The organism is Lacticigenium naphthae DSM 19658 (assembly GCF_000425865.1).
Classification (GTDB): domain Bacteria; phylum Bacillota; class Bacilli; order Lactobacillales; family Carnobacteriaceae_A; genus Lacticigenium; species Lacticigenium naphthae.
Genome location: NZ_AUEG01000013.1, coordinates 1 through 51,707, shown reverse-complemented (window position 1 = coordinate 51,707; position 51,707 = coordinate 1). Strand labels below are relative to the sequence as shown.

Sequence of the window (51,707 nt, the reverse complement as noted above, 5' to 3'; positions counted from 1 at the left end):
CTCGCCATTCGTTGTTACTACTAAGCGCTGACGAGACCTCCCCGGGTAAGAACGACAACCTTCTGCTCATGTCACTGCTCCATTTACTGTACAGGATTCGGGCAGTATCGGACTTCGCTTTGTTTGGCAAGCTCATCCGTCCTGATTCAGCCTTTGTATGAAGTTTCTGTTCGTCAGTGCAAGCATTTGCGTCCGTCTTCCTTCAGATTCCGCCTCACGGCGGACACCCTTGACTTTCGCTAACAGTTCCTACTGCCAAGTCTGTAGTGGACTTTCACCACCAAGTTGTCACCCATGCCGGGCGCACCAAGAAGAAGAGGCTGGGACAAAAGTCCCAGCCTCTAATCATTTTCCAAATATTCCTTTCTAAAACGTGCTCCAAAAAACAGACCCGACAGCCACTTCACGAACACTCTTCGATAGTCTATGACTATCTTTCGAGTATCCGCTCCAGTTGCTGTATCCGTTGACACTTTAGTGGCTTACGGATACAGTATGCGGAGTTTTATTCGGGTCTGAACGTTTTTTGTCCCACTCTCTTCTTCCTACGTTTAGTCAATTCGGAATCAATCGACCTATTTTTTATAGTTCTTTCTTTTTATACAGTATGGGTGCTATGACGAGGAAGAATATGCTACTAATCACAACTACGATCGCACTCTGTTTCCATTCAGTCGTGATTCCTCCTGCCTGGTATGTTTCCGTGAAACTTGTCACTACTTTTAAAGGACTCCATTTGGCCAGTGTGACAAATAATTCTAAGAAGAACAATAACACCACTCCCCCTCCTGTCCAGGCGAGAGCGCCAAATGTAGAATCAAACAGCACCGCTCCTAAAAAGAGAAAAGCAAGCAACCATAGCCCAAAGAGGTAAACTCCGGCTAGTCCCCACACTAATCCAGCTGTTTGCCAGGTATCGGTAAAATAATAGTACGTATAGCCAGCAGTGATCACTGCCCCCACGAGATAGCTCACTGTCCAGACTGCGCTCGCCATAATGTATTTAGAAAAGAATACGACTGGTCGCTTCAATCCTTTTGTTACGAGCAATACGAGTGGCCCTTTTTCTTTCACAAAAGTATTGCTCCAGGCGATGACTAAGAAGACGTATCCTATCTGTGTAATGTTTTTATGAAATTGTAACCAGGAGTCTAACGCGACCGGTTCTGGCAAGATCAATTCAATATTTTCTGGTAAGAACTCGGCAATCAGATCCGGCATGAACGCAGCTGATAATGGACTCAAAATGCCCAAAAAAGTAAACAAGGTCAGAAATAAGAAACCCTTGTATGAACGGAGCAACTCAAAACTTTCCTTTTTCAAAAATGCACCAAAAGCAATCATTTGGTCACCTCCAAAAAAACGTCTTCTAAAGTGGCTTTTCGCCATTCAATTTTCTCTGGTATCCGTCCTTGTTCTGAAAGCAAAGCTAACCATTGTGTCATTACCGTTTTTCCTCTGAGCGTTTCTACTGAAATCGTTCGGTTCGAGACTTCGATCTCTTCTCCATCTCCTAATGGAGTAAGTATTTTTTTAAAAGCCACTGTTTCCTCTTTCGAATGAAAAGTGGCACTGACTGTTGAGGTTTCCTGGGACTCAGTCAACTCAGCTAGACTGCCTGAACGGGCAATTTTCCCATCGTGTAAAATAGCTACTTCGTCCGCGATCGCTTCAACGTCTGCCAAAATATGCGTTGAAAAGACAACGGTTGTTTTCTTGCTGACTTTTTTTAAAATGGCGAGCACATCTTTTCGTCCTAGTGGATCTAAGGCAGAAGTCGGTTCATCGCAGATAAGCAAAAGTGGGTCATGGATCAGTGCCTGAGCGATGCCTAAGCGTTGTTTCATTCCTCTCGAGTAGCCACCAATTTTTTTCTTTGTGTCTTCGAGCCCTACTAAGTTCAGTAATTCTGCAATTTTAGCTTGGCGTTCTTTTTTTGTCATTTCAGTTATTTGACCACATAGATGCAAGTATTCATTTGCGGTCAGGTAATGATAATACTCAGGGACGTCAGGTAGAAAGCCGACTGCTCCTGAAGGCAGTTCTTTTCCATATTCAACCAGTCGATTGTTTATGCGGACTTTTCCTGACGTATGTTGCATCAATCCTAATATACATTTAATTGTGGTTGTTTTACCGGACCCATTTTTCCCCAAAAATCCATAAACCGTGTTTGGCTTAACCGTGAAACTGACATCTTCTAAGACGGCTTGGTCACCAAATCTTTTTTTGAGGTGAGACACTTCCAATGCGGGGGTCATTCTTCACTCCTCCCGAAGAGAAAATAGGCGATCGGCCCGAAGGTATTTACAAATACAATGATGAAGATCCACATGATTTTGGATCCGCGTTTCACGTTCGGATGATTGAGTAAATGGATAAGTGCGGTAATCATCAAGACTAGCTGGATAAGAAATAACGGGATCAGCAACGGTAGGTTTTCTTGAATGATCGTCATATCTGGCATAGCGTTCAATCCTTTCTGCTGTTTAATGTGTGGAGCAATTTTTGCATCTGTTTGTCTTGGATAAAGGGTTCAAACGCTGGATGTTGTGTAATGCTTTCTTCAAATGACTTGCGCACAAGACTGGTTTCACGCGGTGTTTGCTGACCAAGAATGAGCGAGTCTTCCAACCATTCATCTACTTGATCAAAGAAATCATTCCCTGTGAGCTTGACTGGATCCGGATAGTTTTTCACCACTTCTACGTAACGATCAAGGGCGGTATACATTTCGGTAGGATTCGATTGGGCAGCATAATGAACTGCTGCGGTATGATAAATCCCCGCCACACTATTCGTCGCAACGGGATCCATTTGAAATAGCTGAACCAAGGCATCAGCTTTTTGATAAGTTTGCTTGAAACGCTCGGGAGAAGATAGGAGCTGTTGCATCGCCATCAGCAGTTGAGCTAACAACGTGATCACTGACTGGAAAGCAAACACTTGTGTCAGCTTCTCGGCACGCGCCTGCTCTCCTTTGGTCAAGAGGGCTTGGATATAAATCAAATCTGCCCCTGCATACGGAACTTGTGTTTCTTCCAATAAATCCAGTGCTTCATCCGGTTGGTTCAGTGCCATGTGGATAATGGCTTGCATGGTATTTGCCTGTTTCAGATGATTTAACTGTGTCGCTTCATCTTGAACGCGTTGCGCAATTTGCAGGCATTCTTGTAGACTCCATTCTCTTCCTTTCTCCCCAGCTAAGTCCGAATGGTTCAGCAACAATTGGAGCAACGCGAGCAGGTAGGCGAAATCTGCATAATATTCCTTGGCTTCTGCTTGCACATCCAAAAACACTTCCTGAAATTCCTCTTGGGCGAACCGTTGGGCAAACTTTTCGTAGCGTTCACGTATCCCTTGTGGTGTAAGATGCGGAGAATAGCCGAGCAACTCATCGATACTCAAATTGTAATACGTCGCTAGTTTAGGCAGGAGTGTGATGTCAGGCAGACTGTTCCCTTTTTCCCACTTGGAAACAGATGCTTTGGATACACCCATAAACTGAGCCACTTCTGTTTGCGTCACTTTTTTTTCTTTGCGCTTTTTGAGTAATTGTCTATGTACTTGTATTCCATTCATATCGTTCACCTCCCCCTAAGTGTACTTCCTTGGCTTCAAAAAAACAATGGATTCCTAGTTTACTTCAGTTTAAAAAATCAACCGGTAGTTTACTATTTTGAGAGAGATTTTTACTGAATCATTTGGTCCATTATACTCCTGTGTTCTATTTCTACATTGACATTTTTTTGATTCTTGCTTACAGTTAACGAATAAGAAAATTTTGAAAGTATGAAAAAGGAGTACAGGTATGCCGAGTAAATATTATGCAATCAAAAAAGGTCGTAAGCCAGGGATTTACCGGACTTGGGCTGAAGCTCAAGCACAAATCAAAGGATTTAGCGGCGCGCAGTTCAAATCCTTCCCAACTGAAAAAGACGCGAATGAATTTATCGATCCCCCAACAGTCAAAGCCGTGGATTGGACCGCTTCTGATACCGTTGAAGCTTATGTAGATGGATCATTCAATCGTAAAAAAAATCAATACAGTTATGGTGTGGTCATGTTAAAAGATGGTCAGGTACTGGATACATTTTATCGCGCTGATAATGATGAACGCTATGTGGCAAGTTTCCAAATTGCTGGTGAGGTCTTTGGTGCCCTAGAAGCTATTCGCTGGGCCAAGGAACGGCACTATACATCCATCTTGATCCATTATGATTATATGGGGATCGAACAATGGGCAACAGGCATGTGGAAAGCCAATAAACCCGTTTCAAAAGACTACATCCACGAATACAAAGAATTGGCAAAAGACATTACCGTCCGATTTAAAAAAGAAAAAGCTCACACAGGCATCGAATTCAACGAACTAGCAGACCAACTAGCAAAAAAAGCATTACAATAACGACAGAGAGTGGCGGCGACTGTCCTGGCTCGACCGGAAAATAGAGCCGCACAGGACAGAGCATCCCGCGCATGGCCAAGTGGTTTCTTTTTCCCGAGAGCCAAGAAGCCGCCACTCGTTTTCAATCAGAGAGTGGCGCTTTGCGTTTAGAAATGAGGGGCTGGAGCAAGGCAGAACAAGATTCGCCAGAATCAGTGAAGCCCCGCGAAGCAACCGCATTTCTGCAAAGCACAACTCATTTCAATCAGAGAGTGGCGCTTTGCGTTTAGAAATGAGGGGCTGGAGTAGGGCAGAACAAGATTCGCCAGAATCAGTGAAGCCCCGCGAAGCAACCGCATTTAAAAAATAATAATCGCAAAAAAAAGAGAGACTGGGAAAATTTCTCAGTCTCTCTTTAACTATTGGTCCATAGTTACACTATTTTTGTTCCGTGAAATTGATCAACGTTTAGCTTTTCTTTTGCCTGCGCTAAATTCTCCACGGTCAATCCCCCGCCGGGCAAAATCTCTATTTCACCCTGGCAGTGCGCTACATATTCGTTGATTCTTTCTGCATTTTCTATGGCAGATCCCGTTTTTCCTCCGCGTGTCAATACACGTGTATATCCGGTATCGATCAACCAGTCTAACGCTGTGTATTGTTGTGCTGGTGGAATGAAATCAAATGCCATATGGAATACGATTTCTTTCTCTCCAACGATTTGCTTTAATTTTTCCAAAAAAGGTTTATCCATGCTTCCTGTTTCGGTCAAAGCGCCACACACGATCCCATCAGCACCCAAAGTGAGGGCTTGCTTGGCAGCAGCCAGCATGGTTTCTTTTTCAGCGGGAGTATAGACAAACTCACCACCTCTTGGACGGATCATGACTACGACAGTGGCATTTTGGTCATGGGCATACGTAATGGTTTTTTCTTGGACAGAGACAGTCGGGGTCGTTCCACCAACAGCTAGCTGGTCACATAGTTCGATTCGACTTGCCCCTTTTTCAATTGCTTCGGGTACATCTGTGAAATTTTCTGCACAAAATTCGCGTAACATCGTTTAGGCTTGACCTACTTTCATTCTATTTTCTTTCCCACGATAATACAGGTAACCAGCCAGACAAACAAATCCGGAAAAGACTAAGAAAATCGGACTATAGACAGGGTTGGCGAATAAGCCACCAAGTAAAATGACGAGTGATCCGGTGATTCCTAATATTGGTGCGACTATCCCCAAGAAACGACTGGTGATCGCACCGTCTTTTTTCAATTTCATGACTTTAAGATACAACAAGATGTAGGTGACATAACTAAAGACTATCGCGATTTCGCTTATATCGCCTCCAGCCAATAAATCAACTTTTTGCGTGAAGTAATGAATGGTTAACCAGAATACGACAGCCGCATATGCGATACCTGCTGAATAAGGAGATAATTCTCTTTTGGGATCAATGGCTGCTATTTTTTCACTGAACGGCAACATGTTTTTTGTTGCGAGCGAATGGGGCAAACGGATGTAGCCCAGGCTCAAGCCGTTGACAACGCCTAACACAGCGATCAGCACAAAGGATAAAATAATGCTTTGTCCATTTTCTCCAAACAAGGATGTCCCGACTTGACTGATCGCGCCATCTCCTGTGGACAGGATATATTCAGGCCCGACTACTGTTACCATTCCCAAGAAAAAGAAAAGGTAGACAGCTAAAACGATCAGCGGCCCAATGGTCAACGCAATCGGCATATTTATGCGATGATTCTTCACTTCTGGCGTAATGGTGGTGGAAACGATCCACCCATCAAAAGAGAAAGCCAAGGGTGCCAAGGCTGCTAGCCAGCCCCACCCGACTGAACTCGTTTCAACTAGGACAGTATCGACAGGTAAAGCGGGAGCCGCAGTAGTCCAAAAGAGACCGAACAGTCCGATTCCGATCAAGGGGATCATTTTGATAAATGTGGTAACATTTTGAAAACGCCCGCCTGATTTCAAGGAAAAATAATTAAGTAAAAAGAAGAACGTACTATAGAGAAACCCTAATCCAATTTGATATTCTAGTGTATTGGGAAGGCCCAATAAAGATAACGTATAGATTCCACTTACCCAGCTGACTACTGCAGCAATGGTCGGGAAATAGACGAACATTTGGAACCAGCCAAAAGCACTTCCAGCTTTGGAAGATACAAACTCTTCAAAATAAGAAACTGCTCCGCCGGTTTTAGTTGAGCGACTGGCCAGTTGCGAAAGCGTGATGCTCCCAAAAATAATACAGAGGGCACCGATAACGAACACAGTGACACCCAGCCATACATCGCCACCTGTGGCTGCTAAAATGTCGTCTGCTTTAAAAAATATTCCTGAGCCGATACAAATTCCTACAATCATAGAAATCGCAGTGCCCAGTCCATAATGTTCTCTTTCTTTCATAATGACCCCTCCTCGCTTGCTATGTTTAGTTTAAGTCAATGAATAATCGTATCTGTGATAATTGCATTTATCAAATATACCAAAAAAATTTCATGAAACAAAGAGAAACCACAGACTTTTTTCAGGTTCTTCTAATAGAAACAGTTCCTTATTTTCGCTATACTGATTTTAAGTAATGAAAGGAGCGATTTGATGGTAGAAAAAGTACGTTTAGGGCGCACAGATTTAATTGTTCACCCGATTGGTTTAGGTGCGAATAAAATTAGTGCGGCTGATCCAGATACTCATACCGAATATGGTGGAGATGTTATTTTAGCAGGTATTGAAAACGGCATGAATTTTATTGATACAGCCTTTATTTATGGTCGTGGAGAATCCGAAACGATCATCGGGAAAACGTTAAAAGAAAATCAACTGAGAAAAGAGATCGTGATCGCTACAAAAGGTGCTCACCAAGAAGTCAATGGGGAAATTCAATTAAATAACCATCCAGACTTTCTGACCCAGCAGGTCGAAGATAGCTTAAGTCGCCTTCAGACTGACTACATCGATTTGTATTATATACACTTCCCGGATGAAGACACGCCCAAGGCAGAAGCTGTCGGCGCACTTGCTCGTTTGAAAGAACAAGGAAAAATAAGAGCCATTGGGGTTTCTAATTTTTCTCTTGAACAGTTAAAAGAAGCAAACGTAGATGGGCATGTGGATGTCGTCCAAGATGAATACAACCTGCTCAACCAGTCAGCTGAAGAAAACTTTTTCCCTTACTTTAAAGAAAAGGAAATTAGTTTTATTCCTTACTTCCCCTTTGCATCGGGCTTGTTAGCTGGAAAATATGATCAGGATACGCACTTATCCGATCGTCAAAAACAACGACCACAATTTCAAGAGCCCACCTATTCGGATATCTTAAACCGTATGGACAAGCTCAAAACTTTGGAGAAAAAATACGACACGGGGATTCAAAATATTGTTCTAGCTTATTATCTCAGCCAAGAACCCGTGAACGCTGTGATCCCTGGTGCGCGTAATCGCCAACAGATGCTTGAAAATCTACATGCCGCTACGATTCAATTAGATAGTGAGGATCGTGCATTCATTGAATCTGTCTTTCCAAAAGACTACCGTCTGAACAAATAAACTTTAAAGATAGAGGATGAGACAATCGTCTCGTCCTCTTCTTTATTTTGTGTCCCGATCCCCTTCCGATTACGCCATTTATTCACCCTTTGCACACCTCAGTGTCTACATTCCGTTCCTTTCGGGTCTTTAGTCGCTCATCGATGAGGTGAGTGTCCCAATTGGATAGTTTGCGCGCCACTTTTGCCCTTCTGATTCCACTGAGTGTCCGGCTTGTGTTGCTTTCTGGACACTCAGTAGCCTGTTTCTCTTCTTTTGGCGCGATTCGTGAGTAAGCCCGCCATTGAGGAGGACCTTTTCTTTTGAGTGTCCCGATCCCTTACCAACATGCCACTCATTTTAAACCAGAACAGTCACCCCATTCTCTTTTCTTCTTTATTCATCATACTCCCCAGATTCCAAAAGTTCTCTTACGTGTGCGACATCTTTATCGCCTCTTCCAGAAATCGTGACGATGATGGACTCTTCTGGTGAAAATCTGTGGGCAAACTTTTTCACTCCCGCAACTGCATGGGCACTTTCTAAAGCTGGAATGATTCCTTCTAGGGCTGACAAGTCTTTAAAGGCTGCCATTGCTTCTTCTTTCGTAACCGTTTCATAGGTAGCCCGGCCAGATTCTTTCAAATAGCTGTGTTCTGGTCCGACTCCCGGATAATCCAACCCAGCCGCAATCGAATACGTAGGAGTTGGTTCACCCGTCTCGTCTTGAAGAACGAGTGTTTTAAACCCATGTAACTCGGCTATTTTCCCTTTTGCCATTGTCGCTGCTTCTGCAGGTTCAATACCAATCAATTGTACAGCTGGCTCTTTTATATAATGGGCAAATGACCCGATCGCGTTGCTACCTCCTCCAACTACCGCAAAGACAGCTGCCGGCAATTTTCCTTCTTTTTCCAAAATTTGTCTTTTCGATTCTTCGCTGATAATGGATTGGAAATATTTGACGATCGACGGATAAGGATGCGGTCCGACTGCTGAACCAAGCAGATAAAAAGTAGTCTCGACATTTTCGATCAAGTCACCCAAAGCGACATCGACAGCGTCTTTCAAGCGCCCTTGTCCTTTTGCAACTGGAACAACGGTGGCTCCCAACAATTCCATCCGAAAAACATTTAAAGCCTGTCTGCGCATGTCTTCTATTCCCATATAAATCACACACTCTAGGCCAGCCATGGCACACGCAGTCGCGGTCGCCACACCATGTTGACCGGCACCTGTCTCTGCAATGATCCGTTGAGTCCCCATCCGCTTCGCCAATAAGATTTGTCCCATTACATTATTGATTTTATGGGCGCCCGTATGATTCAAGTCTTCTCGTTTTAAGTATATCTTGGGTCCACCATATTCCTGGGTCAACCGACTCGCAAAGGTCAAGGGATTTTCTCTGCCTACGTATTCTTTTAAATTTCTTTTGTATTCCTTAATAAAATCCGGATCCTCTTTATATTGTTCAAAAGCTTCCGTCAGTTTATCCAAAGCGATCTGCATGCTGGGAGGAACAAAGCTGCCCCCGAAATTTCCAAAGTATCCTGTTTGCGTATTGTCGTTTAGCTGATTTGTATGTGTCATTATTTTCGCTCCTCTTTTTTGTTTGGCACTTGTGGTTTGGCAGCCTTTTTGAATGCTCTGGTTCTTTCAGTGGTTCATCACTTCATTCCTCCTTTCATTCTCGCTCTTTTCTATTAAAAAAAGGCAACTTCCACAAATAAAACTTTTTGTGGAAGTTGCCTGAATATACAAAAACCACATAGATAAATTGATTATCCATGCGGCATCTTTTTTTTCATTCGAAAAGAGCTAGCATAGATACAAAATTTAGATTTTGTCTAAACGTTGTATCCATGAGAGAAATTACTCTACATCAATACAACGAGCTGCGCCAGCTTTTCCAAGCAGTATTCAATTGAGTTGAATAAACAGACCGTGTTTGCATAAAGCACTTCTCCTTTGTTGGTTGATGTTTTTTATAATACGGGTAATTCTTTTTTTTGTCAACTATTACTTCTTAACAAGTTCTTTTGATTTTCATTTCAATACTTGCCTGAAGAAACGGTAATTTTTCTTCTCTTTCGCAGGATCTACTTGGAATCCGAATTTCTCGTACAAATGATGCGCGCGTTCATTTTCCTTCAGCACATACAGTGTGAGTTCTTTTACCGAGCGTCGTCTGAGAGCCCAACTTGAAATACTTGTCATCAGTAGGTGGCCTATTTTTTGATCCCGTGCATCTTCTCTCACAGCTACAAAGTCAATAAAGGCTTCTCCCTTACCTGGCCTTCTCCTTGTCTTTCGGGAGACAGTCAAAAAGTTCTGCATGTCTTTCCATCCAATATAATCTGTCATTTTTTTCACTTTTGCCAGTAAGCGTACGGATGGAACCACGGTTGGCTTATATGTTATCCCGTAAGCACCGTAGATGGTATCCTTCTCCTTGGCAACATAAACTTTCATTCCATAAGCCTCTGCTTCACTGATCCACAACAGTTTGACAAGCTTCTGCAAAGTCCGCTCTGGAATCGACAGCGTTTCCTGGAATTTATCCTTTAACGCATGCGCAACGATTTCACTGACCTGTTTTACATCCTCTTCTTGCATTTCTTCAATCTTCACAAGAACCTCTCCTCCACTAATCGTCCTCTTTATTTGATACCGTTTCTTTTGGAGTAGAAGAATCGGTATCTTTTTTATCTTCTCGAATGTCAAATTCACTGATTGGTTCCGGTCCTCTCATCACTTCTCGTTTAATACTCAAACTACCTTTTTGGTCGACTTTTACTTGCCAGCGGACCAGTTGGATCTCTTCGTTCTTTATTTCTAAAGCAGTGATATATTGTGGGTAAATACAACAACCCGAATTGAAATACGGTTCATTTTTATTTTTGGCAAATTTAAATCGGTGTGTATGCCCACAGATTAAAGCTGTCTTATTCTCTTCTATCCACTCAATATAATTTTTTTCCATCCGGTGTCGTTTACTCACATTTTTAACCGGACTTGTTGGATTTTTTATCCCTACATGATGGAAAAATTTCCAGAAATATTTCAATGACAACATTGTAAAGAACCAGAATTGATCATTCGGTGCATCTCCTTGTTGCCCGTGAGCCACGAATAACTCTTGACCCGTATGTCTATGCCGCAAAATAAGCGACTCTACAGGTTCAAACCCTTTTAAGAAATCAAACTTCGTTTCATTAAACTCATCATAATTCGTATAATAATTTTTGCGTACAAATCGTTTGTTTTTAATATAGAGATCGTGATTGCCCCACAGTCGAATGTAGCGATCCTCGTCATATAGACGTTTGATACAACCATATACATCCGGATGGGCATTTTTGATGTGCTCAAATTCACTATACTCGATCAATTCATCGCCATCTCCGGCTTCAATAAGGACATATCCATAATTATAGTAATGACGAATAGCGCGCAAAAATATATTGGAATTACGGGCAAACTCATCAGACATATTTCCGTTGCCCCGATGCGCATCGCTCACGATTGCATACTTTGCATCTGCATCGATATATTCGACTCGCGCTCTTTTGTAGGCTTCGTTCAAGCGTTGTTTTGTGAACATGATCCATTCCTCCGCCTCTTTGTCTTCGTTACTACTAGTATACGCAAATTCACCTACAAAATGAAATGTTCCGTTCTATGTAAAAAAAGAGCTGAACCAGTATGGCTCAACTCCTTTTCAATCGTATTATTTATAAACGAAGAAGCGATCTTCATCATTCATGTATTCTTTTTCTGGTGCTTGGGATCCAATTGATCCAAATACTAATTGTCCACGAAGTTTCCAGTTTGCTGGAATATTCCATTCTTTTGCAACTTCTTCATCGATCACTGGATTGTAATGTTGTAAGTTTGCACCGATGTTGTGTTCAGCTAAAGCCGTCCACACGTTTGCTTGCGTTAAGCCACTTGCTTGTTCAGACCATACAGGGAAGTTGTCTGCATACAAAGCAAATTGTTCTTGTAAATTTTTGACGATATCCATATCTTCAAAGAACAGGATCGTTCCTTTTCCTGCAGCAAAACTTTGTAATTTTGCTTGCGTGTTTGGAAATGCTTTTTCCGGAGTCAACGGTTTAAGTGCTTCTTCTGTGATATCCCATAATTTTTTGTGCGCACCATCAAACAATACAACTACACGTTGTGTTTGAGAGTTAAATGAAGTGGGGCTTTCCTTAACCACTTCCTTGATCAATGAAGTAATTTCTTCTTCCGTTAAAGATACCTCATTGCCTAATGCATATATAGAACGGCGGTTTTTTAAAGCTTCTACAAATTGTGTCATGAATTGATTTCCTCCTCAAAAATTTTACTACAAAATCTATTATAACACTTATTAATTGTAAGTAAAGCAAAAAATGGAAATTATTATAAAATTTCCTTTTTCGTACTTTCACATTGCTTTAGTTCATTGATACCATTTAAAAAAGAGCCGACTTTTAATCATATTATACAGTTGTGACCTCAAGCTTCTTAATCCCGATACGTGTAAATCCACTAACGACAGTTAAAACAGGACACAGCAAGCAAAAGAAAGTATATGGCAAGTAAGTTAACGTTGGAACGCCTAAGGCTGTAGAAATAAATACGCCACTTACACCCCAGGGGATCATGGAGTTAACGACCGCCCCGCCATCTTCTAATACGCGAGAGAGTGCTAGAGGCGATAACCCCATTTGCTTGTATGTTTTCTTAAATGCATTTCCTGGTAGTACAATAGCTAAGTACTGTTCCCCGACCAAAGCATTCACTCCAATAGCAGACAGAGCTGTAACAAGGATCAAATTTCCAACAGACATACGAGCATTAGAGATAGGAGACATGACTGTATCAATAATATTGAACTCCATCAGCAATCCCCCAAGAGCAAGAGCTAGAATAATCAGTGAAATTGACCACATCATACTTTGTACTCCGCCTCTAGATAATAAAGTATCAATTATTTCATTGCCTGTTGTCGAAACATATCCTTCTTGAATATAGCTTGAAACTTGCGAAAGGTTCACATTTGGCACATTAACTTTTAATAAGCCAATCGATAAGGCAATATTAGTCAATAATGTTGGAATAGCTGGGATTTTTTTCCAAGAAAAAATAAAAATGAAAATGATTGGGATGACAGCTAACCAAGTAACTTGAAAATTAGATTCTATGACCTTTGTCAAACTAGTAACTTGATTCGTTGTTGCAAGCTGTTTATTCATGCCAAAAAATAAAAATAGTAAGGTTGATAAAAATAAACCTGGAATCGTTGTCCACATTAGATTTCTTATATGTTTAAACAAATCAACTTCAGCAATCGCTGCAGATAGATTTGTACTATCTGATAATGGTGACATCTTATCTCCAAAAACACTCCCTGATACAATTGCTCCTGCCACCAGACCAGGTGTGAATCCCATAGTTGTTCCCATTCCAAGAAAAGCTAAACCTATTGTAGAAACCGTTGTAAACGCTGAACCGATGGATGTACCAACCACAGCACAAATTAAAAAGACAGATGGAATAAAGAAGCTGGGATTTAATAATTTGAACCCAATGACCATCATAGACGGAATGATTCCAGCTGCAATCCAAATAGAAATGAGAGCGCCAATCAGAATAAAAATAATCATTGGTATGATGCCCGTTTTAACTCCTTTTTGGATACCATCATGGATTTCATCCCAACTATATTTACGGAATCTTCCCCAGAAAATCAACAACGTGATGGCTAATAATAAGGGGGTTTGTGGATCTAAATTAAACTTGATAATACTAACACCGATCATCATTAATAATACAAACAGTAACGCAAAACTTTCTCGTATGGACAATTTTTCCATTCTATACACTCCTAATTTTATACTACTGAAATAAAATTAGTCATACGATAGTATGTTATGCCCCCTGTAGTATTGCACAAAAACATGTCCCTTACTTCCTCTCGTTCTTTTATGTATTTACCTATCAAATCTATTCGCTAAAAAAAAATAACTTCTTTAGTATGGACTATAAAAAAAAGAAAGTCAAAGCAAATTCACACTATAAAAAACCGATTCCGACGGGCTATCGAAAACAACTTTTGGAGCAAGTTACTTAAATTCTCTTATTTTACCTGGATATAAGGTCTAGATTATTTTTCCACTATCTCCAGAACCACGATGACCTTAGATGCATTTATTCAAAAAAAAGACTAAGCACTTGGCTTAGTCTTTCTTCTTTTTAGTAAAAAGAATTATTCAGCTACAGTTGTTTCGCCTGTGATTTCAGCTGCATCTAAGTTAGCTGCATCCATTAATTCTTGCGATTCAAACATAACGTTTCCTTCTACAGTTGCATCAACGATTTCGAATCCTTCAGCATTGACTTGGATATCTCCAACAACAGTACCATTTTGGATACGGAAGTTTGGTGATTCAACGATCAATGTTGGGACTGTCAATGTATACTCATCTGTTACATTGCGGTCATCATCTTGAGCATATAATGCTAATTTACGGTATAAGTCAGCAGTTTCGTCATCTTTATCGTAGAATTCTCCTTCAACAGTCACATCTTCTTCAACTTCGATGTTGTCTGTTGCTGCAAAAATCCAGCTTCCGTCTGCTGCTAATGATGCGATCAAATCATCCGGTTGGTCACTAATTGAAGCAGCAGAAACAGCATCTGTTTCGCCATCAGCTACAGTAACGTCTCCATTTACTGTGCCTTCGTCCATTTTAGCTGAGTCCATCAATTCTTGAGAAGCAAATGTTACATTTCCTTCTACAGTTGAACCTGCTAATTCGAATCCTTCAGCATTGACTTGGATATCTCCAACAACAGTACCGTTTTGGATACGGAAGTTTGGTGATTCTACAGTCATGGAAGCAACGGTCAATGTAAATTCATCTGTTACATTGCGGTCATCATCTTGAGCGTATAAAGCTAATTTACGGTAAACATCTGCGCCTTCTTCTCCACCATCAGTGAATTCCCCAGCAACAGTTACATCTTCAGAAACTTCAACACTTTCTGTTATAGCTGTGATCCAGTTACCATCAGCACTTAAAGAAGCAACAACTTCTTCAGCTTGATCTGTAATAGAAGCAGCAGAAACAGCTTCTTCAGTTGTATCAGCAGTAGTGTCAGCAGTTTCGTCAGCTGCGTCGTCTCCACAAGCAGCTAATAATAATGTACTTGCAGCGAATAATGTTAATAATGAACCTTTTTTACCAAAAAATTTCATTGATATACCCTCCATGTTTTCCTCTTATGTGAGAAATCAAGCACAGTGTTAGCGCTCAATTATCTCTTTGTTTAGCATAAAACATTCTTGTGAATAATTCAACAAAAAATAGACATATCGTGAAAAAAAAACAATTATTCTCATTTTTTCACCATTTTCAGACACAGGTGAACTTTATTGTAACAATGCTCTATTTAGAATTGAACCAATCTATGCCCCGCGATAGACTTAGTGAAATAATAGTTATATAATCATCCTTCAGATTTAATTCTTTAATAGAAAACTTTTTTATCTTTACCGACCCCCTTGTGAGCAAACTATTTACATTTAATATTTAACACGAACTGCAAGCGTTGTCAATTCAGGCTCTGATTTCCTCGCAAAAAAACCTCGTGACCTAAATCTACTCTTACCCAGTCTAGTTTTTGGGGCTGCTAGTCGCTTTTTTCTTTCTTCGTTTCATCCAGTTAGTTTAATTCAGTGTATTTATCTTTTTGTCCCTTACTTTTTGAAATCGGATAGTTGCTTGTATTCTTATTGAGCTTGCTTTCAATAATTTGATCAATGTCCAACCCTAAGTTGTCGGCTAACATGTAACAATAGATGAGAACGTCCGCAAGTTCATCTTTGAGATTTTCCGGATGTTTTTCCACAGCTTCAGTTGCTTCTTTCCATTGAAACAATTCCAATAATTCTGCGGCTTCAATAGAGATCGAAAGAGCTAAATCTTTTTCGTTATGAAACTGGCGCCAATCACGTGCATCGCGAAACTCATTGATTTTGTCCATACTACTCTTATTTTCCGTCACTACCTTCACATCCCTTTCTGCGCTTTTAACAGTGCTTGTTGGAGCTCTTCATCCACTGCGTAGAGATACAGTCCATTGATGCCCCTTGTCAATAACACATTTAATTCGTTTCGCAGCAAATCATCTGCGAAATAATCTTTCCTTCCATCTTGCAACGTCCTTCTTCTGGTCGCTTTTTTATTTTTGCTGGATTTACGATCGAACACGATCTCCCCATTACGGTATTTGACTGAGGGTCCAATAACGACTCCTACATAATTCAAATCAAATCCTTGAACTGTGAACGTTGAGCCGACTTCTTTGATCGTATGAGCTTGTTCTGCCCAAGATAGATTCCTATTTCTTCTTTTTTCTTCTGGTGTCTCGGGAAGTTGTAAGTTCCAAGGCAAAGACCACTCTCCCACAGATACGTTCCAATATTTCTCGGTTTCCGGACTTTTGTGGTTGATATACTCCCAATCAAACGTAGCTACGATCCGAGAGATACCAGAGGACTCATCTCGCGCTTTTTCTTGAATTTCAGTATACATCTCCAGGGGACTTGAAAAGACTTTGATTTCATATCCTTTTTTGTCTGGAGGAATAGATTTCACTTTTTTCTCATCAATAAATCCTCTTATCCACTCAACAGTCTGTTTTGAAGCATTTATTCTCATCTGATTACACAAAACGATTAAATTATTTTCCGCCATCGCTTGTTTTCTTAACTGATTGAGATCTTTGTTTTCCCAATATTGTTCTGTAGACAATACTTGTTTTGGATCAAATACGGCTACCACTACTTTTGCCCGATCTATTAAATCTAACAGTTGGTTACTTCCTCTATACGATTGTTTCCCTTGTGTCCATAACAGATGAGCCTCATCAACAATGACGACATCTACCATTTCTTCAGGAGAATGGCGGTTGATAAAGCGGGTCGGCTTGCTTACAGCTTCTGGGTGGGACTGAGTTGTGATTCCTAGTCTCTTCGCTATTTGCTCATATACTGTGAGTTGTTGATCATGATTCACTAATAGATAATTTTCAGTTTGGTTAAATAATGGATTATCCATTTCTTTTGATTGTTGCGTGATTTCATAAAACAGACTGCTCATCAATACCGTTTTCCCAGAGCCAGCTTCGCCTTCAACCAAAATCAGCTGTCCGCGTTTCTCTTGACTCAAAGCACTGATTATTTTTAACATGATCGAGTCTTGCGCACGCATCTGTTCTGGAGTCAACTTATGAAATGGGGAAGCCTTAAAAACAGCCGAATCACGAATAATTCTTTCTAATGGAAAAAGTTTGTTGTTTTTGTGTCGCAACTCTCGCCAGACAGATGAAAAAATGCTATCTAATTCAGTAGATGTAAAGTATTCATTTTGTTGGTTTGTTCGCCGATTGTAAACAGTTTGAATCGCATCTACACTTGAAAGGTAGAGCATTAACCGATTTTCTATATCCAATGTCAGAGATTTATTGAAATGCTCATGCCCGATCACATACATTTCTGCTTTTTCGGACAACGAAAATTTTTCCCAATCTTCTCTCACCTTTGAATCATCTTGCAAATGTTGTAAGGTACGCCTGTTTATATCTGCCGTTTCTCCAATATAAACAGAATAGGTTTGTTCTTTTTCTTCTTCATTGATTATGTATACAGTTGGATAGCGTAAAATGACACGTTTTTGCTGTTCGCTGGATAATTGCTGACTTAATTGCTTGATCCCCTCAGCGGAATAATTCACTTTTTCAACAATCGGTTTAGGCATTTTCTTCATATTTATATACCCCCTTTCTCCTCTTTATCTTACTTCATTTCTTGATTCATTTCTAGGTTTGCTATTTTAGAAAAAACCACCTCTATAGAAGAGATGGTTTTCTTATTTTCACTCTGTTTTCATTGGTGGTTTTACGCCGAGGGATAAAATAGCACCCGCCCCTGCTAATATTGCTGCGATAGTGAAGGCTGTTTCAAACCCGCCTACATTTGCCAATATAAACGGTCCAACTAAAGCAGCCAGTCCATAAGCTTGGTACACTAATCCATAATTTGCACCTAGATTATGCGTCCCATAGAAATCGCTTGTCAATGGTGGGAAGACCGCTAAAAATCCGCCAAAACTAAAGGCGATCAATGCAATCGAGAAAAAGTAAACAGGTACCGAACTGGAAAACAAACTGAATCCGGACATCACAGCGGCTGTTAAAATAAATAACGTAGTAATGACGCGCATCCGGCCTATCTTATCGGACAATAGTCCCCAGAATATTCTTCCAACAGCATTGAACAACGCAGCCGTAGCTACCCCGTATGCGGCTACTGGACCGGATAAACCGACGAGTTCCATCCCGATATCTCTTGCCAATCCGATGACCATCAAGCCACTGATCGTTCCTATAAGGTACAGTGTCCAAATCATATAAAACGTCTTGGTTTGTAGCATTTCTTTTACAGAATATTCTGTTTCTTTAGAAAATGGTTGTGCGATCCCTTGGTCTTTTTTTTCAGGCAACCGGAGTTGTTGGGCCCCAATCAATCCGAGTACACCATACAGAACACCTAAGTAGAAAAAAGCGCGGGATACCCCTACGGATTCAATCAATTGTTGAATAAGCGAGTTAAATAAAAATCCTCCGAGTCCGAACGCCCCCACTACGATTCCCGTAATGAATCCTTTATTATTCGGAAACCATTTAACACAAGTCGATAGCGGACAGACATATACAAATCCGACTCCGATTCCCGCCAGAACGCTGTAAGAAAGGTAAAGTGCAAGGAGTGTATCAGCTGTTCCGGTGAGGATATAGCCGAGACTGAATAACACGATACCCACTGTAGCAATATTTTTAGGACCGTATCTATCCTGTAAGCGTCCAGAAAGGATCGTGACAAATGCAAATATGAAAACGATCAGTGAATAAGCAAAGTAAACTTGGGTGGTTTCCCAATCATGTGCATCGGCTAAAGACTGGTTGAATAAGCTCCATGTGTAAATCCCGCCGATACATAGTTGTACGAGGACAGCGCCGAAAACGACTCTCCATCGTTGTGAAATCTTATTCAAATAAGAACCTCCTTTTTCATCTATGTTTATTATAAGCGAATACGAATGAAAAACAACCTTGATTATCAAACTAAATACGGAGTGAGAAATTGCCTCAGTAGAAGAACCGTATCTTCCTCGTTCTATTTTCGGATAGAAATAGACTGAATCAAAATCAAAAAATCAGAACGGACTTCCAGCTATTAGGATTCGACCCTATTAGCTGGAAGTCCGTTCTTGACCTCTTTTACATTTTTATTTACTCAACTTTTCATTCATTTTCCAAGCTTCTATTGGTGTAGTCACTAGTCCTTGGTAATCCATGAAAAATCGTTGGCAGATATGTTTGATGACTGTTTCTATTCCAGGTATTGCGTCTTGGGGTGCGGTCCCCTGTACGATCAAAACCAATTTTGTTCCATTAAATGGTGCCTCAGTTGAATCCAAATGCTCATCCATTGTATCTGTTAAGCGATCAATAAAGGTTTTCAAATAACCCGTCATGCCTGACCAATAGACCGGCGTCCCGATAACTAAGATATCCGGATGGTCCACTTTTTTCATGATCTTAAAAAATTCATCTTGCTCGGATCGCTGGCCCAGTTGATCCACATGATGATCTATCAAATGGATGGTTTGATGATCCAAGTCTTTCAAAATTTGAGCGGCCAAACGTGTTGTCGTTCCTTGCTTGTTTTTACTTGCATTCACAACTGTATTTTTCATTTTATTCTCTCCTTTTTTAGTCTAACCTCTAGAGCAGGCTCCAGGCAAAGGTTTTTGGGAATTTCACTGGCTTTTTCTATAGTGATCGATCAACCGGAATGAGCGCTCGACTGCTTTTTTAAGTAGCAGCGGTCCCGTTGCCATCGCTTCCTCCAAGGTCATGGGGCGGTCGACTATCGGTACCGTTGCAACAATATTGTAGGGTTTCAAATCTGGCAACGAATCGGCTATCTTTCCTGCAAAAATGAGTGTAGGTATATTGTATTCCTCTGCTATTCTACTTAATCCGATCGGTACTTTACCTTCTAATGATTGGGCATCGAACTTTCCTTCCCCCGTTATGACCAAGTCCGCAGTTTTCAGTATTTCGCGTAAATTTCCACGTTCTGCTAAAAGAGTCAAGCCACTTTCAAAGTGACAAGAAAAGAAAGACAGGAAGGCGAAACCTAGACCTCCGGCTGCCCCTGCTCCAGGATCATCAGCGACAGATTTGTTTGTCACCTGTTCAACAACCGTTTGATACTGTCCCATTTTTTTATCATATACATGTAGTTCATCCGGATGCAAGCCTTTTTGTTCTCCAAAAATATAGGTCGCCCCATTTGTACCACAGAGAGGATTGGCCACATCAGAAGCGATAATAAGTTGGACATGACTTAGGCGTTCGTCTAAATGGCTTCTATCGATCGAAGCCGTTTTACCTAAATCAATTGGTAGTCTCGGGAGCAATTGATTCTTTTTATCATAAAAATGCACTCCGAGTGCTTGCAGCATGCCCAGACCTCCGTCTACGGTTGCTGTCCCTCCCAAGCCAATGATAAGTGTCTCCGCACCTTTATCTAATGCTTGAAGAATTTGTTCCCCCATCCCATAACTTGTATGATTTGTGGGATGAAAAGTTTGAGGATCAGCATGGATGATTCCTGCTCCTTCCGCCGCTTCTATAATCGCCGTTTTTGATTGTTCGATCCAACCCCACGTACCTGTTGCTAATTTTCCATTTACGCTTGTCATCGGTTCAGTTATTCTTTCTCCTTTTTCTAATTCAACAAAAGCAGAAACTGTTCCTTCCCCTCCATCAGCAATCGGGAATGTAACGACCTCATGTTGGGGCAATGCATCACCAACCGCTTGATTGGCTTCCTGGCTTGACATCGATCCTTTAAATGAATCAACTGCAGCTAATATTTTCATCTTTTTCACCTCTTTATTAGATTATTTTATGTACAGATAAACTGACCTGTATTTTATTTTCTTTTGGTTTTTACCTATCCTTTATTTTTCATTACTCTAATTATCAATCATTTTCACAACCTATACAAGCGCAAAAAAAATCGAGTCTCAGTTCGACTCGATTTGATCTTGATTATATTGTTTGATGTAAGCAGTCAACTCTTTTTGGGTAGGCAAGTTTTCATTGTCTCCGGCATGTTGGATTTGAATCGATCCGATAGCATTTGCTCTTATAGCTGCATCTTGCCAACTTGCCCCCTCTAGATAAGCACTGATAACACCTACTGCAAAACCATCTCCAGCACCCACGGTATCGACAATTTTTTCTACTGCAAACCCTGGAACTTGTATCGCCTGTTTGTTTTTCTCAGCAACGAATGCTCCTGTGGACCCCGTTTTGATAATAATGCATTGAGCACCCCTATCTAAATAAAATTTAGCAATTTCTTCAGGGTCAGACGAACCGGTCAATAGCGCTCCTTCTGAAATACCCGGAAGAACTACATCGGCATGACCGGCCATTTTATTTAAGATTTCAATCATTTCTTCTTTAGATTTCCAAAGAGCTGGACGCAGGTTGGGGTCAAAACTAATTTTCACATTACTTTGTTTCGCTTTGTCGACTAAGTAAAAAACAACTTCTCTGACAGTCGTGTTGATCGCTAAAGGAATTCCAGTAATATGGAGCAAATCGATTGTTGAAAAATCAATTGCTTCTATATCCTCGATCGTCAACGTTCCAAAAGCTGTACACTTTCTATAATAAGCTGTATCCGGATCCCCATTTTTCACTTTATTCTTGAGCATGATCCCCGTTGGCGTGTCCGAATCAAAAATCACATAGCGGGAACCAATATTTTCATTTTTTAGTTGATCATAGATATATTCTCCGACAGGATCTTTTCCTAATTTGGTGATCATTTCCACTGTGTGGTTTAATCGAGATAATCCTATACCAACATTGAATTCTGCTCCAGCAAGAGATTTTGTAAAAGCCTTCACATTTTTCAGATCTCCATATTCTTCCGCTTTGAATAGGCCCATAGCCTCTCCAATGAGTAATACCTTTTTCATTTTATACAACCTCTATTCTGTATGCCTAGTTTATTGACCCAATTCTTCCAGATAATCTATTAATGCATGTAAATCACTGATTTGTTCTTGGATTTTCTTGCCGATAGTCGTAGTTTTTATCTGTTTTCTCTCTAATTTTTTATCAATGACGTGCTTTAATGAAGTTCCATCTTTCCCTTGTACAAATAATTTTTGCACGGAGTGGAACGGAGAATGTGTGACGATTTGAAACCCATAAGAATTATTTAACAACGAGTAGCCAGCAATTCCAGTTGACTGTCGATAGGCTTTATTCATTCCGCCATCGATAACGATCACTCTTCCATCAGCTTTAACTGGATTTTCCCCTTTTTTAGCTCTGATAGGAGTATGTCCATTGATGATTTTTGCCTGTTTATCATATAATTCAAATTCGTTTAAAATCTTTTCAGCAATTTCTTTTTTTTCCCTTTGTTCAAAATAGGGATTTCTTTCTTCTATATAAGAAGCTTTATCTTTGATGTAATACCTTTCGAACGTAGTCATCTGGGAACGTCCATACAAAGGTGAAAACTTCCCTGCCCACAGATACCATAAAATATCAGTTGCTAAGTCAGCATCTCTCCAGGGTTTAACAGCAGCCTTGCGAATATAGTCTTCAAACGTATCGAGCAGTCGTTTCCCTTTAACAGTATTTCCCTCAAAAACCAACTCGACAAACTCATTGTTTTCATCCATAGGTATACAACCGTGATACAATAAATTCCCATTGTATTTAAGATACATGCTACCCTTTTTCAGCAAAAATTTAGTTGATCGAACTAACTTCTCGGATTGCTGAAAACTTTTTAACAAAGTAGAGACAATGTACTCCTCTTCTTCAGATAATGCTTCTACGTCATTAGCGTTTATACTTCCAAATGGAAACTGGTTCAAATAGTAGTTCTTTCCTATGTGACTATACGTTTGTTTGGTTTGATCGATTTGCGTGAGTACTCTCCTGTTTTCCATCTGAAAGTCGGGTCTACGCTCAAGCAATTGTCCTTCTAGCTTAAATTGAATTATAGCCAATGCCTGATGAGCTTTGTTTAAAAGTGTTTCACTCTCGTGCTCATAAATGGATTCTTCCTCATTGACAATGGGTTGGAATTTTTCGTGCCAATCATATTTTTCCTCCGCAAAAAGAAAAAGCGGACGCAAATTTAGTCCGTAAGTATTTTCTAACTCATACAAATATCCGTAACGAGCCGCAATTCTCAATAAAGTCACTAAGTTAACTTTGGAACCAAACATTGCACCCATCCATAAGATGTCATGGTTTCCCCACTGAATATCTACCGAATGGTATGATCCGATTCTTTCCATCACTTCGTCTTCGCCACTTGAGCGATCGAATACATCTCCAACAACATGCAAGTGATCTATAACTAGTCGTTGAATGATTTTACTTACTACTATAATGAACGGTTCCGCTTGATTTAATGAAACTAAGCGATCCAGTATGTTGGAATAATATAATTTCTTTTCCTTTTGGTTTAAATCTGTATAGAGAAGTTCTTCAATAATATACGTATACTTTTCTGGAATAGCTTTCCTTACTTTAGACCGTGTATATTTCACGGAACAAAAACGCATAAAACCAATTAAGTCAATGATAGTTTCTTGATACACTTTCGCTGTTTTTTGATCTTTGAAATTTGTATCTTTCAGTGCAAACTCCGGGTAGCTGATCAATAAGTTAAATTGATCTTTTTTACTCTCAGACCATTCATCTCCAAAATAATTCGCGATTTTTTCGCGAACATTCCCAGCGCCTGTTCGTAATATGTGATCAAAAATTTTTGACGAACCGTGGATATCTGATAAAAAAAGTTCAGTTCCTTTAGGAAGATTTTGAATGGCTTCTAAATTAATCAATTCAGTATAAATAGCTTCTTTATTGCTAAACTTGGATTGTAATAACTCAAAATATTTCTTCTCCATCGTATCTCCTCCAATTAACTTGTTGCGTATTAATTGAAAGGCAGCTTACACAAACGTGCTAAGCTACCTTCAAATTATTAACTATTATACACCAGAATATGCGTTGAAGCCTCCATCAATAGGGAGAACGACTCCATTTACAAAGCTGGCTGCTTTTTCATCCGTCAAGAAGAGTAATCCTCCGATGAGTTCTTCAGCATCTCCAAATCGACCCATTGGAGTATTAGACAAAATTTTATTTGCACGAGCTGTAGGCGTTCCATCTTCATTAAAAAGTAGTCCGCGATTTTGGTTACTGACTAAAAATCCTGGAGCGATTGCATTTACACGAATACCTACGTGAGAGAAATGAACAGCTAACCATTCTGTGAAGTTAGAAATAGCTGCTTTTGCTCCAGAGTAAGCTGGAATTTTTGTCAGGGGAGTAAATCCATTCATACTAGAAATATTTAATATGCTTGTTCCTTCTTTTCCAATCATATCTTTTGCAAAAACTTGTGTAGGTAATAATGTTCCTAAAAAGTTTAAATTAAACACGAAAGAAATGCCGTCTTGATCTAAATCAAAGAATGTTTTCATGTCTTCTAAGCCTTCTGCTTCATGGAACTCATTATCAGTAGTCGCACGAGGATTATTTCCCCCTGCTCCGTTCACTAAGATATCTGCAGTTCCTAAATCTTTAGCTACTGCATCCCGAGCGGCTTGAATGCTTTCTTTTTCTAAGACGTTACATTTATAAGCTCGAGCAATACCTCCTGCTTCATTTATTTCTGTTGCAAATTGTTTAGCTGCTTCTTCATTCAAATCCAATAGAGCTACTTTTGCGCCAGCGCGTGCATATTCTTTAGCAAATTTAGACACTAAAACGCCGCCTGCTCCCGTTAGAACTACTACTTTATCCGTAAAATCGTGTGTGAAAGGTGCTGTCATTTTTATTTTCCTCCTCGATTTTTATCTGCTTCGTTACTTTTTTCAACTGCTTCGTACAAGCCATTTAAGTAGGTCGCACCTAAAGCACGGTCAAACAAACCATAACCCGGTTTACCTGTTTCTCCCCAAATCATGCGGCCGTGATCCGGACGAATCGATCCGGTAAAGCCATGGTCACTTAAAGCTTTTACTACTTTATACATGTCGATAGATCCTTTTTCGGATAAATGGGCAGACTCTTGGAAAGATTTTCCGCCTACTAATTTTACGTTTCGCGCATGTACAAAATTGACACGGTTTTTTTCGAGCATATCTTCTAAAATAGCTACTGGATCATTTTTAGGATCAGAAGCAAACGAACCAACACAAAGTGTTACGCCATTATATTCAGAATCATATAATTTAGTGAAACGATTTAATGCTTCGCCATCTGTGATCACACGAGGGAGACCAAAGATACTATAGGGAGGATCATCAGGATGGATAGCCATTCTTACATTTGCTTTCTCAGCAGTTGGCATGATTGCTTTAATAAAGTACTCTAAATTTTCCCACAATTTTTCATTGTCTACTTCTTTATATTCATCCATTAATTGGTTCAGTTCTTCCGCTGAATAACTTTCGTCCCATCCTGGTAATGATAGTGTACGTGGATCCATTTTACTTACTTCTTCTTCATCAAAAATCAAAGCATGTGAGCCATCTTCCAATTCATAATTCAAATCTGAACGTGTCCAGTCGAAAACAGGCATGAAATTGTAACAGACAACAGGAATTCCCTCGCTACCTAAATTACGCAAGGTTTGTTTATAGTTTTCAATATATTTATCTCGTGTTGGTTTTCCCAGTTTGATGTCTTCGTGAACAGGAACGCTCTCAATAACAGAAAGGCTTAAACCTGCATCTTCAACCTTTTTCTTTAACTCCTGAATTTTTTCTAGTGGCCATGTTTCGCCGACTGGAATATCGTAAATTGCTGAAACGATCCCTTTCATATTAGGGATTTGACGAATGTATTCTAATGAAATGGGGTCAGATTCCCCGTACCAACGGAATGTCATTTCCATGGTTAAATTCCTCCTCTTGGTTTCTTGTTTTTTATTTTTTGAAATAGTGAATTGCATTTTTGTAACACACATTTTCTATTAACTGCGTGAGGAGTTTTTCATTATCAGGGAATTTCCCTAACTCTACTTGCTCACCTACATAGTTACAGAAAATACGGCGGAAGTAATCATGTCTTGTATAGGAAATGAAACTTCTAGAATCGGTCAACATCCCTACAAAATGCATAAGTAACCCGTGATCTGCCAATGTTTCTATTTGGCGTAACATCCCTTGTTCTGTGTCGTTAAACCACCAACCGGCGCCAAACTGCACTTTCCCTTTGATGCCTTCTGTATTGCCCTGGAAATTTGCTACAGTACTGGCAACACTATGGTTGTATTCAGGATTCAAATTGTAAATAATTGTTTTAGGTAACGTACCATTGGTGTGTATTCTATTGAGCAGCTTATTCAATGCATAAGCTACATTGCCTTGATCATTGATTGAATCAAATCCTGCATCTGGTCCAATCTGTTCGAACATCCGAGAATTATTATTTCTGATGGCTCCAAAATGTATTTGCATTACCCAATTACGTTCAGCATATAAAGCAGCTAGATCCACTAACATTCTCGTTTGGTATTTCGCAACTTCTTCTTGAGTCAGCGACAGTTTTGCTAAAGCTTTCAAGAAAATAATATCGATTTCTTCGATAGTACTCTCTGCAAATTGCAGGTGACCGATCCCATGATCAGCTGCTCTGGTTCCTCTTTCATCAAACAGATCGATTCGTTTGATCATTTCTTTCATCATTTCTTGATAAGTACTGACTGAATTCCCTGACACTTTATATAATTTCTCTAAAAACGTAGTGAATTTATCTTCACCAATAGCTAGTGCTTCATCGGGTCTGAAAGAAGGCGCAACTGTTACAGCGAAGTCATCCAGCTCTTCGATCTGTTTATGGAATTCAAGTGAATCTGTTGGATTGTCTGTTGTTCCTACAAATTCCACATTTGATTCCTTGATCAATTTTTGAGCAGTCAATTCTTTCTCTCTAATGATACCATTGGCTTTATCATAGATTTCTTTCCAGTTTTCACCTGTTAAGAGTTCCTCGATACCAAAGTATTTCTTGAGCTCCAATTGAGTCCAATGAAATAATGGATTGCCTATAGATACTTCTGCTGTTTGAGCCCATGCTTCAAATTTTTCTTCTGCACTAGCATTCCCCGTGATTTTATTTTCTGGAATCCCATTCGCTCTCATTGCCCGCCATTTGTAATGATCTCCAGACAACCATAATTCAGTGATATTCTCAAATCGATGATCTTCTGCAATTTGTTTCGGATCAAGATGACAATGGTAATCAAAAATAGGTAAATTTTTTGCAACTTCATGATACAGCTTTTTAGCCTTTTCATTTTGCAACATAAAATCTTCATGAATAAAAGTCATGTTTTCTCCTCCTTGTTTCTTTAAAAAAATATCAAATCAATGTTTTGTATTTTTCAACGAATGTTTGAGCAGTTTCCGTTACACTTTCATATCCTTTTGAATCCAACTCTTTTGTCAATGCGCTACCTATACCAACAGCCCATGCTCCACTAGCGATCCATTGATCCATATTATCTATACTCACTCCACCGGATGGCATCATTTCAGCAAACGGAATAGGACCGTGAACATTGCTAATAAATTTCGGCCCCAATACTCCTCCAGGGAATACTTTTACGACATCTACACCGCTAGACATTGCACTGACAATTTCAGTAACTGTTCCACAACCCGGTAAATAAGGGATCGCATACCGATTACAGATCGTTGCAATTTCAGGTAGAAAGTTTGGACTCACAATAAACTCTGCTCCAGCTATAATAGCCATCCGAGCGGTAAATGCATCCATTACAGTACCGGCCCCAACTATCATATCTGTCTCTTTATATTCCTCAGCTAATTGTCTGATCGTACTATCCGCATTCGGAGTTGTAAAAGTTACCTCTATGTTCTTTATTCCCCCCGCATAAACTGCTTTAGAAATCTCCGTAGCTTCTTCCGCACTTGTCCCTCTAATTACCGCAAACAAGAAATTTTCTTTTAATGCAGATAAAATTGTGTGTTTTTTCATCATAAAACTCCTCTCATTATTGGAATTCATTTCTATTTTATTCCGTAAAAAACTTCAACGAACTATTTTTTTAGAATAATAAGTTTTTCCTGTATTAAAGTTTCACATTGCGATACTATGTATCATTTTGCAATACGGCTAAAGTTTACCCTTTTGAAAACGCTTTGTCAACTTTTTAAAAGAGTTTTTTTTTCACCAATCGTATTGAGTTATTTAATTTTATTTAGTATACTAGTGCATATCACATCGTGAAACAAACTAACACAAAAGGATGATTCCAAATGACCTCTGAAACTTCTTCAACTGTTCAATCAGTTGATCGTGCTTTAAAAATATTAGAGGCTCTCTCTAAACAGGATTCAATGAGTCTCGTAACTTTGAGTGAAGAAACTGGCCTCCATAAAGCAACTGCGCATAGATTGGTCAATACACTTTTAGTTAATGGCTATATAGAACAAAATCCAAGTACAAAACATTATGCTATTTCTCTAAAGTTATTTGAGCTAGGGAATTCCAAAATCCAAAATATCGATTTCTTAAACGTTGCAAAGAGTATGATCCAACAACTTGCGTTGGATTTGGGACAAACAGTTCACCTGGTTATTGATGACAACGATTCAGTCTTATATATCGATAAATACCAGGTTGAAAAATACGAGAATCGAATGAAATCAAAAATCGGAAAAAGAGCTCCTATGTATTGTACTGCTGTTGGGAAAGCTATTTTGGCTACACACACCAATGCTGAGATAACTGATTTTTGGAATCGTAATGAAATACAGCAATTTACGCGTAACACATTGACCAACTTAGATGATTTTCTTAAAGAGATAGAAGAGATCCGTCGAAAAGGGTATGCTATGGATAATCAAGAACATGAGTATGGTGTTGTTTGTGTGGGGGCAGCTTTCTCTAGCTATAATCAAGTAGCCGCCGGAGCCATGAGCGTTTCTATACCCATCGAAGAGTTCAAGGACGAAGAAAAATATATTCAGAAAACACTTGATACTGCTCATCAAACTTCTCGTTTATTAGGCTCTTTCTTCTAAAAATAATAACCAGCTATCAATGGATTTCCAAAAACAGACACAATCATCTAGATGATTGTGTCTGTTTTTTTGTTTTATTAAAAACTATTGACAACGATTTTTTTTAACGTTAAACTACATTATGAAATCAAGTTTCACATAGTAAAACATAATTATGAATTTTAATAAAGGAGGCCCTCGTCTTTCGTCTATATAAAATCTGTTACTTAATAATAAAAAACGACTGAACAAAGAAAGGAACATTTATATGCATACAAAAAAATGGAACCGTCTTCCTAAAGTATTGATTTATTCATTGCCTTTGATTTTTGTAGCCGGGTGTACTTCGGACACCGTCTCTTCTCAAGAGAAAGAAATCATACGCGTCGGGCACAATCAATCTCAAAATCATCCTACTCACATTGGAATGAAAGCGTTTGAAGAACACGTTGAAAGTCAACTTGGTGATAAGTATGATATCCAACTTTATCCTAGTGAGCTTTTAGGAACGCAAACAAATATGGTGCAATTGACACAAACCGGTGCTGTGGAGATCACAGTTGCCAGTAATTCTATTTTGGAAACATTTAATGATAAGTTTGAAATATTTAACTTACCTTACTTATTTGAAAGTCAGGAAGCTTACCGCGCTGTTATGAACGATCCAGAAATCGTAGATCCTATTTTTACTGGTACAGAAGAATCCGGATTTGTTACAGTCGCTTGGCTAGACGCGGGTATCCGCAACTTTTATGTAACCGATAAAGAAATAGAAGAACCAGCAGACTTAGCCGGTCTTAAAATACGGGTACAGCAATCACCAACAAACGTTCGCATGATGGAATTACTAGGTGGTTCTGCTACTCCAATGGGATTTGGAGATGTCTACACTGCCATTCAAAGTGGTGTCATTGATGGAGCTGAAAACAATGAGTTGGCTTTAACGGAAAATGGACACGGTGACGTAGTCAGCTATTATTCTTACACTCAACATCAAATGATCCCTGATGAAGTAATTGTCAACACAGCCTTTATAGATGAGCTTAGTACAGGGGATAGAGAAGTATTCGAACAAGGATTTGAATTGATGCAAACCACTCAACATCAAGCATGGAAAGAAAAAGTGGAAGAAGCAAAAGAATACGCTCAAAATGAAATGAATGTGGCATTTAATTATCCGGAAATTGCAGCTTTTCGTGAAGCAGTTCTCCCTTTACATGATGAAACACTTGCAAACAATCCTTCTTTAAAAACTGTATACAATCAAATACAAGAAAAATCTGAGGAAATCAGGAATCAAGCAGAAGGAGGATCTGAAGAATGAAACAAATCCGAACTTATTTAGACAAAATCATGCGTGTGATCAATGCCTTGGTATTCGCTATCCTTAGTCTCTTAACTATTTGGCAAGTTTCAACAAGATACTTACTAAGTGATCCGAGCACATGGTCTGAAGAATTGGCTTCTTATTTATTTGCCTGGGTAACTTTACTTGGAGCTGCATATGTTTTTGGCAAAAGAGAACATATGAATATACCCATCATCACAGACAAAGTTTCACCTAAAACCCAACGCATTTTGGCTATTATCAATGAAAGTATTATTTTCCTTTTTGCCATTTTTGTATTAGTTTATGGTGGTCTAAGTATAACCTCCCTCACAATGGGACAAATGTCTTCTTCATTGCCTATTAAAATGGGATACTTCTATGCTGCCATTCCTATCAGTGGGGTTTTCATTGCTATCTATAGCGTGTTAAATATCTATGATTTATTTAAAGGAAATACGATCAACAGAAATGCTAACGGAGAAATTACTATAGAAGATACACATGCTTAAGGAGGAAATGGAATGGCTATTGAATCATTACTTATAATGCTCGTTGTTTTATTGTTACTACTTGCTTTAGGAGCACCCATTGCAATTGCTATCGGAATAGCGGCGATCGGTGCAATATCTCCCACCATGGCTCCTGACATCACCATGGTTACTGCCGCGCAAAGAATATTTTCAGGTACAAGTACCTTTACATTAGTCGCTATCCCTTTTTTCATACTCGCTGGAAACATCATGAATCAAGGGGGGATCGCAAAACGGCTGGTAAATTTTGTGCAAGCATTAGTCGGCAAAGTTCCTGGTTCACTGCTTTTAACTAACATTGGAGCGAATGCTCTTTTCGGTGCCATTTCTGGTTCTGCAGCTGCAGCAGCTGCTGCTGTTGGTGGAATGGTTCGCGAAGGAGAAGAAGAAGCTGGGTATGATATGAACTTAGCCGCAGCCACAAACGCTGCATCTGCACCAAGTGGTTTACTTATCCCCCCAAGTAATGCTTTGATCACTTATTCGCTAGTATCTGGTGGGACTTCTATTGCAGCTTTGTTTTTAGGTGGATACATACCCGGATTGATTTGGACTTTGGGAGCCATGATCGTTGGGTTTATCTTTGCAAAAAGAAAAGGCTATACTGGAGAAACGGGACCATTTGATTGGAAACGTTTAGGAAAAACTTCTATAGAGGCTATTCTTCCTTTATCTTTGATCGTCATTGTTATTGGTGGGATCGTTGCTGGGATATTTACCGCAACAGAAGGATCTGCCATCGCTGTACTCTATGCTTTAGTTCTTTCTGTGATTATTTATCGTTCAATCGACTTGAAAGATATATATCATATTCTGGTCGACAGTGCTGAAACAAGTGGAATGATCGTATTCCTTATTGGGGTATCGAATATTTTAAGTTGGGTTATGGCTTTCACAGGTATTCCCCAAGCAATTGCTGCGGCATTACTTGGAGTAACCGAAAATCCTATTGCCATCATGCTGATCATTAATGTGATTTTACTACTTGCAGGAACGTTCATGGATGTTACACCTGCGATACTAATTTTCACACCGATCTTTTTGCCTATTGCTGTCGCATTTGGCATGAGTCCTGTTCATTTTGGTATTATGCTCGTGTATAACCTCTGTATTGGTAACATTACACCGCCGGTAGGAAATACATTATTCGTAGCTATTAAAGTTGGACGAACAAGTTTAGCAAAAGTCCTTCCGTATATGATCGGTTACTATGGAGCTATTCTGGCCGGATTGATTCTTGTCACTTATATCCCAATGTTAACTACTTGGTTGCCTCAATTGTTTGGTGTTTTATAAAAAATAGGCACTTAAACAAACAGAGTGGAACAAAAAGTGTTCAGACTCGAATAAAGCTTCCTATACTTTATCCTGAAGATGTCGGGTCTGATTTTTGGAGCACGTTTTAGAAAGTAAAGTTTGAGAAATGAAAAGAAGCTGAGACTGTTGTCTCAGCTTCTTTTTTATCTATATTTATCTTTTCATCTTCTTAGCTATCATCTCTGCTGCTTTCTTAGGAGCTAAACGATATAATTTATCCATCATACGGGTATCTTTCCCAACTAGGATACGGTAATCATTGTGTTCCATGCCCTCTAAAATAATATGTGCAGCTTCTTCTGCAGAAGTGATATCATCCATCCGTTTTAAATCTTCCGGTGTCATTTCGCGCTCTGCTTGAGAGTTTTCCGAAATATTCGTATTCGTAGCTCCTGGGAAAACAACTGTCACATGAACAGTAGTGTCTTTCAGTTCAGAATGCAGACCTTCCGTCATCAATTTCACTGCCGCTTTGGAGGCCCCGTAAATCGATTGTCCAGGTACAGGCAAGAATCCTCCCATGCTCGACACATTTACAATATGTGCTTCTGGCCGTTCAAGAAACCCAGGTAAGAATGCTTTTACAAAGTATAACGTTCCATAAAAGTTTACATCCATGACTTGTCTGATTTTCTCAAAATCTAAATCATTCACATCTACAAACGGTTGAATGATTCCTGCGTTATTGATCAAAGCGTCTACCGGTCCATGAATTTCTTTCAATTCTTCCGGCAACCTTTTAATTGCCTCATGGTCAGTGATATTCATGACATGTGTAGAGATTTTACCTTTTGATTCTCCGGCTAATTCTTTTGTTTCAGCCAATGTCTCTTCGTTCAAATCTATGGCCGCTACTCTTGCCCCACGCTTCACTAAATCTAACGTTAACGCACGTCCCATGCCTGAACCGGCACCTGTGACAACAACAACTTTTCCATTTACCTTCATACGATTCTTCCTCCTCTAGCATTGCAGTTCTGACTCTAAGTATACACAACAATCCACGAAAATAGAACTCTTAATTAAGCGCTTTCTCTTTTGGTGGCAAAGTTTACTCTTTGTAAAAATAGATATCCGCTTTTCCTTCCTGGGCAGTATGGTTATATCCATGTGTGTTCAACCCACCCACTACAAAATTTTCTTTTAAATAAAATCTGCATGCACCTAAATTATTATCCTGGGCGATCGTATACAATCCAGCATACCCTTGTTTTTTTGCTTGCCATAATCCTTTTTCAATCAGGTTACCTGCTATGCCTTGCTGACGATAAGATCCTTTCACTTTTAAATCATGAAGATAAGCATACTTGGTCCAATCATCATGAAAGATAGCCAAACCGACAATTTCATCCTCCTGATAGGCTCCGATCGCAAATCCTTTTTTTTCTATCTCCTCGATACTCATTTTTTCATCAGGAAACGTCATTCTTTCCTTTTTTTGAAATAATTCTTCTTTGTGGATCCACCGATTCTGTTCCCTTTCTATTATTAAACGCCCAAATAAATCAAAAGGTTCATTTTTCATGTTAAGAGTTTTTTCATCTCTTTTTGATAGTTGGCGATACTCCATTACTATTCCCCATCTCTACTGCTGAATGAACGGTCAGGTTAAGAACCCCTCCCTCGACTTATCTTGTGACTTCCTTTACTCAAACGCGTTCCACCAAGCAAAACTGGCCTTTTTGTATTTCCAATCTGGTCAGAGCATATTTTGGACCGCTTCTCTCTATTTACTGTTTTGTAGAAACTCTTCTCTATTGATAACTGCCCGTTTATGGTTCGCTTTTCCAATTAATTTATCCTCTACATACGCCTCAATACTAAAAGTGTAAATCTTATCTGTTGCTTCGCCTAATGATACTTTTACGACCACTTCTTTTCCGATTGCAGTCGCAGCTATATGTTTCAGGTTGATTTCTATTCCGACTGAACTCCTTGTTGCTTCCAAATCTTTTTCCAGCAGGAGCATAGCTGTATTTTCCATATAGCCGATCAGGTGGGGCGTTGATAAGACGGCTAAACGCCCCGATCCAATTTCTTTGGCCGTGTCGCTTTCACGAACGACAAATATTTTTTCAGCATGCTTTTTCATTCAGGATCCCCCTATAGATCTCTTACCTCTCAGGAATTTCTCTGATCGGACTTCCATCTTGATCGTAAATATATTGACGGACTTTTTTACTATCCGCCATGGCAATGATCAAGCGGTCTCGGTATGGCTCGGCGAGTTCATCGAATAAATACGAAGCTTCATTTAAATTATATTTCTTTCGCAGACTTTCGATTTCTCCACGGGATTTCACTTTATAACTGCGACTGGGCAGTTTCCCTTCAATTTCATGCTTTTCGATTCGATAAAAATGGTCGGAATCCTTATACACGATTTCTAATGCACCGGACTGGGTTCGAATATGTTCCGCATGCGGATAGTTTTCTTTGTGCAAATCCCACCACGCCTTGATTCCATCGATTGCTTCCTCTTCAGTCTTGTAACTCCCGTGCTCTTTTTTCACTCCACTGAGTCGATTTTGCCAATAGTTCGTATAAACGGTTTGCACCATACTTTTCTCTCCTTTTCTATTGCCTTTCTTCTATTTTAAATGATTTTATTTTTTAATCAAATAGAACGGCATATGCCTTTTACAGGAATTTATCCCTTTGAAAGAGATAAAAAAAGACGATCCCCTTTTCTAGTAGGATCGCCTTTTCTGATTCCTATAACTCTAAAGGATACACATATCTCCCTTTACTCTTCTGGAATCATAGTCAATAAGCCATTTAGTTGGTACTCTTTTCCTTCTTTTCTGGCGGAATGAAGGCTGTCATCTGTGTAGGTCGCTGTCCGTTCAATGTCTAAGTTTTCGTCCTTTATCCCGGCTTCTTTTAGGATACTCACATTCGCATCGCTCATGCTCATTCGGTACCGCTCGCCGTCTGGTTTGAAAAAGTTGTCTCTCTCAGAAAACCCTTCAAATGCTGCATAGACTTCGGGTCCTACCTGATAGTGTTCTTGATCAATGGAGGGGCCAACGTACGCTAGTATATTGTGCCGGGCACAGCCAAAGTCTGCCTCCATTTGTTTTATTGCGTTCAAAGAAATTTTTTGAACTGTTCCACGCCAGCCTGAATGAACAACGGCTTGTACTTTTTTTACTGGATCGTATAAAATAATGGGCGTACAGTCAGCGTATTTAATCAGTAAAGCGACCCCCGGCTTGTCTGTCAGGAGTCCATCCGTTTCTTTTAGTGTCCGACCAAAGATAAACGGCTCGCCATTTTGACCATTCACATAAGCAACATTCGCGCTATGCACTTGTTGTCCAGTATATATTTCTTTGGGTTGGATATCCATGCGTTCCAACAATCGCTCGACGTCTTCCACAACTTTGTTTCCGACCATTTGATAACGAAAATTATACTCGCTCCCGGCGACCTGATTGATCAGCCCTTTTTCAGCTAATAATGTAGACTGCATTGTCTGCCTCACCTACCTTTGTTGTTCGTCTCGTAAAATGTTGATGCCAACAGGCGTATCTTCTATTTTTATATCATCCGGATATTGTCGGAAGAGATAAACATAATAAAAATCTCCTGCACAAGCCCCCGCATGAACGGCAGTCAGCAATGTAAACAATTCTCTACTGAACCAGCCTGCGCTGTAAAGTCCGATCATCATCACGGTGATCGAAAGAAATGGAGCTAGAGCGATCCAGGTAAATTGTCTTTTTGAATACATTGAATGGGGACTGGAGGCAAAAGCCATTCCATTTTTGAAGCCAAATTTGATTTTCCCAGTCGGATTAAAAATTTTGAAGAAGACTGCATGGATGAGTTCATGAATGACGATCAATACTACAAATAAGAAGAGCCCCATGATCACCCCACTGAATCCTGTCTCGATTTCTTCCGACCCAGAAATAAATCTGCTTACGGCTGCAAATAATAAATAAAATATAACTGTAGCTACTAAGGCATAACCATTGAGTTTTCGTGCCATTTCTTTATCATCGATCAAGTTGATCTCTTTTAATAGTTCCAGGATGATCTCTCCTCTGTTTCCATCATTTATTTTTTATCAGTATAACATAAGTCCAAGTGGGACAAAAAGCATTCAGACCCGCCTATTGTATCCGTAAGATCTTCAAGCAACAACAGCTATAGCTCCAAAAAGTAGACTGGTCGTCTACTTTTTGGAGCATATTTTAGAAAAGACCATTCAAAAAACAATTGACGATAGGAGACTTATCCTATCCATATTCTCGCATTTAATTGCGAACAGTTTTTAAGGCCGTACTCCACGCGACTGTGGTCTCAATGACCGCTTTGATCGTAGGCAGGTGAACTTTAGATGGTGCAAAAGTTGACATGTCTTTAAAGTCTGTAAATAAACTAAAGGCTCCAAATGGTCCAACAGTTGCCAGGTTGAAATCTGATAAAGTCATGCGCAAAATCATGGTTGCGCCCACACCTAATGTAGAACCATAGGCAACGATCCCTGCAGCTTTGTTGCTCCATTCAGGACTCAAATAGTCCAAAGCATTTTTTAAAGAAGGGGTAATGTTTTTGTTGTATTCAGGTGTCACAAAAATGAAGCCATCCAATGAATCGATCTTAGTTGACCATCTTTTTACATCATCAGTAGTATAGTTCCGATCGGCCATTGCTGCCGGAACTGTTTCATTTAAAAGAGGAAGATCATAATCCTTGATATCTACGATTTCAAAATCTGCGCCCCCCATTTTTTCTGCATTCTCTAAAATATAGTGTGCCACTTGTAAGTTGACACGGGCATCTCGGGTACTTCCTGTAATAATTCCAATTTTAGTCATTTGAATACCTACCTTTTCAATTTTTCGTACAATTCATTATACAATAAAAACTCTATTCCTCGGTTGCTTTGAGAAATTTATTAACGGGCTCCCCCGCCACCGCCACCGCCGGCTCCCCCGCCGCCACCAATTCCTGTTGCTCCACCCATACCTGATGCAGCGGAAGACGCTTTGGAATGGAATCCTCCATAAGATAATCCGGTCGACCAATTATTTCGCATCCCTGTAGTGCCATACCAATACCAGTAATAAGGACCGACCAGACTATTGTCATAATACTGCGTAGGCTCAGGCACCATGGAATCCAACTGTTTGGTTATATCATCTTTTCTAAAGTAGAGAATGCTCCAAATCAGATAATCCGAAAAATCTATTGGGCTGTTTGGTCGTTTAGCCTCTTTGATATCCGTCTGTTTCAAATAGTTATCAAATTGAACGACACGGTCCAGCAGCTGCTCACCCTCTGCACTGGCTACTGTGACTTCCTGTTTACTGCCCCATACTTTTATTTCTTTAAACGTGATCAGATTTTTTCTTTCTAAATAATCTTTTGAATACTCTATTAAAGCATCCGCAAACTTCTCGACAGCTTTGGCATTCTTTTTAGCCCAGTGTTGAATGTGGTCATTGTCCACTTTTCCACTTGCATCCGCAGCGTCCAGCAACATCACCCATAGCCCTTTTTCATACGTGTCACCTTGGTTAGGCTTGAAACCTGAAGCAAATTCCGTGAACGAATAAGGATGCTTTTGTTTTTCTTCCGCAAACTGCTTGATTTGGATGAGTGTTTCATATTGATTACTGAAGAACACTTTTTTGACAGTCGTATCCATAGAAATACGGTCTTCTTCGACCCATTTCAATAAATAGGCTGTAAAGTAATCTTCAAAGTACCCTTTTTGAAATTCTTGTAGTACGAAGGCGATCCCTGCCAGATCTTCTTCCTCAAACGGAATCGTTTCATAGACGAAGCCTTTATTCTTTTGCACGCGTTTGGTTCCCGTAAGCATTTGACCTGCATCGGCTTTTGCTTGGGAAAGTTTTCTACTATACAAAATAGCGGCAAGTCCCGCTCCTCCTGCCGTTATTCCCAACACAGTGAAAAGAATGATCAAAATGGTATCCGATGAAGTCTCTTCATTGTAAGCTGAGCCTTCCATCGCCATTTCCCGTTGTTCTTCGAGCGTGCTATCCACATAGACCTGTGCATTGAAGAAACCTTCCGGGAATTGAGCGAGTACGGTCACATCATTGCTGCTATCCACTACTTCACTCGCCTGCCACACGATTTCTTCATCAATTAGTTGAATGTCGCCCTCCAGACCAAATCCCCAAAAACGGACATCTTCCTGGGTGAATGGTTCGTGACCGGAAATAGTCACCGTCAAATTATCTGCCGGAATGCTGGAGAAAGTGTCGAAGTTCCACAATAGTGCCTGCCCATCATCTAACTCGCGCACTAAATTGGACAACGTATAGGACAGTTCGTAATTATTTTGACCATATTCTCCGATTCCCCAAACCAATTCTTGTCCATCATCTGTCTCTACTACACCATATTTCCCAGCTTTCTCTTCACGAGAAGCGTCCAGATCCCAATCGGTATCCTCTTCAAACCCGACCACAGAAAAATCCAGGAGCTCTGAGTCTTGCATCTCTTCTAATGTGATGTACAATTCTGTCCCGTCATCCATGTTCATATCCCGATTTTCTGTAATGATAGCTGAACCATCTCGCTGAAGTTGAACATCTATTTCAATAGAGGTCAGTTCATTTTCAGCCGAGACCGTATCCGTCCATCCCAAACCAACGAACGTCAACACGCTTAATGCTGTTAGTTGTTTTATATATCGTTTCATTGAGCACCCTACTTTCTTTTGATATTATATGTACCCCATCTTGATGAAAAAGAATTCTCTGTTCATTCAGTATACCAAAATAGTTTGTGCTTGTCTGAACAAATAGAACTGATCGCCTGCTCGTGATGAAGAGAACTTCTCAGCAAAATAATGCTCCCCCCATCTCTTTGGCTACTCTTTTTTATTCTCACGGTAATATGCATAGTGTCCAATGTTTTTTTTGCTCCATCCATCATTTTCTTCCGCAAGCACGTCAAATAAAGCGTTCAATTGACTGAGTGCTTTCATGCGCATGATCAGTGTTTCATCCAAAAAGTCTAGCGATTGTTGTGCAATTTCTTTCATTCTTTTTAAATTGTTGTGTTCTGTTTCTAATAAAATTTCTTTGGCTATTTCTAAAGAACCAGTGGTCTGTGAAACAGTACGTAAAATCAGCACACGTCTAACGTCTGCTTTCGAGAACAATCGATAGCCACTTCCTCCATCTCGCTTTGGTTGAATGAGTCCTTCTTTTTCCCAAAAACGGATGGCCGATGATGCGACCCCTACTTCCCTTGCCACTTCACCGATCTTGTACAGCTTATTCTGAACAAACTGTTTTTCTAATTGCTCCAGCCCTTCTTCGTTTAAAATGTCATTGACTTTCTTTGTTGCTTTCTGCTGAGTTAATAAGTGAGCTTGTTCTTCAGTTACCAACCACAGGACCTGCAAAAATTCGCCTTCTTGGATCAGAGGCATGATCTGTCTTACAAAAGTCAATCCAAACCCGCTATTCATTTGAACAATACATTGAAAATAGTAGACATGGATCGTCGAATAAACACGGTAACCGTTTGCTGCTCTTGGTACAGCTGGTACTAAGCCCCATTTTTCATAGTGCTTCAACGAACTTGTTGAAACATCACAAATACGAGCGACATCTATCCCTTTCATTCCATCACCTCCACTCTATTATCTACTGTAAAACAGTAAAGTACAACATTAAAGTATTTGAGCATGTTTGTGTATGGAAAACCTTTTGTTGACTCTATGCCCCGTCCTAAGTAGGGGGGTTGCATGAATGTAGTATGATAGAAGTATCAGAACAGAAGTAAAATCATTGTTGCGAATAAATAGGAATAAGGAGGCTCTTACATGAAAGATGCAATCACGATCAAAGGGGCTAGAGAAAATAATTTAAAGAATATTTCGTTAGCCATCCCAAAAAACAAACTCGTGGTGGTCACCGGTCCTTCAGGTTCGGGTAAATCAACGTTAGCTTTTGATATTCTGGAAAAAGAATGTAACCGACAGTTTCTAGAATCCAGTGGCCTAGCTACAGATGTTTTTGAACGTCCAAAAGTTGACAAAATCGATGGCCTTTCTCCTTCGATCGCAGTCGGACAGACCGTGACGAACCGGAATCCCCGCTCGACCGTTGGGACCGTCACCGATTTGTACACGTATTTACGGAAATTATTTGAACAAGCGGGGACCAGACCGTGTAAAAATTGCGGGAAGCTCATCCCTACCACAAACCGTATGGAAGAAACGGTCGTGTGTACTGGCTGTGGTACGGCCAACGAACCGTTAACAAGAACAGAATTCTCTTTCAATAAACCTTCTGGAGCTTGTCCTACCTGTTCGGGATTAGGGATAGCCCAAGAAATCAATCTTGAAAAACTGATCGACTGGGAGCTCTCTATTGATGAAGGGGGAGTAAAATCCTGGAACAAAGCCTGGGTCGACTATAACATTGGCATTTTAGCTGTTGGAAGTGAGTATTATTCTTTAGCTATTTCAAAATCAAAACCACTCAAAGATTTTACGGCTATTGAATTAGATTACCTCTTTTATGGAGCAGAGGACGATCGGTTTAGCAGACATTTTCCGGACAAAAAAATTCCTAAAACAGTGTCAAAAGGAAAATATCCAGGATTGCTCACAGCCATGTGGCGTTCATACAAAGAAAACGGAGAAAAAGCTCAAGCAGCGGAATTTTTTGAGTCGAAAATTTGTCCGACCTGTCAAGGTGAACGGTTACGAGAAGAAGCACGAGCAAGTATAGTTCATGGAAAAAGACTCCCTGAATTATCCCTATTGCCTTTATCCGAACTGAACGAATGGCTAGAAAGTATGATGGACACTTTCATTGGCGAAGAAGAAAACGAAGTGCTGACCACTGTGCTATATGATATGCATGAACGATTAGGCCGGATACTTGAAATTGGACTAGGCTATCTGACTCTAGATCGCCAAGCAATCACCTTATCGGGTGGAGAATCTCAACGGTTACGTTTAGCTTCCATTTTAGGTTCCGGCCTGACTGGAGTATTGTACATTTTGGATGAACCAACTGCCGGGCTGCATCCCAAAGACACTCATGGACTGATCACGGTCATGGAAAAATTACGGGACATCGGCAACACACTCTTGGTCATTGAACACGATGAAACTGTCATGAAAGCTGCCGATCATTTAGTGGACATGGGACCAGGAGCTGGAAAAATGGGTGGCTATATAACTGCTACAGGGACTATTGCTGATTTGATCCATACACCAGGATCCATCACGGGAAGAACGTTGGCCAACGAGGTCCACTTGCCCTCTAAAGGGAGAAAAGGAAACGGACAGTATCTGACTGTCCATCAGGCAACGCAGCACAATTTGAATAATGTTACAGTAGATTTCCCCTTAGAGACCCTCACTGCTATTACAGGTGTATCGGGTTCCGGAAAATCAACGTTGCTGTTCGATGTGTTGGCCGATCAAGAGGGATGCACAAGCATTGCTGGATTAGAAGCCATTGATTCGATCATCAGCATCGGTCAAAGTCCATTAGCCCGTATGTCGCGTTCCATTGTTGCTACGTATAGTGATATGTATACGGATATCCGTAATCTATTTGCTAAACAGCCTTCTGCTAAAAACAAAGGACTCAAAGCAAATCACTTTTCGTTTAATACTAAGGGCGGACGCTGTGATACGTGTGAAGGAATGGGGAAAGTCGCTGTCAATCTTCATTTCTTATCCAACACGCAAGTGACTTGTCCTGATTGCAAAGGGAAAAGATTTAAAGACGAAATTCTCGAAGTCACGCTAGAAGGCCATTCCATTTCGGATATATTGGAGATGAATATTGAGGATGTCCAGCCACTCCTTCCCATAGCAAAAATCCAAAAACGATTGCAGCTATTGATCGCTGTCGGACTGGGTTACCTCTCTTTGGGTCAAGAGTTGACGACGTTATCCGGTGGTGAAGGTCAGCGGCTAAAACTTGCCAAGGAATTAAGCGGTTCTCAAAAAGGACATACCCTTTACTTGCTCGATGAACCAACTAGCGGATTGCATACATCTGACCTCATTCATCTTTATGAATTACTCCAACGCCTAGTTGATTCAGGAAACACGGTTCTCATGGTCGAACACAATGTTCCCATGATTTCAGCGAGCGACTATATTATCGATATGGGACCTGGCGGAGGAGATGCAGGTGGAAATATTATTGCTACCGGTACGCCAAAAGAACTGAAAAACAATAGCCAGTCTGTTACGGGACCTTATTTAATAGTATAAAAAAGTGGAAAAGCCATCTATAAAAAGATGGATTTTCCACTTTTTTCATACTACTAATTTATCGATTCAATATCGATTTTCCGTCTCGTACATAGACACTTTTTGTTTTTCTTATGGCAGCGATACGTTCTTCTGCCAATTTATCAGCTGCGAGGTAAGTAGGGATGCCATCTCGATCGGCGATGTTGAATACTTTTTCAATTTGATTGTAGATATTGTCTACTGATTTGCGGGCTCTTTCTGCATTGTAGCCTCCATTAAATTCATCCGCTACTTGGATCACACCACCAGCATTCAAGATATAATCCGGTGCATAGACGATTCCCATTTCATCTAATTTGTCTCCGTGGCGATTCTCTGCTAACTGGTTGTTGGCAGCCCCTGCGATAACTTTAATGCCGGCTTTTTCCATTTTTTTCAAGCTCTCATCATTTATGGACGCACCCAGTGCACACGGAGCATAAATATCAGCTTGGATTGAAAACAGTTCATCCGGTTCGACGATTTCACATCCAATTTCTTTTGCCCGTTGTTGGGGACCGTCAAAAATATCTGTGGCGATCACTCTTGCGCCTTCTTTTAATGCTTTTTTAGCTACTGTGAGTCCGACTTTTCCAGCACCTTCCAGTAGGATCGTTCGCCCATTTAATGAATCGGTCCCGAACGCTTTCTTCACTGCTGCTTTCATACCTACGTAAACACCGTGAGCTGTAGATGGAGACGGGTTTCCAGAAGTCCCCGGTTTCAAGCCTGTTCCGGCTACATAATTCGTTTCTTGGTATACATGATCCATTTCAGTTTCTCCCGTGCCTACATCGGCTGCCGTAATGTAGCGTCCATTCAAGCCTTCGACAAATCGTCCAAAAGCTCTAAACAGGGCTTCTCTATTGATCTGATTTTCAGGATCTTTTAAAATGACCGTTTTTGCTCCACCGATCGGCAAGCCGCTTGCCGCATTTTTATAGGTCATCCCTTTTGCTAAACGCAGAGCATCAATGACCGCATCTTCTTCATTTTCATAGGTCCAATACCGCGTGCCGCCGAGACCAGGTCCCAAAGTCGTATCGTGGATACAGGTGACAGCCTTTAACCCCGTTTCTTTATCTTGCATAAACACCAACTGTTCGTAATCATACTCTTCTAAGGCTTTAAAAATATCCATTCTGCTAACTTCCTTTCTTCCTCATTTTTTTGTCCAATGGCTGTGTTTCTAATCGTCCAGCGTTTCCTTCATTAATAGAGTACTGATTTATCTGAAAAACGAGCCAGGTTTTCTTTCACTGTCTGCAGGAAGCGACCGGCTTGGAGCCCGTCAATGATCCGGTGGTCCATTGATAGCGACAAATTGACCATGTCTGCTACTTTAAAGCCCCCATCCGGTGTAGGAATAAAACGCTTCTGGATGGTTTCCACTTGTAAAATCGCTGCTTGCGGATGGTTTATGATGCCCATCGATTGAATCGATCCAAATGTTCCCGTATTGTTTACAGTCAGGGTCCCCCCTTGCATGTGCTTCGTTTCGAGTTTGCCAGTCCGGGCTAATTTCGCCAAGCGATCGATTTCTTTGGTCAGTCCGCTTACAGAATAATTATCTGCCTCATGGATGACCGGGACAAAAAGGTGTTCTTCTGTGGCGACAGCGACGGATATATTGATCGCCTTATGGTAAATGATGTTTCCATTATCCCAGGATGCATTGATGATGGGGTGTTTTTTCAAAGCCTGCACAACCGCTTTTACAAAAAACGGGAAGTACGCTAACGGGATCCCTTCCTGCTGTTTGAACGTTGCTTTTTCTGCATCCCGTAGTTTCACTATGTTTGTGACATCGGCTTCGACCGTCATCCAGGCATGTGGGATTTCTGTGACACTTTGTACCATCTTCTTGGCGATGGCTTTTCGGATACCATCTGCTGGCACCACTTCGTCTTTTCCATCTTTAAACCGAGATTCGCTTGTCTCCGGTTCGTTTCGTGCTTCACTTTGAACAGCTGCCAATTCTTTTAGCGGATTCGGTCGGGAAGCAGGCGGTGTTTCTTTTTGAGTTTCCCCGTCAAAGTTCAACACATCCTTACGGGTGATCCGTCCGCTTTTCCCACTCCCTGTCACATGGGATAGATCGATATTTTTTTCTTGAGCGATCCGCATCACCGCTGGCGAAAAACGAGGGGACACTTCATTTGCTGTTTCCTCTTCCTCTTTTTTCGATTGTGCTACATCCACTTGTGGGTCTTCTTTCACTTCAGTTGCTTTCGTTTCTGTTTCAATAATCAAAATGGGCGTGCCCACATCAACATTCGTATCCACATCCACCAGCTTTTCTTTCACCACTCCCGAAAAGTTCGAAGGGATCTCGGTCGTGACTTTATCCGATATCGCCTCTGCGATTGGATCGTATTTACTGATCTGGTCCCCCACTTCCACTAACCAGAGGGAAATGGAAGCTTCGGTCACGCTTTCGCCTAAATGGGGCATTTCAATCGTTTCCAAACTCATATTGCTTTCCTCCTCTTGTTAAAATTCCGCTAGTTCTTTCATAGCAGCCAACACTTTATCCTCAGTCACCAGAAACTCGCGTTCCAAAGATAGCGCATACGGCATGCTGGGAGAATCCGGTCCAGCCAATCGTTTGATCGGAGCATCTAGGTAAAACAATGCTTCTTCTGCAATGATGGCGGCAATTTCACTCATGATACTCCCTTCTTTATTGTCTTCTGTGACCAGCAAGACTTTTCCTGTTTTTTTCGCTGCTTTAATGAGTGTTTCTTTATCCAATGGATACAGTGAACGCACATCCACCACTTCCGCCTCGATGCCTTCCTCACTCAATGCATCCGCTGCTTTTAAAGCATGATTGAGGACCATACCGTAACCAATGACGGTAATGTCGTCCCCTTTTCTGACAACGTTCGCCTTATCGATCGGCACGACATAATCTTCTTCCGGAACGTCTTCTTTTAACAGACGATACAAGCGTTTGTGTTCATAAAACAAGACTGGATCATCACAGCGGATAGCTGCTTTGATCAATCCTTTGGCATCATAAACAGAAGAGGGTGTCACGATCCGTAAACCCGGTTGGCCAAACAACACTTTTTCAGTGGATTGCGAATGATACAATCCGCCTCTGACCCCACCGCCATACGGTGCGCGGTAGACGATCGGAGCCGTCCAGTCGCCTTTGGTCCGGTAACGCATCCGGCTTGCTTCAGAAATCAGCTGATTGACTGCTGGTAAGATATAATCCGCAAACTGAAATTCCCCAATAGCTCGATAGCCCATTGTTCCTAATCCGACTGCCAAGCCGCCGATTTGTCCTTCGGTTAAAGGTGTATTGAAACACCGTTCATCTCCAAATTTTTCTGCCAATCCTTTGGTTACACCAAAAACGCCGCCCTTGACACCTCCGACATCTTCTCCAAAAATCACTACTTTTTCATCGCGAGTCATTTCTTCTTCGATTCCTTTGCGAATGGCTTCTAAGTAAGTCATCATTGCCATAATTTTCCATCGTCCTTTCTTCCAGTCGCTTAGTCAGCATATACCTGTTCCAAAATCGTTTCGGGATCGGGATCCGCCATCGCCTCTGCTTCATCTGTTGCCTGGTTGATTTCTGCTTTCAATCGACTGTCGATGTCTTTCATTTCTTCTCGTGTGAGGTAGCCTTCTTCGATCAATTGTTTTTCCATCACCAACAAGCCATCGTTCTTTTTCAAGTTCTCAATATCTTTCTGGGAGCGGTAGACTGTATGATCATCATCTGCCGAATGCGAGGTCAAACGCTGCACCATCATTTCGATCAATGCTGGACCTTTCCCTTCACGTGCATCGGCGACTACTTTTTTGAAAGCTAAATAAGTTTCGGTGAAATCATTTCCGTTTACTTGGATACCCGGAAAACCATAAGCCGGTCCGCGCATAGCCATTGTTTCATTGGCGTATTGCTCCTTTATCCCAACAGATATCGCATAACCATTATTTTCAATGACAAAAATGACGGGGAGTTTCTTGACGCCTGCAAAATTCATCGCTTCCTGGACTTCGCCCTGATTGGCGGAGCCTTCACCGGTAGCTGTTAACGCCACAAAATCTTTTTTCGCTAGGAGGGCACTATAGGCCACACCAGTTGCGAGTGGGAATTGGGTAGAAACGGTAGACGAATGGGAAATGATGTTGTGTTTTTTGGACCCGTAGTGGTTCGGCATCTGCCGTCCATGAGAAGAAGGATCTGCTTCTTTCCCGAAAGAACCGAGCAGAACGTCTTTTGCGGACATCCCCCAAACCAGGCAGGCTGTCATGTCGCGGTAATACGGTAGAAAGAAATCTTTTTCAGGTTCGAAAGCCATTGCCATGGCGACTTGCGCCACTTCATGTCCTTGACCGGAGATGTTGAATGATGCTTTTCCGATCCGGGTCAGTTGCCAGAGTCGTTCATCCAAGCGCCGTCCTTTTAAGATATGCGTGTAGGCTTGAATCATTTCTTCTTTGTTTAAACCAGATTCTTTCAATGTTTTCATCTGGTACACTTCCTTTCTTATTTATGAATGGCCCATTTTTGCGTATCCAAAGCGGCTTCTTGAATTGCTTCCGCTAATGTTGGATGCGGATGGATCGCTTCGCCTACCTCTAACGGAGTCGCATCCAGATAGATCGCTGTGCTCATTTCGGATATCAATTCTGTTGCATGGGGACCTATGATAGAAACACCGACTAAATCATCTGTTTCTGCATCTCTCAACACTTCCACAAAACCTGTTGCTTCACCTTGGATCAACGCTTTGCCATTCCCGGAAAAAGAGAATTTCCCCATTTTAACCTTTCGTCCTGCCGGCAAAGCCTCTTTTGTATAGCCGACACTGGCAATTTCTGGTGAAGTATACGTGCACCGAGGCACATTTTCGTAAGCGAGCGGTTCGCTCGTTCCATGAACCATATGTTCTACGGCCAATTCGCCCTCTTTCATCGCCACATGAGCCAGTTGCAGCGTATCGATGCAATCTCCGATAGCGTATATATGACTTTCCGCCGTCTGGTAGTGTTTGTTTACTTGGATCCCTTTTTTATCAAAGCGGACCGACGTATTTTGTAGTCCCAATCCATCTACAGTGGGCTTGCGCCCGATAGCGACCATCACCTTGTCGACAATTACGGCGTCTTGTTCTTTGAAACTCAGTTCAACAGTCTCTGCTTTGATTTCCACTTTTTCCACTTGCTGATCCACTTTCACCTGAATACCCCGATCAGTCAATTGCCTGAACAATTCTTTCGAAATGGATTCGCTTTCATTTGCGACTAAACAAGGCAAAGCTTCTATAACCGTTACCGCTACACCTAAACTATGTAACAATGACGCCCACTCTACCCCGATCACTCCGCCACCAATTATAGCCATCGACTCCGGCAACTCCTCAAGTTCCAGCATCCCATTTGAAGTCAGTATGTGTTCTTCATCGATCGGAAACTGCGGGATCGTTTTCGGACTCGAACCGGTTGCGATGATGAGTTTTTTCGGTATATAGATTTCTTCTTCTTTCCCTTCTTCTGCAAATGTGACAGCTACTGCTCCTGAGACGGGTGAGAAAATAGAAGGACCCAGAACGGCTCCCTTTCCATACACCACCTTGATTTGATTCTTTTTCATCAACCCTTGAATCCCTTGATGCAGCTGATCCACGATCCTGTCTTTTCTTGCCAGCACTTTTCCGTACTGTACGACCGGATCATTCGACTGGTCAATTCCAAAATCAGCTGCCTTTCTCACTGTATCGATCACTTCTGCACTTCTCAAAAGGGCCTTAGTTGGAATACAGCCCCGATGCAGACAGGTGCCTCCCAATTTATCCTGTTCAATGAGTACAACAGCCATTCCTTGTTGAGCCGCACGGATAGCAGCGACATATCCGCCTGTTCCGCCACCCAGTACAACTAAATCTGTTTCCATTGCCATTTGATCAGCTCCTTCCTGTTGCGCTTACTTCGTATATTCTTTTGCAGTTTCTTTTCCTTGGATGACGCGCAGAGCTCCTTCAGCCAATGCTTCCATTTCCATTTCACCCGGAACGACCTCTACAGGTGCGATCCATGAAACAGAATCTTGAATAGACTCTACAATAAATTCCGCAAAGCTGACGCCTCCTGTCAGGATGATAACGTCTACATTTCCTTTCAGCACTGTAGCCATTTCCCCTATACCCTTGGCCACTTGATAGCACATGCCTTCCAGAACATATCGGGCTTCTTGATCCCCCGCTTGCATCTGCTCAATTACTTTCCGCAAATCTGTTTCTTGCAAATAAGAATAAACCCCGCCTTTTCCTGCTATTATTTTTTTGGCTTGTGCAAGGGTCCATTTTTCGGTGACCATTTTTTCGGAAAAATCCATTAATGGCAAACCGCCCGTCCGCTCAGGAGTGTAAGGTCCTTCGCCGTCCAGACCATTCACTATATCGATCATCTTACCGTTCAAGTGTGCTCCGATACTCGTCCCTCCACCCATGTGGACAACAATGGCCGTACTTTCTTCGTAAGCCTTATTTTGTTGAGCGAGAACTTTCCTGGCCACTGCTTTTTGATTCAACGCATGCGCGACACTTCTTCGTTCGATTCCTTTTAACCCAGATATCCGTGCTAACGGGATCAGCTCATCTACGACGACCGGATCAACAATATAGGCCGGAAGATCGGCTACTTGGGCAATCTCATAAGCCAGACGTGCGCCCAAATTGGATGCATGACTTCCAAACTTCTCTTCTTTTAAGTCCGCCAGCATATCCGCGCCAACCAGATAAGTTCCTCCTGGGATTGGCTTCAGCAAGCCACCGCGTCCAACCACCGCAAGCAAATCAGCTACTGTTATATTTTGTTTCACCAAAAATTCCAAGATGAGTTGTTTTCTAAAATCTTTTTGATTGTGGATCCGAGAAAATTGAGAAATTTCTTCAGTCGTATGCCGAATGGTCTGCGTTGTTACTTCCATTCCCTGATCAAATAAAGAAACTTTCGTCGAAGTCGAACCGGGATTGATTGCTAAAATCAACTGTTCCATAGGATCCTCCTGCCTTTTTATGTTTGTTCACCTATTTGCATCAACGCAAATTTCAATGCATAAACCTTACTCTTGACCTCATCACTTCTAGACGTCAACACGATCGGCACTCGCGTACCCACGATCGTTCCTCCAATTGTTCCTTCTCCAAATAAAAGAAAGGATTTATACAAGACATTGCCCACATCAATAGTGGGTACGATCACTATATCTGCGTCCCCCTGAATAGGTCCTTCGAACTGTTTCTTTTCGACCGCTTTTTTAGACAAAGCCAGGTCTAACGAGAGCGGGCCATAGACTAGCGCGTCTGACCGCTCTGAAAAGGTTTCTGCCAAAGACTGTGCCATGACAGAAGACGGCATTTTAGGATTGCTATTCTCAGCGGCACTTAGTAAAGCAACTTTCGGTTTTTCTAATCCGATCTGTTTGGCCACATCGATAGCATTCTCAATTATTCCAACCAGTTGCTCTTCACTCGGATCAATGTTCATAGCCGCATCACTTAGTAATAACGGTCTGTTTAAAACCGGCAAATTGACTAAAGCTACATGTGAAAGGACAGCTTGTTTTTTTAAGTCGTGTTCCGCTTTCAGTACTTCCTTAAGTAATGTGTGTGTCTGAACGCCACCTTTAAGTAAGATGTCCGCCTCCCCTTGGGCCACACTGTGAACTGCTTGATGGACCATCTCCATTTCAGATTCACACTGGATATATTCCCACACATGTTCTGTATCAATGTTGGGCAGGACATCGAAAACTTTAAATAAAACTGTTCCCACGAATTCTTTCTTGCTTTGACGGACAAGTTCCAATATTTCTGGTCTAGAACCGCCCACTACCGCTACAATAGCCATCTTTTCCCCTCCTGTATGAAAGCGCTTAACATAAGTTTACCGTAGTTCCCGTAACTATCCAATGTTAAAATTATTAGATTTTTATAATCAAATGGGAGCAACAATAAGTTACATTATTCACATATACTTGAATAAAAAAAGAAATAGGACTATTTCTTGATCGCTCTGTTTAATTTTACTCAGCTGATTATTTGCAAGCACACTGCCTGCATATCCACTCATCAGAAGAAACCTTTTTGTATTCTTCCTTATTGTCTAGCGATTGAAAGAGTGCTATAATTTTACTACTGTTTGTGAAAAGACTAACTTAAAAGGAGATATCCCATGACATTTTCAACTATCTTATACCATGAAATTCGCGAAACGGACGATTTTGATCCAGAGTTCCCTTCACCGATCGATGTTCACCAAGCTTATGACGATCGATTGCCAACAGCTCTGTTTGTGACCCACGCTCAATTTAATGAACAGATGCAGTATTTACACGACAATAATTTTCATACGTTGACCCTGGATGAAGTAAAAGCTTATTATTATGAAGAGTATCCTTTACCAGAAAACTCTATACTGTTAACGTTCGATGATTGTTTCCAATCACTTAAAAAATATGCCTACCCGCTATTAAAAGAGTACGGATTCCATGCAACCGCGTTTGTCGTGACCAGCTGGTTACACGAGCACGTTAAACCATTTGATCCTACGCAGTCGGTTTGTTTAGCTCAGTCTGAATTAAATGAGATGAAAGATGTGTTTGAATACGCTAATCATACGGATCGATTCCACCAACGTAGCGATGAAAATACGAGCATGATGATGGGAGCAACTGATGAAGCACTAGCAAGTGATTTGGCTACTTGTAACAATTTTGTTGAAGCGACAGACGTTTTTGCTTATCCTTTTGGACTCTTTTCCGATCGCAATGTCGACCTTCTGGCCAAACAACATTTTCGTTTAGCATTCACCTGTGAACAAGCAAAAAATGATCTTCAAACTCACCCGTTGCGTCTTAACCGCTATGTTATTCCACATTTTTTACCGTTTGCACAATTTAAACTCATTGTGAATTAAAGAGAAGAAATCTGCACAACAGTGCCGATAGACCAATAAAAAGAAGAGAGTGGGACAAAAAACGTTCAGACCCGAATCACTGGAGCGGATACTCGAAAGATAGTCGTAGACTATCGAAGAGTGTTCGTGAAGTGGATGTCGGGTCTGTTTTTTGGAGCACGTTTTAGAAAG

47 protein-coding genes and 1 pseudogene are annotated in these 51,707 nt (G+C 40.8%); 9 read left to right on the top strand and 39 right to left on the bottom strand.

The features are described 5' to 3' along the window. Positions 1–582: 582 nt before the first annotated feature. The 4 genes from H626_RS0108140 to H626_RS11220 are packed head-to-tail and all read right to left on the bottom strand — an operon-like array spanning position 583 to position 3,582. Positions 583–1,344, bottom strand: coding sequence for a hypothetical protein (locus H626_RS0108140; RefSeq protein ID WP_027108925.1), 762 nt, complete (start codon positions 1,342–1,344; stop codon positions 583–585). Further along, positions 1,341–2,261 (bottom strand): ABC transporter ATP-binding protein, encoded by a 921-nt coding sequence (locus H626_RS0108135; RefSeq protein ID WP_027108924.1) that lies wholly within the window; start codon positions 2,259–2,261, stop codon positions 1,341–1,343. Before H626_RS0108135 ends, H626_RS0108140 begins: the two co-directional genes overlap by 4 nt. Next, complete coding sequence (locus tag H626_RS0108130) at positions 2,258–2,467, bottom strand: PLD nuclease N-terminal domain-containing protein (RefSeq protein ID WP_211221970.1); 210 nt, start codon at positions 2,465–2,467, stop codon at positions 2,258–2,260. The genes H626_RS0108135 and H626_RS0108130 overlap by 4 nt, the downstream gene beginning before the upstream one ends. 5 nt (positions 2,468–2,472) lie before the next feature. Next, on the bottom strand, positions 2,473–3,582 hold the full coding sequence (locus H626_RS11220) for a helix-turn-helix domain-containing protein (RefSeq protein ID WP_051237915.1): 1,110 nt from the start codon (positions 3,580–3,582) through the stop codon (positions 2,473–2,475). 229 nt (positions 3,583–3,811) lie between these two features. Between H626_RS11220 and H626_RS0108120 the strand changes: the two genes are divergently transcribed. Then, positions 3,812–4,408, top strand: a complete 597-nt coding sequence (locus H626_RS0108120) for a ribonuclease H1 domain-containing protein (protein ID WP_027108922.1) — start codon at positions 3,812–3,814, stop codon at positions 4,406–4,408. A 412-nt stretch (positions 4,409–4,820) separates the two neighbouring features. Here the strand turns inward: H626_RS0108120 and H626_RS0108110 are convergent, their stop codons facing one another. Next, positions 4,821–5,447 (bottom strand): copper homeostasis protein CutC, encoded by a 627-nt coding sequence (locus H626_RS0108110; RefSeq protein ID WP_027108920.1) that lies wholly within the window; start codon positions 5,445–5,447, stop codon positions 4,821–4,823. A gap of 3 nt (positions 5,448–5,450) precedes the next feature. Then, positions 5,451–6,812 (bottom strand): APC family permease, encoded by a 1,362-nt coding sequence (locus H626_RS10965; RefSeq protein WP_035619029.1) that lies wholly within the window; start codon positions 6,810–6,812, stop codon positions 5,451–5,453. A 192-nt stretch (positions 6,813–7,004) separates the two neighbouring features. Here H626_RS10965 and H626_RS0108100 point away from each other — a divergent pair, with 192 nt between their 5' ends. After that, positions 7,005–7,952 carry an aldo/keto reductase gene (locus H626_RS0108100; protein ID WP_027108919.1) on the top strand — a complete coding sequence of 316 codons (948 nt, stop codon included), beginning with the start codon at positions 7,005–7,007 and terminating at the stop codon, positions 7,950–7,952. 375 nt (positions 7,953–8,327) lie between these two features. Here the strand turns inward: H626_RS0108100 and trpB are convergent, their stop codons facing one another. The 17 genes from trpB to H626_RS0108015 form a co-directional block, all read right to left on the bottom strand. Further along, positions 8,328–9,521 (bottom strand): tryptophan synthase subunit beta, encoded by a 1,194-nt coding sequence (trpB, locus tag H626_RS0108095; RefSeq protein WP_027108918.1) that lies wholly within the window; start codon positions 9,519–9,521, stop codon positions 8,328–8,330. A 456-nt stretch (positions 9,522–9,977) separates the two neighbouring features. Beyond that, on the bottom strand, positions 9,978–10,562 hold the full coding sequence (locus tag H626_RS11215) for a GNAT family N-acetyltransferase (protein WP_027108917.1): 585 nt from the start codon (positions 10,560–10,562) through the stop codon (positions 9,978–9,980). A gap of 16 nt (positions 10,563–10,578) precedes the next feature. Beyond that, the gene (locus H626_RS0108085; RefSeq protein WP_027108916.1) at positions 10,579–11,535 is read right to left on the bottom strand and encodes a metallophosphoesterase; all 957 of its coding nucleotides are present in this window, start codon (positions 11,533–11,535) and stop codon (positions 10,579–10,581) included. Positions 11,536–11,661: 126 nt separating this feature from the next. Further along, positions 11,662–12,258, bottom strand: coding sequence for a nitroreductase family protein (locus H626_RS0108080; protein ID WP_027108915.1), 597 nt, complete (start codon positions 12,256–12,258; stop codon positions 11,662–11,664). Positions 12,259–12,421: 163 nt separating this feature from the next. After that, positions 12,422–13,798 carry a Na+/H+ antiporter NhaC gene (nhaC, locus tag H626_RS0108075; protein ID WP_027108914.1) on the bottom strand — a complete coding sequence of 459 codons (1,377 nt, stop codon included), beginning with the start codon at positions 13,796–13,798 and terminating at the stop codon, positions 12,422–12,424. 392 nt (positions 13,799–14,190) lie between these two features. Next, the gene (locus tag H626_RS11745) at positions 14,191–15,183 is read right to left on the bottom strand and encodes a hypothetical protein (RefSeq protein ID WP_027108913.1); all 993 of its coding nucleotides are present in this window, start codon (positions 15,181–15,183) and stop codon (positions 14,191–14,193) included. Between the two features lie 467 nt (positions 15,184–15,650). Beyond that, on the bottom strand, positions 15,651–15,971 hold the full coding sequence (locus H626_RS0108065) for a nucleotide pyrophosphohydrolase (protein ID WP_035619035.1): 321 nt from the start codon (positions 15,969–15,971) through the stop codon (positions 15,651–15,653). A gap of 26 nt (positions 15,972–15,997) precedes the next feature. Next, positions 15,998–17,755: a DUF2075 domain-containing protein gene (locus H626_RS0108060; protein ID WP_027108911.1), complete on the bottom strand. Its 1,758-nt coding sequence runs from the start codon at positions 17,753–17,755 to the stop codon at positions 15,998–16,000. 108 nt (positions 17,756–17,863) lie between these two features. Next, entirely contained in the window at positions 17,864–19,042 is a 1,179-nt protein-coding gene (locus tag H626_RS10955) for an L-lactate MFS transporter (protein ID WP_035619026.1), read from the bottom strand. Between the two features lie 234 nt (positions 19,043–19,276). Continuing rightward, a complete protein-coding gene (locus H626_RS0108050) occupies positions 19,277–19,747 on the bottom strand; it encodes a flavodoxin family protein (protein WP_027108910.1) in 471 nt (156 codons plus the stop codon). Between the two features lie 63 nt (positions 19,748–19,810). Then, positions 19,811–20,941: a glycerate kinase family protein gene (locus H626_RS0108045; protein ID WP_027108909.1), complete on the bottom strand. Its 1,131-nt coding sequence runs from the start codon at positions 20,939–20,941 to the stop codon at positions 19,811–19,813. A gap of 147 nt (positions 20,942–21,088) precedes the next feature. Next, complete coding sequence (locus tag H626_RS0108040; protein ID WP_027108908.1) at positions 21,089–22,054, bottom strand: sugar kinase; 966 nt, start codon at positions 22,052–22,054, stop codon at positions 21,089–21,091. Between the two features lie 30 nt (positions 22,055–22,084). Then, positions 22,085–24,016 (bottom strand): fructose-bisphosphatase class III, encoded by a 1,932-nt coding sequence (locus H626_RS0108035; protein ID WP_035619023.1) that lies wholly within the window; start codon positions 24,014–24,016, stop codon positions 22,085–22,087. Positions 24,017–24,100: 84 nt separating this feature from the next. After that, entirely contained in the window at positions 24,101–24,946 is an 846-nt protein-coding gene (locus H626_RS0108030; protein ID WP_027108906.1) for an SDR family oxidoreductase, read from the bottom strand. 2 nt (positions 24,947–24,948) lie between these two features. After that, on the bottom strand, positions 24,949–26,013 hold the full coding sequence (gene uxuA / locus H626_RS0108025) for a mannonate dehydratase (RefSeq protein WP_027108905.1): 1,065 nt from the start codon (positions 26,011–26,013) through the stop codon (positions 24,949–24,951). A gap of 31 nt (positions 26,014–26,044) precedes the next feature. Next, entirely contained in the window at positions 26,045–27,451 is a 1,407-nt protein-coding gene (gene uxaC / locus H626_RS0108020; RefSeq protein WP_027108904.1) for a glucuronate isomerase, read from the bottom strand. A 31-nt stretch (positions 27,452–27,482) separates the two neighbouring features. Continuing rightward, complete coding sequence (locus H626_RS0108015) at positions 27,483–28,124, bottom strand: bifunctional 2-keto-4-hydroxyglutarate aldolase/2-keto-3-deoxy-6-phosphogluconate aldolase (protein ID WP_035619020.1); 642 nt, start codon at positions 28,122–28,124, stop codon at positions 27,483–27,485. 278 nt (positions 28,125–28,402) lie between these two features. Between H626_RS0108015 and H626_RS0108010 the strand changes: the two genes are divergently transcribed. From H626_RS0108010 to H626_RS0107995, 4 genes are all read left to right on the top strand, one after another. Continuing rightward, complete coding sequence (locus tag H626_RS0108010) at positions 28,403–29,170, top strand: IclR family transcriptional regulator (RefSeq protein ID WP_027108902.1); 768 nt, start codon at positions 28,403–28,405, stop codon at positions 29,168–29,170. Positions 29,171–29,417: 247 nt separating this feature from the next. Then, a complete protein-coding gene (locus H626_RS0108005; protein WP_035619018.1) occupies positions 29,418–30,473 on the top strand; it encodes a TRAP transporter substrate-binding protein in 1,056 nt (351 codons plus the stop codon). Next, a complete protein-coding gene (locus H626_RS10950) occupies positions 30,470–30,988 on the top strand; it encodes a TRAP transporter small permease (protein ID WP_084140202.1) in 519 nt (172 codons plus the stop codon). Before H626_RS0108005 ends, H626_RS10950 begins: the two co-directional genes overlap by 4 nt. Positions 30,989–31,000: 12 nt before the next feature. After that, positions 31,001–32,305 carry a TRAP transporter large permease gene (locus tag H626_RS0107995; RefSeq protein ID WP_027108900.1) on the top strand — a complete coding sequence of 435 codons (1,305 nt, stop codon included), beginning with the start codon at positions 31,001–31,003 and terminating at the stop codon, positions 32,303–32,305. Positions 32,306–32,479: 174 nt separating this feature from the next. On the opposite strand, the gene H626_RS0107990 is transcribed toward H626_RS0107995, so the two are convergent. The 9 genes from H626_RS0107990 to H626_RS10945 all read right to left on the bottom strand — a co-directional run bounded on the left by H626_RS0107990 (position 32,480) and on the right by H626_RS10945 (position 39,947). Next, entirely contained in the window at positions 32,480–33,274 is a 795-nt protein-coding gene (locus H626_RS0107990) for an SDR family NAD(P)-dependent oxidoreductase (protein WP_027108899.1), read from the bottom strand. A 103-nt stretch (positions 33,275–33,377) separates the two neighbouring features. After that, complete coding sequence (locus tag H626_RS0107985) at positions 33,378–33,896, bottom strand: GNAT family N-acetyltransferase (RefSeq protein ID WP_035619015.1); 519 nt, start codon at positions 33,894–33,896, stop codon at positions 33,378–33,380. 156 nt (positions 33,897–34,052) lie between these two features. Continuing rightward, positions 34,053–34,418 (bottom strand): thioesterase family protein, encoded by a 366-nt coding sequence (locus H626_RS0107980; protein ID WP_051237914.1) that lies wholly within the window; start codon positions 34,416–34,418, stop codon positions 34,053–34,055. Positions 34,419–34,440: 22 nt separating this feature from the next. Continuing rightward, the gene (locus tag H626_RS0107975) at positions 34,441–34,887 is read right to left on the bottom strand and encodes a hypothetical protein (RefSeq protein WP_027108896.1); all 447 of its coding nucleotides are present in this window, start codon (positions 34,885–34,887) and stop codon (positions 34,441–34,443) included. Between the two features lie 185 nt (positions 34,888–35,072). Next, a complete protein-coding gene (gene pgeF, locus H626_RS0107970; RefSeq protein WP_027108895.1) occupies positions 35,073–35,801 on the bottom strand; it encodes a peptidoglycan editing factor PgeF in 729 nt (242 codons plus the stop codon). Between the two features lie 12 nt (positions 35,802–35,813). Beyond that, complete coding sequence (locus tag H626_RS0107965) at positions 35,814–36,341, bottom strand: DUF3267 domain-containing protein (protein ID WP_245570091.1); 528 nt, start codon at positions 36,339–36,341, stop codon at positions 35,814–35,816. A 250-nt stretch (positions 36,342–36,591) separates the two neighbouring features. Next, the gene (locus tag H626_RS0107960) at positions 36,592–37,155 is read right to left on the bottom strand and encodes an NADPH-dependent FMN reductase (RefSeq protein ID WP_027108893.1); all 564 of its coding nucleotides are present in this window, start codon (positions 37,153–37,155) and stop codon (positions 36,592–36,594) included. Between the two features lie 80 nt (positions 37,156–37,235). After that, positions 37,236–39,014, bottom strand: a complete 1,779-nt coding sequence (locus tag H626_RS0107955) for a DUF2207 domain-containing protein (RefSeq protein WP_051237913.1) — start codon at positions 39,012–39,014, stop codon at positions 37,236–37,238. A 171-nt stretch (positions 39,015–39,185) separates the two neighbouring features. After that, positions 39,186–39,947 (bottom strand): MerR family transcriptional regulator, encoded by a 762-nt coding sequence (locus H626_RS10945; RefSeq protein ID WP_051237912.1) that lies wholly within the window; start codon positions 39,945–39,947, stop codon positions 39,186–39,188. 201 nt (positions 39,948–40,148) lie between these two features. On the opposite strand from H626_RS10945, the pseudogene H626_RS11815 reads away from it, so the two are divergent. Together H626_RS11815 and uvrA are read left to right on the top strand one after the other, a co-directional pair. After that, positions 40,149–40,290, top strand: a pseudogene (locus H626_RS11815) (ATP-binding cassette domain-containing protein); the annotation flags it as partial. 245 nt (positions 40,291–40,535) lie between these two features. Then, positions 40,536–42,569: an excinuclease ABC subunit UvrA gene (gene uvrA / locus H626_RS0107945; RefSeq protein ID WP_425411636.1), complete on the top strand. Its 2,034-nt coding sequence runs from the start codon at positions 40,536–40,538 to the stop codon at positions 42,567–42,569. 58 nt (positions 42,570–42,627) lie between these two features. Here the strand turns inward: uvrA and H626_RS0107940 are convergent, their stop codons facing one another. From H626_RS0107940 to H626_RS0107910, 7 genes are all read right to left on the bottom strand, one after another. Continuing rightward, the gene (locus tag H626_RS0107940) at positions 42,628–43,731 is read right to left on the bottom strand and encodes a Glu/Leu/Phe/Val family dehydrogenase (protein ID WP_027108890.1); all 1,104 of its coding nucleotides are present in this window, start codon (positions 43,729–43,731) and stop codon (positions 42,628–42,630) included. A gap of 71 nt (positions 43,732–43,802) precedes the next feature. Further along, positions 43,803–45,065, bottom strand: a complete 1,263-nt coding sequence (locus H626_RS0107935) for a dihydrolipoamide acetyltransferase family protein (RefSeq protein WP_027108889.1) — start codon at positions 45,063–45,065, stop codon at positions 43,803–43,805. An 18-nt stretch (positions 45,066–45,083) separates the two neighbouring features. Then, complete coding sequence (locus tag H626_RS0107930) at positions 45,084–46,070, bottom strand: alpha-ketoacid dehydrogenase subunit beta (RefSeq protein WP_027108888.1); 987 nt, start codon at positions 46,068–46,070, stop codon at positions 45,084–45,086. A 29-nt stretch (positions 46,071–46,099) separates the two neighbouring features. Then, complete coding sequence (locus tag H626_RS0107925) at positions 46,100–47,086, bottom strand: thiamine pyrophosphate-dependent dehydrogenase E1 component subunit alpha (protein ID WP_035619010.1); 987 nt, start codon at positions 47,084–47,086, stop codon at positions 46,100–46,102. A gap of 17 nt (positions 47,087–47,103) precedes the next feature. Next, entirely contained in the window at positions 47,104–48,516 is a 1,413-nt protein-coding gene (gene lpdA, locus H626_RS0107920; protein WP_027108886.1) for a dihydrolipoyl dehydrogenase, read from the bottom strand. A 24-nt stretch (positions 48,517–48,540) separates the two neighbouring features. After that, positions 48,541–49,614, bottom strand: coding sequence for a butyrate kinase (buk, locus tag H626_RS0107915; protein WP_027108885.1), 1,074 nt, complete (start codon positions 49,612–49,614; stop codon positions 48,541–48,543). A 17-nt stretch (positions 49,615–49,631) separates the two neighbouring features. Continuing rightward, on the bottom strand, positions 49,632–50,468 hold the full coding sequence (locus tag H626_RS0107910) for a phosphate acyltransferase (protein WP_027108884.1): 837 nt from the start codon (positions 50,466–50,468) through the stop codon (positions 49,632–49,634). Positions 50,469–50,792: 324 nt separating this feature from the next. Here H626_RS0107910 and H626_RS0107905 point away from each other — a divergent pair, with 324 nt between their 5' ends. Next, the gene (locus H626_RS0107905; protein WP_027108883.1) at positions 50,793–51,536 is read left to right on the top strand and encodes a polysaccharide deacetylase family protein; all 744 of its coding nucleotides are present in this window, start codon (positions 50,793–50,795) and stop codon (positions 51,534–51,536) included. Positions 51,537–51,707: the final 171 nt, after the last annotated feature.

Coding starts and splice junctions, on each gene's coding strand:
- H626_RS0108140 (WP_027108925.1), bottom strand. CDS start 1,344: ATGATTGCTTTTGGTGCATTTTTGAAAAAGGAAAGTTTTGAGTTGCTC.
- H626_RS0108135 (WP_027108924.1), bottom strand. CDS start 2,261: ATGACCCCCGCATTGGAAGTGTCTCACCTCAAAAAAAGATTTGGTGAC.
- H626_RS0108130 (WP_211221970.1), bottom strand. CDS start 2,467: ATGCCAGATATGACGATCATTCAAGAAAACCTACCGTTGCTGATCCCG.
- H626_RS11220 (WP_051237915.1), bottom strand. CDS start 3,582: ATGAATGGAATACAAGTACATAGACAATTACTCAAAAAGCGCAAAGAA.
- H626_RS0108120 (WP_027108922.1), top strand. CDS start 3,812: ATGCCGAGTAAATATTATGCAATCAAAAAAGGTCGTAAGCCAGGGATT.
- H626_RS0108110 (WP_027108920.1), bottom strand. CDS start 5,447: ATGTTACGCGAATTTTGTGCAGAAAATTTCACAGATGTACCCGAAGCA.
- H626_RS10965 (WP_035619029.1), bottom strand. CDS start 6,812: ATGAAAGAAAGAGAACATTATGGACTGGGCACTGCGATTTCTATGATT.
- H626_RS0108100 (WP_027108919.1), top strand. CDS start 7,005: ATGGTAGAAAAAGTACGTTTAGGGCGCACAGATTTAATTGTTCACCCG.
- trpB (WP_027108918.1), bottom strand. CDS start 9,521: ATGACACATACAAATCAGCTAAACGACAATACGCAAACAGGATACTTT.
- H626_RS0108085 (WP_027108916.1), bottom strand. CDS start 11,535: ATGTTCACAAAACAACGCTTGAACGAAGCCTACAAAAGAGCGCGAGTC.
- H626_RS0108080 (WP_027108915.1), bottom strand. CDS start 12,258: ATGACACAATTTGTAGAAGCTTTAAAAAACCGCCGTTCTATATATGCA.
- nhaC (WP_027108914.1), bottom strand. CDS start 13,798: ATGGAAAAATTGTCCATACGAGAAAGTTTTGCGTTACTGTTTGTATTA.
- H626_RS11745 (WP_027108913.1), bottom strand. CDS start 15,183: ATGAAATTTTTTGGTAAAAAAGGTTCATTATTAACATTATTCGCTGCA.
- H626_RS0108065 (WP_035619035.1), bottom strand. CDS start 15,971: ATGGACAAAATCAATGAGTTTCGCGATGCACGTGATTGGCGCCAGTTT.
- H626_RS0108060 (WP_027108911.1), bottom strand. CDS start 17,755: ATGAAGAAAATGCCTAAACCGATTGTTGAAAAAGTGAATTATTCCGCT.
- H626_RS0108050 (WP_027108910.1), bottom strand. CDS start 19,747: ATGAAAAATACAGTTGTGAATGCAAGTAAAAACAAGCAAGGAACGACA.
- H626_RS0108045 (WP_027108909.1), bottom strand. CDS start 20,941: ATGAAAATATTAGCTGCAGTTGATTCATTTAAAGGATCGATGTCAAGC.
- H626_RS0108040 (WP_027108908.1), bottom strand. CDS start 22,054: ATGAAAAAGGTATTACTCATTGGAGAGGCTATGGGCCTATTCAAAGCG.
- H626_RS0108035 (WP_035619023.1), bottom strand. CDS start 24,016: ATGGAGAAGAAATATTTTGAGTTATTACAATCCAAGTTTAGCAATAAA.
- H626_RS0108030 (WP_027108906.1), bottom strand. CDS start 24,946: ATGACAGCACCTTTCACACACGATTTTACGGATAAAGTAGTAGTTCTA.
- uxuA (WP_027108905.1), bottom strand. CDS start 26,013: ATGGAAATGACATTCCGTTGGTACGGGGAATCTGACCCCATTTCATTA.
- uxaC (WP_027108904.1), bottom strand. CDS start 27,451: ATGACTTTTATTCATGAAGATTTTATGTTGCAAAATGAAAAGGCTAAA.
- H626_RS0108015 (WP_035619020.1), bottom strand. CDS start 28,124: ATGATGAAAAAACACACAATTTTATCTGCATTAAAAGAAAATTTCTTG.
- H626_RS0108010 (WP_027108902.1), top strand. CDS start 28,403: ATGACCTCTGAAACTTCTTCAACTGTTCAATCAGTTGATCGTGCTTTA.
- H626_RS0108005 (WP_035619018.1), top strand. CDS start 29,418: ATGCATACAAAAAAATGGAACCGTCTTCCTAAAGTATTGATTTATTCA.
- H626_RS10950 (WP_084140202.1), top strand. CDS start 30,470: ATGAAACAAATCCGAACTTATTTAGACAAAATCATGCGTGTGATCAAT.
- H626_RS0107995 (WP_027108900.1), top strand. CDS start 31,001: ATGGCTATTGAATCATTACTTATAATGCTCGTTGTTTTATTGTTACTA.
- H626_RS0107990 (WP_027108899.1), bottom strand. CDS start 33,274: ATGAAGGTAAATGGAAAAGTTGTTGTTGTCACAGGTGCCGGTTCAGGC.
- H626_RS0107985 (WP_035619015.1), bottom strand. CDS start 33,896: ATGGAGTATCGCCAACTATCAAAAAGAGATGAAAAAACTCTTAACATG.
- H626_RS0107980 (WP_051237914.1), bottom strand. CDS start 34,418: ATGAAAAAGCATGCTGAAAAAATATTTGTCGTTCGTGAAAGCGACACG.
- H626_RS0107975 (WP_027108896.1), bottom strand. CDS start 34,887: ATGGTGCAAACCGTTTATACGAACTATTGGCAAAATCGACTCAGTGGA.
- pgeF (WP_027108895.1), bottom strand. CDS start 35,801: ATGCAGTCTACATTATTAGCTGAAAAAGGGCTGATCAATCAGGTCGCC.
- H626_RS0107960 (WP_027108893.1), bottom strand. CDS start 37,155: ATGACTAAAATTGGAATTATTACAGGAAGTACCCGAGATGCCCGTGTC.
- H626_RS0107955 (WP_051237913.1), bottom strand. CDS start 39,014: ATGAAACGATATATAAAACAACTAACAGCATTAAGCGTGTTGACGTTC.
- H626_RS10945 (WP_051237912.1), bottom strand. CDS start 39,947: ATGAAAGGGATAGATGTCGCTCGTATTTGTGATGTTTCAACAAGTTCG.
- uvrA (WP_425411636.1), top strand. CDS start 40,536: ATGGAAGAAACGGTCGTGTGTACTGGCTGTGGTACGGCCAACGAACCG.
- H626_RS0107940 (WP_027108890.1), bottom strand. CDS start 43,731: ATGGATATTTTTAAAGCCTTAGAAGAGTATGATTACGAACAGTTGGTG.
- H626_RS0107935 (WP_027108889.1), bottom strand. CDS start 45,065: ATGAGTTTGGAAACGATTGAAATGCCCCATTTAGGCGAAAGCGTGACC.
- H626_RS0107930 (WP_027108888.1), bottom strand. CDS start 46,070: ATGGCAATGATGACTTACTTAGAAGCCATTCGCAAAGGAATCGAAGAA.
- H626_RS0107925 (WP_035619010.1), bottom strand. CDS start 47,086: ATGAAAACATTGAAAGAATCTGGTTTAAACAAAGAAGAAATGATTCAA.
- lpdA (WP_027108886.1), bottom strand. CDS start 48,516: ATGGCAATGGAAACAGATTTAGTTGTACTGGGTGGCGGAACAGGCGGA.
- buk (WP_027108885.1), bottom strand. CDS start 49,614: ATGGAACAGTTGATTTTAGCAATCAATCCCGGTTCGACTTCGACGAAA.
- H626_RS0107910 (WP_027108884.1), bottom strand. CDS start 50,468: ATGGCTATTGTAGCGGTAGTGGGCGGTTCTAGACCAGAAATATTGGAA.
- H626_RS0107905 (WP_027108883.1), top strand. CDS start 50,793: ATGACATTTTCAACTATCTTATACCATGAAATTCGCGAAACGGACGAT.